Source organism: Chryseobacterium gambrini (assembly GCF_900156825.1).
Classification (GTDB): domain Bacteria; phylum Bacteroidota; class Bacteroidia; order Flavobacteriales; family Weeksellaceae; genus Chryseobacterium; species Chryseobacterium gambrini.
On sequence record NZ_FTOV01000021.1, the window covers coordinates 1 to 55,341 of the forward strand.

The following is a 55,341-nucleotide window of genomic DNA, read 5'->3' on the forward strand; positions in this document are numbered from 1 at the left end:
AATCCGCTGCAAGACTCTGGCGCGATACATTGCTCCCCATGGGTGTGAAACTCTTTGAATCAGCCCTTAATGACATTTTAAATGGCGTGATCAAACGAACTCCGCAGGACAAAAGGTTTAGTACATTCGAACCGGACACCAATGTCAAAGATATATACCGACCGGATCTATTAATGATCGGATATGAAGACAGCCACCAATAAGTGGCTGCTTTTTTATATCTTTGGGTTTATATTTTTCTCGGCAGTTTCGAAAGGGGCTTTGCGCTTTTTGGAATTGTTGATTGTACTTTTGTAATAAAATCTGCAAAAAATGTAATGAACTTAAATGCCGTGATTGTAGATTTGTCTGGAATAGACCGTCTGAAGATCCTTGGAAATATGACTAAAGATCATTTTTCGGTATTCCTCACTGCAGAAAGCAGTAGAATTGTCCAGTGAATAAATAAACGTATGTTCCACAGCATTTTTAAGTACGGCATCTCCGTTTCTGTAAATATCATCCATCTTTTTCAGACATAGAAACAGAATATTCCGGTCATTTTGCTTAATTCTGTCTTTAATATTGTCTGTAAACGTCTGAATAACGCTGTAGGAATTTTGTTTTCTGTTTTGTTTCAGCTCATTTTCAATCTCGGGAATCACTTCTTTGATTTCCTGTGCAGCTTCTAAATAGTTCATATTATTGTTGATTAAGTTCTAAAATTTTAATGAATGCTCCGAAAGTAAAAACTGCCAAAAAGGCTACAATCAGAAGATGATACGGTTTCAGCCACTTCGGGGTTTGCGGTCCTCTGCTTTTTAATCTTCTCAGCTTATCAATTCTGTTCAAAGTTTTTAAGTCCATATTCTTATGTTTTGAGGATAATGTTGCCAATGCTATACCTTTGAATTTTTATTTAAATTAAAATATTGATTATCAGAATTTTGTTGATTTATTTTAATTTTTAAAATCCTCAAAAATCCTATCAAAATGATAACGCTTTTATCATTATGGAAATCCTGTTGATTATCTGATTTAATTAATATCTTTGCAGTCCAAAAATATTCAGGAAATGTTTTCAAAAATCGTAGTACACAGAGTCGGAAATAAAATCAACGGAGAATCTTTAACGCTTTCTCAGGAAGAATTACAGTTGGAAGAAGGAATGGCGGAACTGCTGGAAAATTACTTCTTAGGTTCCTTTAAATCAGAAGAAACCTTCCATTTTTACAGCGATTCTTATCTGGTGAATAATCCGGTGTACAGTTCTGTTTCTGAGATTTTTGATGACAAGTCAAAATTCCTCTGGGAATCTGAAAACATCGCCAAACATCTTTTCGAAGCCGCTGAAAACCCAAGAGTTCAGGGCGGAGAATTGTTCATTGTATATTTCGAGGACGAAAGAGAAGGAACAGAAAGAGTAGACAAGATCGGAATTTTTAAAACCGAAAAAAGAGAATCTTTCCTTAAAATTTCTCCTAATGAAGAAACATTCGATATCGAAAAAGATCAGGGAATCGGGTTGTCTAAAATAGATAAAGCGGCTTTAATCTATAATAACGATAAAGAAACGGGATACGTACTTTCTGTTGTGGATAACAACAAAAACGGGGATATGTATTACTGGTTCGAAGATTTTTTAAAAGTAAAGCAGCGCGACGACGAATATTTTCATACACAGGAAGCTTTAATGGTATATAAAGATTATATTACCAAGCAATTGCCTCAGGAATTTGAAGTTTCCAAAGCCGATCAGGCAGATTTTTTAAACAAATCAATCAATTTTTTCAAAGAAAAGGAAGAATTTAAGCTGGATGAATTTGCTGCCGAAGTTTTGGGTGACGAGCATGTAATCGAAAGTTTCAACAATTTTAAAACCGATTACGAACAGGATATGCAGATTAATATTGCAGAAGAATTCCCGATTAGTGAAGCCGCTGTAAAGAAAACGCAGAGACATTTTAAAAGCATCATCAAATTAGACAAAAACTTCCACATCTACATCCACGGCGACAGACAGAAAATTGCACAGGGAGAAGATGAAAACGGAAAATATTATATGCTGTACTTCGATAAAGAAGTGTAAGCACAGTTGCCATTTATAGTTGGGGTAAAACAAGATTGTATTTCTTCGGTGTAGAATAGGAGAGGGATGAATTTCGTCATTTCAAACAACTGGAATTCTGAAAGTTGTATTTTTTATAAAAATGATAGCCTCTTTCTGATTTTTATCTGCAGATAAATAAAAATTATACCGTTAGAAAAAAAAATAACGGTTTATGGTTAAATTTAATTAGGCTTAGTGTAAAATATTCTGGTTTTGAATTTCCTGTATATCCTATGAATAAAGAAAAATATTCTATAAAACTCATGTTTTGCTGAAATATTATAACTTTTTGTGGTACGCGTTTATAGAGAAAAAATCCGATTAGATAAAAAAAGTCGTATATTTGATAGGTCAAAATATTATATGAATTTTGTTGAGTGTCATGAGGAGCCTATCCATATTCCGGGCTACATACAAAGTTTTGGTTATCTGATTGGCATTGATGCGAAGTCTCATTCCATAGCTTTTTTTAGTAAGAATATCGAGGATATATTTAATATCGAAAATGCAAATATGCTTTTTGATAAGAAGCTTACGGACTTTCCGGAAAGCTTTAAAAGCATTATAGATTCGGATATTTATAATTCTTTAGCCGACTTTACCAAAAGAGAAAACGAAACATATTTTGATAAAATCTTTATTGGAGGCATAGAATATCATTTTTCTGTTTTCAGAAGCAAGGATAAAATTTTTCTTGAGTTCGAAAAAGTTTTACTCAATCCCAACAAAAGAATTTCCAACAAGTACGATAATTTCTACATTATTGATGATGAACAGGAAATTTGGGATCAGCTTTTAAATACCCTTTCAAAAATTGTGAATTATGACCGAATGATGGTTTATAAATTCATGATGGACGGTTCGGGAAAAGTAATCGCGGAGAAAAGAGATGAAAATATCGAGAGCTATCTCGGTCTTCATTATCCTGAATCCGACATTCCGAAACAGGCAAGAGAACTTTATCTTAAAAAAAGAAAAAGAATTTTCAGCAACGTTCATTCGGAAACAGTTCCTATATTCAGTAAATCTGATGAAACAATAGATCTTACGTATTCGGGATCGCGCGGAATGTCGCCTATTCACGGGCAATACATCAAAAATTCCGGCGCCTCTTCCAGTTTCAGTGTATCCATTATTATAGATGATTATCTTTGGGGACTTGTTACCTGTCAGAATTCCGAACCAAAACACATTGATCTTGAAGACCGCGTTCAGGCAGGAATTTTTACGGCTTTGGCGTCCAATGCCTACTCGTCCTTCAGATCGAAAAAAGAGCTGGATTACCGTTTGTATCTTAATGAAAAATGTTCCCGGTTAAAAGAGGAATTCTTAAAATACAACAATCTTTTTGATTCTTTAATCGAAAATAAATCTGAAATTAAGGAACTTCCGGAAGCAGACGGATTAGCCATCATCGCCGACGAAAAAATCGTTACCGAAGGTGAAACTCCGGATTATAATGTAATTGAAAAGCTGGCTCAGTGGGCTCATCAGAATATAGATGAGAATATCTATCTCAGCAGAAGTTTTCTGAAAGATCATGGTAAAGAGATCGGTCTCGACGAAAAATGTGCAGGAGTGGCTTTTTATTTTATTGAAAAATCTAAAAATAATCTGCTGATCTGGTTCCGTAAAGAATTTGATGAACACATCGACTGGGCAGGAAATCCTGAAAAGAAAATAGATGTGATTGTGAAAAACGGAGAACAGACACAGGTGGTTTCTCCAAGAACGTCTTTCCAGATCTTTACCGAGGACATCAAAGGAAATTCTAAAAGATGGAATTCCAGAAACGTTGCCGCATTACAGGCAGTTCGTGATCTGATCCTTGAAACATCCCATAAAAATTACATCACCATAAAAAGGCTTAATGATGAGCTTAAAAAGGTGAATGAGGAGCTCGACAGTTTCTCTTATACGATTTCACACGATCTGGGAACTCCGCTTACAGTAATGAAACTGAACGCCCAAATGCTTCTGAAAAGTCTTACGGACGGTTCAGACAAAAGCAGAAATAAAATCAATTCCATCATCGAGGAAATCGACAATATGGCGGAAATGATGCATGATGTACTCCAGTTAAGCCGTGCAAAACACAGCGAAATAGAACTCGAAAGGTTACAGACGGAGCAAACCATAGCGAAGATCTCCGAAAATGCTAAAATAACGTTTGATACTTCAGAAAGCGAAGTGGTCATTAATGATTGTCCCGATGTTCTTGCCGATAAAACAATGCTTCATCAGGTATTTTTAAACATCATCAATAACGCCATAAAATATTCTTCCCATCAGGAAAAACCGAAAGTAATTATCGGCGGAACGGAAGAAGAAGACACGGTAGTCTACAGAATTACAGACAACGGAATCGGAATTCCAGAAGAAAATAAGCATAAAATGTTTAAAATTTTCAACAGGATGGATAATGCGAAGAAGTTTAAAGGAAACGGAGTAGGACTATCGATCGTGCACAGAATTATGCAGAGACTTGGCGGGAACGTAGACTATGAAAGCAGTAAAAACGGCACTACTTTTATCCTCACCTTTAAAAAACCTTAATTAAAAATTTACTTTAAAATTCCGGTATGGTATCTGAATATCTAAAACAAAATACGGCAGAATTTCATGATGCCGCGGAAAAACTTTTTAACTCTAAAAAAATATTCGACAGAACTTTTACGCTGGAAGATTATAAGAAGATCATTGGCAGAAATTATCTGATGCTGCTTCATTCCGAAGATCAGATTTTCGACAGTCTTTCTGAAAAATTCTCTGAAAAACTTCAGCTTGAAGAAAGAAAAAAACTTCCTTTGATTGAGCAGGATCTTAAAAGTCTGGACATGGAAAATCACAAGGTTTCAGGAGAACTCAGTTTTTCCAATGAAAATGAAGCTTTAGGAGCGATGTACGTGATCGAAGGTTCTACTCTGGGAGGAAATGTTATTGCAAAACAGCTTTCCAAAACAGAAGGATTTGATGATGTTACTTTCAATTTCTTCGGCTGTTACCGTGAAAATACAGGGTTTATGTGGAAAAATTTCAAGGAAGTTCTTGATAATGAGGTTTCTGAAAAAAATTATGATGAGGTTTTATCCGGAGCTAAAAAACTGTATGCCTTTCTTCTGAACGTCCATTAATTACGATATAAAACATAAATATCACTTTTAAAGATAATTAAATTCCTGAAAGATTGCCCAATTTTTCAGGAATTGTTAAATTTGGGAGTTTTCAATTGTAAACCAAAAGTAAACAAACAATTCAAATAAATAAATTTTAAAAGTTATATTATGAAACTGTAAAGTTCCATAATACCATTAAAAAACAATAAATTAAGTATATTATGAAAGTAACTGTAGTAGGTGCAGGCGCTGTAGGAGCAAGCTGTGCAGAATACATCGCAATGAAAAACTTCTGTTCAGAAGTAGTTTTAGTAGACATTAAAGAAGGTTTCGCAGAAGGTAAAGCAATGGATCTGATGCAGACAGCATCGCTTAACGGATTCGATACAAAAATTACCGGAACAACAGGAGATTACAGCAAAACTGCAGGTTCTCACGTAGCGGTTATTACTTCGGGGATTCCAAGAAAACCGGGAATGACGAGAGAAGAATTAATCGGAATCAACGCGGGAATCGTAAAAGAAGTTACAGAAAACTTAGTAAAACATTCTCCGGAAGTAATCATCATTGTGGTTTCTAATCCAATGGATACAATGGCTTATCTGGTACACAAAACTTCAGGTCTTCCTAAGCATAAAATCATCGGAATGGGTGGTGCATTAGACTCTGCAAGATTTAAATACAGATTGGCTGAAGCTTTAGAAGCTCCGATTTCTGACGTAGACGGAATGGTAATCGCTGCTCACAGTGATACCGGAATGCTTCCTCTATTGAGCAAAGCGACAAGAAACGGTGTTCCTGTAACTGAATTCTTAGATGCTGAACAGCAGAAATACGTTATTGAAGAAACTAAAGTAGGAGGTGCAACGCTCACCAAATTATTAGGAACTTCAGCTTGGTATGCTCCGGGTGCGGCTGTTTCTGTAATGGTTCAGGCGATTGCTTGCGATCAGAAAAAAATGATCCCTTGTTCTTTAATGCTTGAAGGAGAATACGGACAAAATGATATCTGCCTTGGTGTTCCTGCCATTATCGGAGCAAACGGTGTGGAAAAAATCGTAAACGTAACGCTTACTGCGGAAGAGCAATTGAAATTTGCTGAAGCTGCGAATGCAGTAAGAGAAGTGAATGGAGATTTGAAGTTTTAAGAAAAACTCACATTTAGATATAAAAAAGGCTGTTCTCTATTTTGAGACAGCCTTTTATTTTTGTTGATTTTAATAAAGATTTAAATTCATAATTTTCAGTTTTTTAATCTTCATTAAATTCTAAAATAACCTGATCAAAAGCACTCAAATTAAATGTAGTAGAGGTTCCTATTAAGTCGTTCCATTGTCTTGAAGCATTACCTGATGTACTGTAAATATGGCAGGATCCTTCTGTTCCTCCACTGTTATTGGGCTCTCCTGTTGCAAAGAAACTCTGAGGGGTTGAGTTTGGAGAAGTCGTCCAGTCAATCGTCCAGTCTTCACCCGTGATCCATGTAAATTCTGTGGAGTTTCCAGGATAAGCCACTTTGTTATATCCGATCCAGATATTGTTATTAAGATTGTAACCTGTTGTGTTTGCTAAAATATTGGTATTAATATATGTTCTTTCTGCATTGGAAGTAATGGTAACCACATATCCTCCTACCTGCTTCGCAAAAGTAAAAGTATCATAAAAGTTTTTGCCCCCTCCAAGCTGATAAGCACAGTAAGTATGTCCGTTGGAACCTGTTCCTGACCATTTCTTGCATCCTCTTTCTGAAACACTTACCCCTCCGAATGTTGTAGGAACAGCTCTTTGTGAAGTTTTCACAGGAACGTATCCCAAAATAGATGTACTGAATCCTGCTGAACCAGATGATGATGAGTTTCCTGAAGTAAGCAAAGAGACTACCCAGGTTGTGCCCGAAGTTGCCCCTGTATTTTTAATTACAGCATAGTAACCTGCAGGAATCGTGAAACTTGCCTGAGCTGTTGCTACATTGGAAACATCTATTTTTTCAGTACCATTAGGGGTAATTGTAACATCAAAAGCACTTCCGTTTCTTATTTCATAAACTCTGCCGCCAAATGTAGCAGGTGAGGCTACGGCTGCAGGAAGAGACCATGTTGCAGCGGCGGTTCCTCTATAATCCAGATATTCGTCAGTAGATAAAAAACTATATGAAGTGGCTGTACTCTGTTTATAAGGAGTAGCAAAAGATCCTTTAACATCTAAGGTACTTCCGGGAGTATTGGTGTTGATACCTACCTGACTATTCACTATCGAAAAAATGGACAATACAAAGCTTATAGTTATAATTTTATTTTTCATGTTTAATTTATGTTTTATTGTTTAGTCTTCATTAAATTCTAAAATAACCTGATCAAAACTCACACCTCCGCTTACCGTAAGACTTCCTGTAAGATCATTCCATTGTCTTGAACTGTTGACGGAAGTTGGGAAAATATGGCATGAGCCTTCCGTTCCCCCGCTGTTGTTGGGTTCCCCGGTTGCAAAGAAGTTTTGCGGGGTTGAATTTGGAGAGGTCGTCCAGTCGATCGTCCAGTCTTCTCCGGTGATCCATGTGAACTGATTGCTGTTACCGGGATACGCCACCTTGTTATAGCCTATCCAGATGCTGTTATTAAGCGAGTAGCCTGTTGTATTTGATAAAAGATTGTTGTAAATAAATGTTCTTTCCGCATTGGAAGTTATTGTAGAAATATATCCTCCCACTTGTTTTGCAAAAGTAAATGTGTCGTAGAAGTTTTTTGCACCTCCCAACTGATAAGCACAATATGTATGACCATTTGCTCCTGTTCCGGACCATTTTTTACATCCTCTTTCTGTAACGGAAACCCCTCCAAAGGTTGCCGGAACCGCTCTCTGAGAAGTTTTAACAGGAATGTACCCTAAAATTGATGTACTGAAACCTGTAGAATTTGCAGAACTGCTATTGCCTGTGGTAAGAAGTGTTACAACCCAGGTTGTTCCGGAGGTAAGCCCTGTATTTTTAACAGTTGCATAATATCCTGCAGGAATAGTAAAGGCTGACTGATTGACCGCTGTAGTGGATACATCTATTCTTTCAGTACCGCTCGGGTTTATCGTGATGTCAAAATTGCTTCCGTTTCTGATTTCATAAATTCTTCCTCCAAAGGTTGCCGGAGATGCTAAAGCGGCAGGAAGAGTCCATACAGCAGCAGCCGTTCCTCTGTAATCGAGATATTGATCTGAATTTAATAATGAATAGGAGGTTGCCGTTACTGCTTTGTAAGGGGTTGCAAAAGAACCTTTAATGTCGAGTGTACTTGCAGGATTGTTTGTACTGATACCAACTTGTGCATTACATGTAAATATAATACACAGACTTATCAGGGAAATAAATTTGTTTTTCATTATCATATTTTTTTATAATTGTAAATATATAAATAAAATGATAATTTATATATGGTTAATGTGTTATTTTTTCGTAAATAAATGTTTAATTCACAAAAAAGTGTGTTTTATTATGTTAAATCACTATTTTTTTGAATTTGAGGAAATGCCGAAAATGTGCGATTTTACGATTAAATTTATCAGTTGTATCATAAAAAAAATATGAATCTTTCAGATATAATTATTTATGAAATTAAATATGAAATTCATAAATTTTTATTTTAAAAACTTAAAAAATAACCTTATAATAAGTGATTAATCGAAAAAATCAGAAATGAATGATGTTATTTTTCACCTTCATTTTAAAAAATTCATGCTATTTTAAACTTTAGGTTTCGAAAATTCCCTCCCATCTCCTGAGAATCAAATCTGTATAAATTTCCTTGTCCAAACCATAAGAACCCAGTGCAAAACCATCATTCCATTCAACTAATGCAGTTTCTCCGTTGTTCAGAATTCCGAAATCTATTCCGTAAGCACTGGTTTTTTCGTCTGAATTTTCAAAATCTTTAATAGCCGTTTTTACCGTATCCATATCCAGTTTAAGATTTATGTCTCCGCTGTAATTTTTTATTCCGACAATTTCTGACTGATTGACAAAAACCCGGAATTCAGAAAGCCATTCTACAACCGATGAACAGTATAATTCTGTATCTTTTGAAAATGATTCCAGCCTGAGAAGATCGTAATTCGACTGGATAACAAAACCTGTGAAAAGCTTGGCTTTAGATTTCGGTTTTACAAAAATAGTTAAGGATTCTTCATGACTTTGCATCATGAGTTTTTTCACAGTTGTTTCCCAAATATTTCTTTTTAAATATTTTCTTAAACTTTCAGGATAAGATAAAGTTAATGAACGGATACCCATCTTTCTGAAAACGTACAACATTGTTGAATGATCTCCTACAATCAACGTTTCCTGATTGATTTGAATTTGATTTCGCTGTAATCTTTTTATGGTAAAGAATTCGCAATCAATTCCTCTGGATTCCAAAACGGTTTTTACTTCCAGAAATTCAGGTTCTGTTTTACCATTGCCGTATTCCTGAATGTAAGCTTTTGTAATCATCGTAGAAATTAATTTTAATAAAGATAAAAGAAAAACGTGCTCCAAGAACACGTTTTTTGTAGTTTATCATACTACTTGCCGGATATTTTTTTCCATTTGGAGACAGGTTTATAAAAAATGAATGATTTATATTGCTTAGCTATTCCTATGTCTTATTCCGAAACCACTACAATATTCAGAATGTCCATTGTCTGTATCATACGCTTTGCTGTTGATAAATGTTTTTACAGATTTTAATTCAATATCAGGACAAATAATTACTGATTTTGAATTAAAGTTAAAAAAAGCTGCTTAAATAAAATGCCGGAAAACTCTATGGAGTTTTATCTGTGTAGAAATCATATTAGGAATACGTTCGGCGTTCCGTAGAATGTTATCTTTAGAATATTTATTGTATTATAGATATCAATCGGTAGGATTGATTGATAGACTTATTCTTATTTTTATACTAAAAGAGGAAAGCTTATTTTAAACAACGTCAAAGAATAAAATGTGTAAATATCTGACTTGATGTATTCTTTTTCAACTTAAATAAACTTTACATACTGATTATTCTGCAATATAAAGATTCGTTTTGTCGATCTTCAGATCATTTTCATCTGCTGTATACCATTCGACAAATTTTTGATATTCTGCATTATTACTTTCCTGCCATTTTGTAAAAGCATTTTCGTCACCAATCTGAAATACATAATGATTGTAAGCGTTGAAAACCTGATGGTCTTCCATCTTTCTGAAGTAATCCAAAAGAACATTGGGGTGATCTTTTTTCAGACGTGTTGAATATTCTTTTAAAAAATTACTCCGTATTTTGGCAAAGCTTTCAAAAGTAAATTCTTTCTGTCCTAAAGTTGAAAGCATCATGCTGGCTTCAAACATAATACAGAAAGGGACTTTATTTTTATTTATTGAATTAACGTCTACAGAAATTACTTTACACAGTGATATAGTATTGGATTTTTCGTCTTTTATATCAATTGCATCTTTATAGGTTTGATAGAGCTTTTTGCTCATTTCCTGAGTTCTTTTTGTTGTTCTTTCCAGATTTACAAAAATTTCTCCGTAAATAAGACCCGGCAATTTGTTATTAGATTTTAAATACAGATTCGATACTCTATAGTAGTTTGAAGGATACGTTGGATCGACCTTGATTCCTTTCTCATAAATTTTGATGGCTTCTTCAGGTTGATCATATTCGTAAATTACTCCTTTTTCCAGATATAATCTCCCTGAATTCGGGAATTTTTTGAGACCTTCATCATAAGTTGCAATGGCTTTTTCGGGGTTATTATCATAGTCATACGAATTTCCTAAAAGCTGATAATAATCGGCTTGGATCGCGGGATAGCTTTTTATTTTTTCCAGCTGGGATATCGCGTTTTTGTAATCTTTTTTCTGAAGAAGCGCGTATGCAATTTCGTAAGGATAAGTGTACTCTGAAGGATCATTTTTTTCACATTCTTGTAAAATTGCAATTCCTTCATCAAATTTGGATTGATCGATAAGTTTTACCGCATCATATACTTTTTCACATTTAAATGTTTTTTTCTGAGCAATAAATGTTTGAAATGAAATTACTGTAAGAATTAAAAAGAGGATCCGTGTCATGGTAATTACTGTTAGTTTTATTTACCAAAGATGCATATTTTTTCACGAATGTGGAGTATTTAAAGAAAAAAGAGCGGAAAATCACTCTTAAAAGTATCAGACAAATTTTTTCAGTTCTAAACCCTTAATTTTACAACCTCCGAAGGAGGAACCCCGAATTTCTTTTTAAAAGCAAAAGAAAAGTGGGATAGATCCTCAAAACCGAGATCAATATAAATATCTGTCGGTTTTCTGTGTTCCTTGTCCAGAAGGAAATAAGCTTCATCTAAGCGTTTTTTCATCAGCCATTTTCCGGGACTTGTATTAAAAATTGCTTTAAATTCTCTTTTAAAGGTCGATAAGCTTCGTCCCGTCATAAAAGCAAAACGTTCCATACTGATATTGAATTTAAAATGCTGGTTCATAAAATATTCCAGATCAATTTTGTGCGGAACATTGAAATTAAAAAAAATATCTTTCAGCCCGGGATGGTTCTTCAGCAGGATCATCAACAGTTCTTCACGTTTAATATCTACAAAAATATCATCAAGCTGTTCCGCTCCGTTGTAGTAAGGTTCTAAAGAATGTACAAAATTATGGATCAGCTTATCTTCCTGAATAAACAAAAAAGAATCGGTATTGTCAGTAGGCTCTGCGTGATAAGGATGGCGCTCCAGAAACTTTTTCAGAAAAGCTTCATCAAACGTAATGATCACTTTTTCAAACTGTCCGTTATCTTTATGTTTTGTGTACCGTACAAGATGATTTTTTCTTGCAATGCAGTAATCACCGGGTTTCATATCATAATATCTGTAACCGTCATATGAAACCATTGATCCTTTAAACAGAAACAAAAAGAAATGCTCAGGAATAAATTGTTCCGGTGATATTTCGGGACCGAGATGACAGGATTGTAAATTATTGAATTTCAATTTTTTTTCTCTTTTTTATGATGTTCTTTTGTCTTGAAACAAAAGAACGAAAAATTCAAGACATGGAAACTTTCGCTAAAAAATATTTTTGTTCTCTAAAAATCCCTAAACTCGTGCGAATTAAATTTTGGTTCTTTGATTTAACATTTATGTCGCACTCAAACAGTGGGATTTTCTTTACGTTCACTAAATTATTTTTCTTTACGCTCAATTTTCCTATGTCGATTAAAATCAGATATAAATTTATAATCTTTTCATCAAACTATCGGCACTTGCCAGCAAAGCTTCTTCACGGCTTCTCGGATTCCAATGAAGGATTGTTTTTGCTTTTTCGTTAGACATTTCTTTGTAGAATTCTTTATCAATCGGTTCCAGATGCTGAATGTTTTCAGCGTACTGCGGTCTTTCTTTTTTGAATAATTCAGCGACATCGTAAAAGCTCATCACATCGTTTGAAGTAGCGATAAAACGTTCTCCGGCAGCTTTCGGATCAATCATCGCTTTGATATGAATATCCGCAACATCTCTCACGTCAACAACGCCCATTGTGAAAACCGGAGTTTGATTCATTGTTCCGTTCAGAATTCCTGAAACGGCAATATCCAGTGAAGCAGAAGTGATTCCGCCAATTGCAGGACCGAAAATCCCGACAGGATTGATAACTGATAATTCCAAACCGTTGCCTTCTTTTTCGATGAATTCCCATGCGGATTTCTCAGCGACGGTTTTCGATTTGATGTAAGCCGGAAGTTCTGCATTCACATCCGTCCAGTCTTCCTCCGTGAAAATATGATCTTTGATATCTTTGCTGTAACCGACTGCCGCGAAAGAAGAGGTCAAAACCACTCTTTTCACACCTGCATCACGCGACGCTTTCAAAACGCGCAAAGCTCCGTCTCTCGCCGGAATGATGAGTTCATTTTCATCTTTCGGATCTTGCGCAGGGAAAGGTGAAGCAACATGAAGAACATAATCACAATCTTTCACGGCTTCATCCCAATTGTTGTCGCTTGTAAGATCTGCCTCTACAAATGAAAGGTGCGAAAAATCTGTGATTCCTCCTTCTTCCAATGCTTTGATGATGATGTCTTTTTTCGACAATGAACGAAGTGTTGTTTTCACTTCATATCCTTGCTGTAATAATTGCAGAACAGTATGAATTCCCAAAAATCCTGTTCCTCCCGTTACCAAAACTGTTGTTTTTGTATTTTCCATTTTTATTTAAATTTTATAATACAAAGTTGAGGATAATTTGGAGTGTGGATTTTGTTGTGGGGTTCAATTTTTGTTTGTTGTGGAGGCCAGAATATTTTATTTAATTATTTTATTTAATGTTGAGTCATTTATTGTTTTGCGAATATATTTTAACATTGCTTTGTTTTTTTCTACATCTTTTGGGTCTTTTAAATCTACTTTTGATGTAATTGTATAACTAATTTTTGATCCTCCTGTCATTTGTATATTACTATTAAGGTTAAGCTTCTTTAATTGAACAGAATTGTAATCCAGTTGAGAAATTTTATTTTTTTTAAATGTTACGTAACCAATATCAATAGTATCATTTGATAAGTTTCCATTTTGTGTCAAAAATTGAGTCGTCATTTTTAATTTTAAGCTATCAAGAATTGTGAAATCTCTAAAATTATTTCCAGTAGGTTCAATTTCTAAACTTCCAAAAAGATAGTCCTGATAATTAGATGTAAGATTTATATACTTATTTTCATTCATGTTTAAAATAATGGGAAATTTACTTTTATTATTATCGCCTATTCTTCTGTAATAATTTTGATTGTCTTCGGTTTTAACTTCTAAAATAAGATTTGCATCTAAAATTAATTCTGTTTGATTCCCTGTATTTTTATAAAATACAGGGATGATTATAGTATCATTATTATTGTTGTAATCAGGAGTTAGGAAGGAATAAAAAACTTCATGCTTAGTATTAAAGAACTGAAAATAAAAAGTTATAATTGAAAGTAAAATTGCTATAAAGGATAATGAATTACTTGAAAATAATACTTTCCAATCAAAATTTCTAATTTTATTTTTAATTCTTCTAATATAAGTTCTAATTCGCATAATTAAGAATTTATACCAAATTTAATGATTTCATATAAATAAAAAATCCCCCACGAAAAACCCGCGAGAGATAAAATATATGGAATCAATTCCAATCAGGAACGATGAAATTTTTAATTATTGAAAGCTGCAAAGGCACCTTCTGTAGCGGCGAAGAAATTGTCGTATAGTAAACCTGTATTTCCGACACGAATTTCATAAATATCTTCCTGAAGAGCTTTCACCAAATCATTCGCAACATCTGAAGCCGGAATTCCGTTTTCCAAACCACCAATTTCTGCAGAGAAATCTGTGGCAACCAATGGTGGCATTAATTCAAAAACTTTTACATTAGTATCTTTTGCCAGCTCGTATCTCAACAATTTTGTGTGAGAGTGAAGGGCAGCTTTTGAATCTGAATATGTAGGAAGATTTGCCCCCGGAACAAATCCTACAATTGACGAAACATTCACGATGGCAGCTTCATTCTGTTGTTTCAATAGAGGAAGGAATTTTTCTGAAAGTCTGATCGGCGCAAAGTAATTGGTTGTGAACTCTGCTACAGCTTTACTGTAAGCATCTCCGTCATTTGCAATATTGTAAACATAAGCATTTCCTGCATTGTTGATTAAAATATTCAATCCTCCGAAACTGGTTTTTACTTCTTCATACAACCTGTTGACATCATTTTCATCTGTAATATCCGCCTGAATTGTGAAAACATTCTCCAGATCTTTCGCTGCAGCATCTAATTTTTCTTTGTTTCTTCCTACGATGATGATTCTGTTGGCCGAGCTTAATGCTTTTGCGATTTCTAAACCGATTCCTGAACCTCCGCCAGTAATTAAAATTGTGTTGTCTGTTGTGTTCATAATAATTTGTTGTTTAAATTAAAGTAAATTTGTTTATTGTACTATTTGGTACAAAATAGAATAAAATTTTTTATTGCAGTATTTTAAGATTCATTTCAATAAGGGAATGAAGAGTTTCAGGAGAATGTTCCATTCTTCTTGTTACGTGAATTCCATTCCACAGATTAATTAGATGACAAGCCAGAATTTCCGGACTTTCCTGAGTCTTCAATCTTCCTTTTTCCTGAGCTTTTTTAATTGCTTCGAAAAAGATTTTCTGTAAACCTTTAAGTAATTCTGCGGTTAATTTCTTAATGTCCTGATCTTTTTCCGACAGCTGAACCAAGGCATTCCCCAAATAACATCCCCTTTCTGCATCGCAGTCTTTCACATGCGCAAGGTTTAAGAAAAACTGTCTTATAAATTCAATCTCGTCATCAGAATTTTCAATAGCCTGAACCATTTTCAGATTAAAATTTTCAGCAAACTGTTTAATTGACCGGAGATATAATTCCTGTTTTCCACCTTTAAAAGCCAGATAAAAACTTCCTTTCCCGATTCCCATGGCATTCAGCAATTCGTCTGCGGAAGCGGTGTCGTAGCCTTTATTTCTAAAAACTTCGGTCGCTTTTTGTATCGCTTCCTGCTCGTCGAATATTTTTGGTCTTCCTGCCATTTCTTTATTTTGATGAGACAAAGGTATATAATTGTACTATTTGGTACAAAATAAATTTTCAAATATCTTTAATAGTTTATGTCGATAATGTTCTGTTTTTCTACGTCAAAACATCAAAACTCATAAACAAAGCCGTTTCAGTGGAATCATTGTAGAGTTTTGTATTAATTCCCGTAAATTGAAATCCTGCCTTCCGGAAAAATTTTATCGCAGGATAATTGGTATTGCAAATTTCCGTTTCCACAATTCTGCACTGCAGTTCTTTGGCTTCACGGTTGATATTTTTGATCAGTAACCTTCCAAGATTCTGCCTCCGGAATTTTTCATTGATCCATATATTTTCAATAAAAAGACTGTTGTTTTTCAGTCTGTAATCGCAGATGATCCAGCCCGTCAGTTCCTCTTTTACATAAACGCCGAAAGAATGACCTTGCTGAATAATGGCATTTAAACGTTCAATATCATAAAAGTCTCGCTCCCGGATCTTTTTATAATATTGATTTTTTTCTCTCAGGATAAATTCAAAAGAATTTCCGGTTTCGATGGTTGAAACCACGAAAATTTTTTCAATTTCATAACCCTTGAAATCCTGATTTAAAAAGAGATTTTCTGTAAATGGAGCTAATCTTCGGATTTCCATCAGTTAGAATTTAGAATTCTGAGCATGAAATCTGCTTTTTGTGGCGTACAACAAGATCTGGATCATCACAAGAACAGAAATCACAATAATCCTTATCATGGCATTTTCCGAAAATCTTTCGCGGATCACTTCCATGTAATTGATCTTTTCAATGGTAAATTCCTTAAGCTGATCGATATTGGTAAAAGCATTTACCTTTCCGACTTCCGAATTGATTTCGGCTTCATTCAGCGTTGCTGCAACGTTGATAAGGTTGATATTGCTCATGAAAAGCCAACCGAACAGCAGTATTGAAATAAACAAAAGAAAAGGTCTGATAATTTTCATGAATAATGAGGGTTTTTGCTGGAACATGTATACATTTTGTGTTAATACCAAATGTAAAAAAAATCAACCGGAGAATCGCATTAAATTCACAAAATGTGTATGAAAGCTTTATCATTCAATATATTTTCCAGAATCAGCCCTTCAGTTTCTTATTCGATTGTAATATTATGACAGTAATGGTATTTTTCCGCGTACTTAGACCATATTTCGGTAGAAAGCTTACCTTTTAAAGCATGGTAACATTGTATTTGACCTTAGATTTCGGAGCTTTTACATCAAAAATATTTCATTAAATTTATAACTTACTCGCAAATTCAGTCAGGATTTCTTTGTTTTTTTGATCATAATTTTCACTAAACATGTCAAGTTTTTCATTTTTTTCTGATATTTCCTTAAGATCATTTCTGCCGGATAAATCCGCTATTCTTGACATGAAAAAATTTCCCTCAAAAATAAAGTCATTATAAGATTCTTTAAAGCGGCTGATCAGAAAACTTAATAGTTCTTTGTCATTTGGCATTGCAACAAGATCCAGCAATCCTAAATCACTATACTCTAATTTTTTTTGTGAAAGAAAATAAAGTCTTAATTTTTCTTTTTGATTGTCGTTTAGTTCAAATTTTCTTACAAAAGTATCTTTATCGCGATCATAAAAAGACATAAAATCACTTTCAGGAGAAAGTTCATAAGTTCCTTCCCATTTTGTGGGTTTTTGCAATGCACATTCTACAAGCCAATCTACTGTTTTAGCATGTTTTTCTTCTTCATTTTTAATTTTCAAAATATCCTGCATCTCAAGAATTCTCTTTTTATAAACAGAATATTCTTCTTTTTCTAATATTTTTGAGCCATACGATAAAGAATGGGTAGAATATCTGTCTTCTTTTTTCTCCTTATACAAAAAGGCCAATGTTAATTTTCCCTTTTCGTAGTATGCAGGAGCAGGGCAGGATATTTCCGAACTTGTGTATACTTCGATAATTTGACCGGACTTAATATTTCCGTGTAAAACATCGTATATTTTTAAAACAACAATTTCAGATTTAAACCAGTCATGTTCTTTTACTTTTTTGTTACTTTTTATATCTAAAACTTCACCATATACAATGTTTTCAGATTCAATGATTAATTTTCTTAATGGCATTGGAGAAATCGGATAAGCGAACAGGTTACAACTTAAAACGCTTAAAATCAGAAATAAGAATAATTTGGTTTTCATAATGGTAAATTTTATTTCTGATATAACGGTAAATTCAAAAAAAAATTTTGAAAAGCTATAACCAAATTTTCACCCAAAAGTAAGACTAAGTTTATCGATTCAAAAACGGAAAGTGCTTTTATCCACTTCAATTCTTAAAAGTCAAGATCTTTAGGAACTGTACTGATAAAGCTGTAAGCGATGTATTGCTCTATTTTTTACAGCTAAAGAACTGGGATTTCCGACCTTCCCATAAAATCAATGATCTTTTCATCTGATTTACTTGTTTTTCATTTTCAAGATAAGAAGATATTTTTTTTCTTGTATTCCCTTTAAAAGTTGAGAAAAATATTTTTCATTTCCGAGCATAATAAGGATGGCGGAACAAAAAAAATCATAATGCTAAAACCATATAAAAGAAAAGTTTGATCATCATTAAAAAGGATATTAATTGAAATTTTAATGCAGATGAACTCAATAGAAATCAAATTTAAATAAAATTTCACACATCAAAACTTTCAAAACCCTTAAATTTGTTGTCAATAAAAATTTTACTGGATGCTTAGGAAAATTTCGGTTGCGGCGGCTGCTTTTTTGTCCGTCCTTACAATCAATGCACAGAAGAACAAAAATTCTCAGTTGGAGAGACCAAAACTTGTAGTAGGTTTGGTTGTGGATCAGATGAGGTGGGATTATTTATACCGTTTTTATAACAAATACGGCAACGACGGCTTCAAAAGACTTTTAAATACAGGATATTCTTTAAATAACGTTCATATTCCCTATGTTCCTACCGTTACAGCTTTAGGGCACACTTGTATCTACACAGGTTCTGTTCCGGCAATTCATGGGATCGCAGGAAACGACTGGACGGATAAGGAAACAGGGCAAAATGTCTACTGTACCACAGATGAAAGTGTAAAACCTGTAGGAACAGCCAATGCTAAAGTAGGAAGTCATTCTCCGAAAAATCTCTGGTCTACCACAGTTACGGATGAGCTGAGACTTGCCACCAACTTTCAGGGAAAAGTAATCGGCGTTTCTTTAAAAGACAGAGCTTCCATTTTACCGGCAGGACACACACCGAACGGAGCGTTCTGGTTTGATGATTCTACCGGAGACTTTATCACAAGTTCCTGGTATATGAATGATCTTCCGCAGTGGGTAAAAACCTTTAATTCTCAGGATTTACCGGATAAATTGGTTGCCAACGGCTGGAATACCTTACTTCCGATCGATCAGTACACAGAAAGTTCTCCGGATAATTCTTCATGGGAAGGATTGTTGGGAAGTGCCAAAACTCCTACGTTTCCTTACAGTAATTTAGCAGCAGATTATCAGGCTAAAAAAGACAATATCCGTTATACACCATTTGGAAATACACTGACACTGAAATTAGCTGAAGCAGCAGTGGAAGGCGAAAAATTAGGAGGAGACGACGTAGTGGATATGTTAGCCATCAATTTGGCATCGACGGATTATGCAGGGCATAAATTTGGTCCGAATTCTATCGAAGTGGAAGATGTCTATTTACGACTTGATAAAGATTTAGCCCAGTTTTTCAATTATCTGGATTCTAAAGTAGGAAAGGGACAGTACACCGTTTTTCTTTCGGCAGATCATGGCGGTGCGCATTCTGTAGGCTTTTTACAGGAACATAAGATCACCACAGGTTTCTTCGGAGACGGAATGGATAAAAACGTCAATCTTAAGTTAAAAGAAAAATTCGGGGTTGATAAACTGATCAATGCAGTGGATAATTACCAGATTTATTTCGACAGGAAATTACTCAAAGAAAATAATATTAAATTAGAAGACGTTGTAGATTTCACAGTAAAAGAAATTGAAAGTGATCCTTCAGATTTATACGCTGTTCCGGTAAATAAAGTTTCAGAATCTTCTATTCCTGAGCCGATTAAACAAAGAATCATCAACGGAATCAACAGACAGAGAAGTGGTGATATTCAGTTGATTTCACACGACTCCATGCTTCCTCCGTATTCAAAAACAGGGACAACGCACAGTGTATGGAATTCTTACGACTCGCATATTCCTTTAATATTTATGGGATGGGGAATTCAGCATGGTGAAAGCAATAAAGCGTACTTCATGACAGATATTGCACCTACCGTTTCTTCATTGCTTAAAATTCAGTTTCCAAGCGGAAATGTAGGAAATCCGATTACGGAAGTGATTGGAAAATAGTACTTTCCTGTAAAGATAAATGATAAAATCCTTAACCAAAAAGTTAAGGATTTTTTTGTTTTTAAACATAAATTTTACTGTTGTCGATCTTTACAATATTCTGCTGTTCCATTTTTTTTATAGCGCGGATTACGGTTTCTATCCGCATTCCTGTGAGCGATGCTAATTGCTGTCTTGTATAAGGAATTACAAAGGAGAATTGTTCTTCAAAACCAAAATGCGCTTTTACATGAGACATAATAAGAGTAAGCTTTGTAATCGGATCTCTGAAAGAAAAGGGTGCAGCAGTGATGTGCCTGTACCGCATACGGTCTGCGGTGTAAGAATACACAGAAAGCAGAAGTTCAGGTTTTTCTAATAAAAGTTTTAAGAATTTGCTTTTTTCAAGCCTGATGATTTCACAATCTGTAATCGCAACTCCGTTTACAGCATACTTTTTATTGTGGAAAATATACGTTTCGGCAAGACAATGACCATCGAAAGGAATCCCGTGAATGAATTCTTTGCCGTCTTCCAGAAAGCTGCTCAGCTTTACCGTTCCGGTTTTTATCTGCAGATAATATTTGGGAGTGCTTTCTTCTTTAAAAATATAATCGCCGGAATCATAGTGTTGCAGTTCAGCGCCATGAGAAAACAGGAGGTTTTCACAAATGATCATAAGTCTTAATTATTAATTTGATCTAAAATTAACAATTTGAAAGGGGGATTAAAAATTTATTAATACCACATAGATGCCTTACAGATGCCTTATTTTAAGAGATGAATCAGCAGTATTTTAAGCATTTTCATTAGATATTAAAAACTTTATAAATGAAAAACCCGCAGATTATTCCGCGGGTTGTAGATTATCGTTTATATTATTCTTCCTCTTGGTTCAGATCGTCTTCATCATCTTCATACTGTTCGAGAAAATAAGTGAACGTGAAGTCTTCCGTTTCTTCCTCAGCGTCTTCAAGCGTGAGAAGAAGATCTTCAAAAATTTCAAGCTGATCGACCGTCATATTTACAAATTCAATATGAAGAGGCATTTCCAGTTCTCCTGTAATCACATCAGAAAGCGCATCCAGATTATCTCCGAAATGTTCAGGAAGTTTGATCTTTTCTTTCAGTTGGGCATAGAAATCTTCATAATCTCCGATGTCCGTAAAATCTATATATATTGTACTCATAACTTTATTTTTAATTTTAAACCAATGACCAACAACTACTGTTTCTCAAAACTCTTATAATGGTTTTTCGTAAGATAAACATCGCCGTCTTTCGTGAAAACAATCCGGTCTGCATTTCTGTTTCCACAATGATAGTTCACATCGGCTTCAAAATACTTTTCTCCTTCAGGTAACGTTCTTTCCCTGTTGCTGAACTTATCTCCGCCAATTGCTTTTCCCGGCAAAACCTCACACAGATTTCCTTTGGCTGGATTCCAGCCCATCTTTCTCGCTTCATTTTTGGTGATGTAATACTCCGGAAGCTGATGATTTTTTTTAACGTAAGCAATAACCTTTTTTTCTTCTGTCAACTGATCAATAGATTCCTGACTCGAATATGCCGAACCCGAAATCTCAGAACTGCTGTATTCAATTCTTGGATTTTTCGAAGAATTTTCCTTTTTATCCGCAATGAAGTTATTATAAACGTACATTACAGACATCCCGAAAAGAAGCCCTAAACAAATGAAAAAGACAGATCTTATTTTACCATTCATAGTATTAAATTAAAAAATGTAACAATAAGTTTGTTTAAACTTTTATTAAACCGCAAAAGTAACAAAAGACAATCTTAAAGCGAATTTCTATAATAATCAAAGCGCTCAAAAGAATAAAAATCAAAGATTTTTAAAAACTATTGTGAACTTTTTCATTTATAATGATCAACTTTAAATAAAAGTTTAGTTCATCTTTTGTCACTTTTACGGTTAATTCTGAAATAGTTTTAACAACTTTAATGTACCAATCTAACAATGTAACAATTCATTGTTACATTGTTAGACTGATATATTGTTAAATTAATTAGCTCTCCAGTCTTCCGGAATATCGCAGATCGGGATCGGAACCATTTTATGTTTTGCCGCTTTATGCATTCTGTCGAAAATCTGGAAAACTTCTTTGTCTCTGCCTTCGTAATCTTCTGCTGTTTTTGTTCCGTATTCTTTCTGAATTTTTTCCAGTTCAGGATAGGTTGCCCCGATTTGGTCTTCGTCCGTTCTTTCTGCATCCCAAAGTCCGTCCGTAGGAATTGCATTCTGAATGCTTTCAATTAAATTTAAAGCTCTAGCTAATTCGTAAACTTCCGTTTTATAAAGATCCGCGATTGGAGAAACATCTACACCGCCGTCGCCGTATTTGGTGTAGAAACCAATTCCGAAATCTTCCACTTTATTTCCTGTTCCGCACACTAAAAGTCCGTGAAGCTGACCGAAATAATATAAATTAAGCATTCTGAAACGTGATCTTGTATTCGCAAGAGCCAGATTGTTATTGGGATTTCCTTCTGAATGTGCGCTGACAATATTTTCAAAACTTTCGAAAACAGGAGTTAAGTTAACGGTTTCTGATTTTACGTTTGGAAATTTCTTTTTCAGATCCTCAATATGATCCTTCGCTCTGTTTACCTGATCGGCTTTTTGACGGATCGGCATTTCCAGCGCAAGAACTTCAAGCCCTGTCATCGCACAAAGAGTAGAAACGACACCCGAATCCACACCTCCCGAAACTCCGATTACATATCCGTTTACTTTTGCTTTTACGGCATAATCTTTCAGCCAGTTTACAATATGATCTATAACTTTTTGTGTCTGCATTGTTTATATTTTTTGTCTGTTTTTGTGTAAAGAAATTCAAAATTAAAAATTCTGAATGTTTATTTGATGTAATTTTGATGTTGAAGCTCATACCAGAAGCAAATTCCGTCCGGTTCGGTGAATTCGCCGGTTTTTTCAAAGCCTAATTTTCTTAAAATATAATTGGAACCTTCGTTTTCAGAATGAGCGTGAGCATAAATGGTTTCAGCTTTCAGATCGTTAAATCCAAAATCAAGCGAAGCTTTTGCCGATTCCAGCGCATAGCCTTTTCCCCAGTATTCCGGGATGAAACGATATCCGAGATCATAAATATTATTGTAACCGTTTATTTCCTGAGTAATAAATTTCAATCCGCTCCAACCGATCAGCAGTCCGCTTTCTTTTTCAATTACAGCGAGTCTTCCGACACCGTTATCAAGATATTGCTGCTGAATCATTTTAATTACATTTTCAGATTCGGTGATGTCGGAAAGAGGAGGCATTCCGATGTATTTCATCACTTCAGGATCGGAGTCGAGGAGAAACAGGCGTTCTGCATCTGTTTCTTCAAATTTTCTCAGAATAAGTCTTTGTGTTTCTAAATACATAAAATTACTGTTGCTGAAATCCGAAAATCGTTACATTGGCTGCTCCTTTTTTAATGTCTGTTTCCTTGATCGGATTTTTCATCACGTTTAAGGTTTCCAGATTGATATTTGCGGAAATATCCAGTTTTTGAATCTGATTATGCTCAAGATTTAGCTTTTTAAGATATTTAAGCGAGCTTAGATCAATGGTCTTTATTTTATTTAAAGATACGGTTAATTGATCAATTCTGGGCGTTGTTTTCAGCGAAATATTTTCAATCTGATTGTTGTCGAGATACAGTGAAGCCAGAATTTTTAGATTTTCTGCCTTAAAATTTAAAATTTTACATCCTGTACACGAAAAAAGCTGCAGATGATCCAAATTTTTCAGAGAAAGATTTACAATGCTGTTGTCGTCCAGTACGATCATTTTTGCATTTTTAAAATAGGGAAGATCTTCTGCATTTGTAATGCCTTTATTCACTAAAAATAAATTTTCAATTCTGTCGGCTTCAAACTGATTCATTTTTCCGTCTTTGTTCAGATCAAAATTTTCAATCACAGCTTTTTCAAGATTTTTATCCTTAAAAATAAGACTTTGACTATAGAAACAGGATACAGAGAAAATAAGAATGAGGATCGGAATTATTTTATTTTTCATCAGTACATTATGTTTAAATCCGTATTTTTGTACACTTAAATTTCATGTAAAAGTATGAAGATTTTCAGAATTACTGCACTTTCTTTAGTATTAATTTTAGGATTGAATTCCTGCAAAAAAGAATCTCAGAATCAATGGAACGTAGAAATTACAAGTCCGGCGGAAAAAGTAGAAATTACAGATATTTCCAAAGAACTTTACGATCCGAATGTTTCGTCGGAAAGTTTTAAAGCTAAATTTCCTTGGTTTCAGGGAACGGTAAGCGATGCAGATTTTGCCAAAAGAAGAGCAGATCCTGAAGAAATTAAAATTTACAAGGAGGCTACTTCAAAAATAGATCAGAAAAAACTGCAGACCGATCTTCAGGATTTGTTTTCGCACATTAAGTTTTATTTTCCTTCCTTTAAAAGTCCGAAAGTATTTTTATTTTCATCGGCTTTGCAGATGGTTCAGGATCCTATTTTTTATGATGCGAAGGGAAATCAGCTTTTTATTGATATGACAGGCTTTATGGGAGACGGAAACCCCAATTATAAAGGGCTGGAAATGTACTTCCAGAAATCCATGAACCCGAATAATATTGTTCCGAAAGTGGCGCAGATTTTCGCGGAAGGTTTTGTGAAAGAATCTCCGGATCATCAGAAATTTATCGATATGATGATTCTCAACGGTAAAATCATGATTCTTAAAGACGCTTTTTTACCCACATATCCGGAATATCTGAAAATGAACTACACCCAGAAGCAGTATGAATGGGCAGTCTCCAACGAAGCTAACATCTGGAATTATTTCGTGGAAAATAATATCATCTTTGGGGATGATCATAGACTGGAAGACCGTTTTATCGCTCCGGGACCATTCTCTAAATTTTATACGGAAATTGATAACGAATCTTCTCCGCAGATTGCCATTTTCACAGGATGGCAGATCTGTAAAGAATATCTGAAACAGAAACCTGAAACCAAACTTCAGGATTTCCTAGGATTGGATGCAACCGTGATCTTTAATCAGTCCGGCTATAAACCGAAAGTAAAATAATACGCTGAATGTAAAATATTTGGCAAACAATATACAGTAGAATAAATAGAAAATTATGAGAAAAACTCAGATTACGATAGATGTAGAACTGGATGAAAACCACATTCCGGAAAACATCACCTGGAACGCACAGGATGGAGGAATTGAAAAAGAAGAAACAAAAGCAACCATGATCTCCGTTTGGGACGAAAAAAATATGGAAGCTTTGAGAATTGATCTCTGGACAAAAGAAATGCCGGTGGATCAGATGAAAATGTTCATTCATCAGGTGCTTGTTTCTATGGGAAATACCTACCAAAGAGCAACAGGTGAAGAAGATGTGGCACAATGGTTGGAGCAGATGGCAGAAGAGTTCGCAGTAAAATCGGCGATAAAAATGTAAAAAAGCGGGATGAGGGAAGTCTGATGTTGGAAGTATATAAAGGCATCCCGCTTCCATCATCCCGCTTCAAATCAAAAATATAAAACAATGAATTTTAATACAAAAGTAATACACGGAGGACAGCATCATGAATCTGCAACAGGTTCTGTGAATGTACCTGTATTTTTAACGTCTACCTTCGCACAAAAAAGTCCGGGAATACATTCTGGTTACGAATATTCCAGAGCGGCAAACCCTACAAGACAGGCTTTGGAAGACTCTTTGGCAAGCATTGAGAACGGAGCGAGAGGTTTGGCTTTCGGTTCCGGTTTGGCTGCAATCGACTGTGTTTTAAAATTATTAAATCCGGGAGACGAAGTGGTTGCAGTAGACGATTTGTACGGAGGAACATACAGAATGTTCACCAGACTTTTCGAAAAATATCAGTTGAAATTTACCTTCGTGAATTTTGATGATGTTTCTAAAATCAATGACGTTATTACAGATAAAACAAAATTAATCTGGGTAGAAACGCCAACCAATCCTTTAATGAAACTGGTTGACATTAAAGCAGTTGTTGAAGTGGCAAAAGGAAAAGATATTCTGGTTGCAGTGGATAACACTTTTGCAACGCCTTATCTTCAGAGACCGATTGATCTGGGAGCCGATATCGTTATGCACTCCGCAACAAAATACTTGGGAGGTCACTCCGATGTTATTGCGGGAGCCTTAGTGGCTAAAGATGCAGAACTGGGAGAAAAACTTCACTTCATTCAGTTTGCAAGCGGAGGAATTTTAGGACCTCACGATTCTTATTTGGTGTTGAGAGGAATCAAAACACTGGCTTTAAGAGTTCAGAGACATTCTGAAAACGGAATGGCTGTTGCAAAATACCTTGAATCTCATCCTGCTGTAGATCAGGTAATTTATCCGGGATTAGAATCTCATCCGCAACACGAACTGGCAAAATCTCAGATGAAAGATTTTGGAGGAATGGTTTCCTTCACTTTCAAATCAGGGAAAAAAGAAGATGCCATCAGATTTTTAGAAAGAGTAAAAGTATTCACTTTAGCCGAATCTTTGGGTGGAGTAGAATCTCTTGCCAATCATCCTGCTTTAATGACTCATGCTTCCATTCCTGCAGAAAAACGTGCAGAATTGGGAATTACAGACGATTTGGTTCGTTTAAGCGTAGGAATCGAAGATGCAGAAGATCTTATCGCAGATCTGGAAAGAGCTTTTTCTTAGTTAAAAAATAATTTATAACACTTTGCCATTCTGTGTAGAACGAATTGGAGTAAAGAATCTAAATAGAATTTATTTAAATTTTTGGAGCTATTTCCCGCTTTCCACTATATCTTTTGCTACGCTTTGCTTCACAAAAGGATGCCGTTGCAATCGTGGCTAGGATTGTAGTCAATTCTTTCAGTATTTGAAAAATACGATCAAAGTTTGTCATCATGAAAGGATCTTTAGATAGTATTAGAAAGTCGTTTGAAAAAATTAGAGCCAAGATTCCTGCGGAATGACAAACGTTGGAATAGAAATTCAAAAATTTATTAAAAAAGATTCTTCCTAACGTCAGAATGACAGAGTGTTGAACAACATTTTAAAATAAAAACATAATGAGAAAGATCCAGATTTTATTCCTGTTAATGGTAAGCCAGATTGCTTTTTCTCAGGTTAAAAATACCGACGAACTGTACAAAACGGCGAAAAAATTAGACAGTCTGATTTTCGATGTCGGATTCAATAAATGCGATCTTTCTCATTATGATTCTATCGTAAGCGAAGACTTGGAATTCTATCACGATAAAGGCGGAATTACTTCCGGAAAAGAAGCCTTCAAAGCCTCCATTAAAAACAATATTTGTGGCGGAACCAATAAAGTGAAACGCGAACTGATTCCAAATTCCATGAAAGTATATCCTTTGTACAACAATAATGCTCTGTATGCTTTCATTCAGGAAGGAGAACATGATTTTGCCGAATTTTACAACGGAAAATGGAACAAGGGAAGCCGTGCAAAATTTACCATTCTCTGGATTCTGGACGGAAAAGACTGGAAAATGAAGCGCGTTCTCAGCTACGACCATCATTTATAATCTACTTTGTTAAAGCTTTATGAAGTTTTTTTGTGCTTTGACAAAGTTTTAAACTCCCATTATGACAAGAAAAGCCCAACTTGCAGATGTACAGCAGTTATCTGAACTGTTCGATCAGTACAGGATCTTTTATCATAAAGATTCCGATATTCCTGCTGCGGAAAAATTTTTAACAGAAAGAATTGAAAATAACGATTCCGAAATTTTTGTTGCCGAAAATGAAGGGAAATTAGTCGGTTTTGTTCAGTTGTATCCGTTATTTTCCTCCACAAGAATGAAAAGATACTGGCTTTTGAATGATTTGTATGTGAATGAAAATTATCGTGGAAAAGGATTTTCAAAACAACTGATTGAAGCATCCAAAGAACTTGCAAAATCAACCGATGCCGCCGGAATTCTTCTTGAAACCGGAAAATCCAATGATATCGGAAACAAACTTTACCCAAGATGCGGATTCGAAATCTACGATGAAGTGAATTTTTACGAATGGAAGATTTTATAACGTAACAACTTACCAGTGTAACAGTTTACGAAATCTTAATTGTTACTAAAATATTACTCATTACCAATTACTTATTATTCATTATATATGACTGATTTTCAAAAATACGTTCAAAGATATTTAGACTTGATTCCCTCAGAAAACTGGCTGGAAGAACTGAAAAAATCCGGAGAAAAAACTGTAGGAATTTATTCTGAACTTTCAGAAGAACAATCTCTTTTTGCTTACGCCGAAGGAAAATGGACGCTGAAAGAACTCCTTCTGCATTTATCCGATACCGAAAGAATCTTTCAGTACAGAATATTGGCTTTTGCGAGAGGCGACCAAAATGAATTGCCGGGTTTTGATGAGGAATTATATGCGAAACAGTCTTTCGCGAATGAAAGAACACTGAGTTCACTGTTGGAAGAATATCAACTGATCAGAAAATCTTCTCAGATTCTGTTGGAAACTGCAAATTCCGAAGCCTTAAAAAATGTAGGAACTGCCAATGGAAACCAAATTTCTGCCGAAACCATAGGGAAATTGATTGTTGGTCACAATATTCATCATCTGAATATTATTGAGGAAAGATATTTGCCGAAGTTGTAAAGTTTTTTAATTTTATGTCATTGCGAGGAGCGAAGCGACGAAGCAATCTCATAATTTTAAAGATGAACACAAATGAAACCAGGCTTTGTTTATATTATGACCAATAAAAATAATACGGTTCTTTACACTGGGGTAACATCAACTTTACCAAAAAGAATTTATCAGCATAAAGAAAAGATTTTTGAACTAAGCTTTACATCTAAATATAATATTGACAAACTTGTCTATTGGGAATCATTTCAGGAAATAGGAGATGCTATTTTTAGAGAAAAACAAATTAAAGCAGGTTCGAGACAGAAAAAAATTGATTTAATAAATTCAATTAATCCGGAGTGGAGAGATTTGACAGAAGATATTAAAGATATTCTCAATCCTTTTTGAGATTGCTTCGTCGCTTCGCTCCTCGCAATGACAGAAAACAATGGAAAAAATAATAGAAATTTTAAAATCCGGCGGCACAATTCTTTACCCAACAGACACCATTTGGGGAATCGGTTGTGATGCTACCAATATAGAAGCTGTCAATAAAATTTTTGACATCAAAAAACGTGAAAAAAACAAATCCATGATCATCTTGGTGGAATCTGAAAAGAGATTACAGGATTTGGTAGATGTTCCGGAAATGGCTTGGGAAATTATTGATCTGAGCGAAAAGCCCGTAACAATTGTTTATGAAAACCCGAGAGGATTGCCAAAAGAATTGTTGGCTGAAGACGGAAGCATTGGAATCCGTCTGGTAAAAAACGACTTCTGCAAAAAACTGATTACAAAACTCAACAAACCTTTGGTTTCTACTTCCGCCAATTTCAGCGGTGAAAAAAGTCCATTAAAATTCTCGGATATTTCTCCTGAAATGATTGATCTTGTAGACTATGCAGTAGAAGAAGACCGCGAAAAAGTTTCAAAATATTCGGGCTCATCGGTAATAAAAGTCTGGAGTGACAACAGGATAAAAATTCTGAGAGAATAATCGACCTTTATCATATATTTTAAAGTCTTATTCATCCGCATCGGCAGGATTTCTTTTTTTAGTTTTATCTTTGCAGAACTTCAATTTTAAAACAATTGCGATGGATCATCAAAAGTTTGCTGAAGAATGGATTAAAGCATGGAATTCGAATGATCTGGATATTATTTTATCTCATTATTCGGATGATATAGAGATCGTGACGCCGATGATAAAATTAGCAGCAGGAGGAGAAGAAAGTTCTTTAAAAGGAAAATCTGCTGTTCGCGGATATTGGAAGACAGCATTGGAAAAATATCCTGATCTTCACTTCGAACTTATAAAATCTACGGAAGGAGTAGATTCTGTGGCTTTGTTTTACAAATCCATTATGGATAAACATGCGGTCGAAGTGATGTTTTTTAATGAAGACGGAAAAATTAATAAAATGTATGCTCATTACGATTAATGAACGGCATTAGCGTATTAGAAAATGAAAATTAACCTTACTCAAAATAAAAATTTAAAACTTTTCAAAATTATTTCGGAGGTTGCAGCCCGAAACAACCAGTCTGTGTATGTCGTCGGAGGCTACGTACGCGATCTTTTGATGAAAAGAAAAGCATCAACGGATATTGATTTTGTGACCGAACAAAGTGGTATCGAGCTTGCCCAAAACGTAGGAAAAGAAATTGATCCGAAAATGAAAGTTTCGGTTTTCAAAACCTACGGTACAGCGATGATCAAATACAAAGATCTTGAGCTTGAATTCGTAGGCGCAAGAAAAGAAAGTTATACCGAAAACAGCCGGAAACCGGAAGTGGAAGGCGGAACCATTGAAGACGACCAGAAAAGAAGGGATTTTACGGTGAATGCAATGGCAATTTCGTTAAATCAGGATAATTTTGGTGAACTAATCGATCCCTTCAATGGAGTAGATGATCTGGAAAAAGGAATTTTAAGAACGCCTCTGGAACCTGCACAAACCTATTCTGATGATCCTTTGAGGATGATGAGAGCCATCCGTTTTGCTTCTACGCTTCAGTTTCAGATCGAAGAAAATTCTTTGGAAGCCATTAAGCAGGAAGCCGAAAGAATAAAAATTGTTTCGATGGAAAGAATCATGGTGGAATTTAATAAAATCATGCTTTCCAAAAAGCCATCTATTGGTCTGAAATTAATGGAACAGACGGGTCTGATGAAATTAATTATTCCTGAACTGATTGATCTGAAAGGAGTAGAAGAAGTGGAAGGACAAACCCATAAAGACAATTTTTACCATACTTTGGAAGTGGTAGACAATATTTCTGAAAACACGGAAAATTTGTGGCTTCGTTGGTCTGCATTGCTTCACGACATCGGAAAAGCACCGACCAAAAAATTCGTTGAAGGAACAGGATGGACATTCCATGGACATGAGTTTCTAGGCTCAAAAATGGTAAAAACATTATTCCAGAGACTGAAACTGCCTTTAGGTCCGGACATGAAATATGTTCAGAAGATGGTAAAACTTTCGTCTCGACCGATTGCTCTGATTACCGATGATGCTTCGGATTCTGCGTTGCGAAGATTACTGTTTGATGCAGGAGAAAATATGGAAGATCTGTTTACCCTTTGTAAAGCCGATATTACAACCAAAAATTCTAAAAAGCAGGAGAAATTCAAGAAAAATTTTGAATATGTTGCTGTTAAGATTAAAGAAGTTGAAGAAAAAGATCAGGTAAGAAATTTCCAGCCGCCGATTTCAGGAGAAGAAATTATGGCAATGTTTAACCTGAAACCAGGTCGCGAGATCGGAATTTTAAAGGAAAAAGTAAAAGAAGCCATCCTGGAAGGAGAAATTGGAAACGACAGCGAGGAAGCGAGAACTTTTGTGATTGCGGAAGCGGAAAAACTGGGATTAACACTCGCCTAAATGTTTTTCGGGACATTTGATTATATTATTTTAGTATTAATTTTCCTTGTCAACATTGTTGTCTGAAAGTTTAAAATGATTAGAAAACGCAACTGGATTTTATATCTGGTTGCGTTTTTATTTTTTGGATTTGTTATTCCGCTTTTATCTGTTGAGTTTGAAATTGAAAAAGCGACAAAAGATCAGCCAATTGTTGATAATTTCACGCTTTTATATACCTATTTCAGATTTCCGGTTTGGTGGTTTGTGGGTATTCTTCAATTTCTTATTTTAAGAAAATTTATTAACTGAGTATTTTAAGCATAAGTTTATTTCTTTGTATCGTATAAAAGAAATGATAAACATTCAATTCTTACTATAGCAAAGACCTTAAAAGATTACGGCGGAGCTGAAAGCTCCGCCGTAATCTTTTAATATTATTTCAAAAAAAATTAATTCACATAAGCGGCATTAGATCCGATGCCTGTTACGAATTTTTTCAGAACTGTTCCTGAAGTGTTATATACTGTAACTTCTGCTGGAGCGGTAAAACCTTTTACATCAGATGCAAAGATTTTTCCGTCTTTTACAGAGAAACCATACAGCGTAAAATATTGCCCTCCGTCTACAAAATTGATAAGAGGGGCAGAAGGAGCTGTTGTTGCATTCATATCCATTGTGTAAATCTTGTTAGAAGAGGTGAAGTAATATTTTCCTCCATCAATTTCAAGATTTCTTGCATTGGCGATACCGGTTAAAGTTGTAGTTTTTGTAATCGTTCCTGCAGGAGAAATTTCGTAGATATAAGAATTAGATGTTCCCGAAGCAATTACATATACATTGTTATTATAACTGATGGTTTTTTCGATCTCACCGTTAGGAACAGCAACCGTGTTGATGATCTCGTTGGTTGAAGTATTGATTCTCGTAAGCGTACTTCCATAGCTGTAAGTAGCATTCTGCACAAATACCGTTCCTCCTGCTTCTACCACTCTTTCCGCTGTAGAAGTTGACGCGAAAGAAATTTTCTTCACAAAAGAAAGATCAGAAAGCTTGTAAACATTCACATATTTTCCTCCGTTATACTTATCGTTAGAAACATAAAGATTTCCGTTGCTGATCGTCATGTATCTCGGATTATCCAGTTGTGCTGTAATTTCTCCGGTTTTTTTGAAATTATAACGGTTAACAACCTGTACTTTATTAGAATTGTTCAGAAGCAGAAAAGCTCTGTCATCGCTGAAAGTGATGGTCTGTAAAACATCGCCCAGATTTTCGTTATTGTTTTTTTTGTAAATATTGTTTTCCAATACAGAAAGATCTTTAGAAATAAAAGAAACACTCGCTGTAGGTGTTCCGAAGTTTCCTTCATTCGCAATAAAATATCCGTTTTCATAATCACCTCGCGACGGCATTACATATTCATCATCACTACATGAAACATTAATCACGAGGATTAAAGCCAGTAAAAGCTGAAAAAGTCTGTTGAATTTCATAATATAATAATTGATTTTAAAAATTTAAGTTGATGTAAAAGCTGTAGTTTCTTTTAGGTAAAGGATAATAAGCCATCGTTTCATAGATCTCGTCGGTAATATTATTTATCCTCAATCCCAAAGTATACTTTTTGGCAACCGTTACAGACAATCCTGCATTTAGGACGAAATACGGTTTTATAAGATATTCGTTGTTCTCATCAGAAGTAGTAAAAGTCTTACCCGTAAACATTCCCTGAATATACAGATTCATGAATTTATACTGGTAATCTGCATTCCCGAAAACCTTATGAGGAGGAACATACATCAGCTGATTTTTCGTTTCAAGATCTACAGATCTCGTGTAGCTGTATCCTGTGTTTATTTTTAAAGAATGTTCTTTCGAAAACTTGTGCTGAAATCCAATTTTAGACTCAAGACCATAAGATTCAACATTTCTTACGTTTCTTGGAGACCAATATCCCATAGAAGTGGGAATCCATTGGATCATATCCTTTATTTTCATGTAATAAGGTGTGAAGCTCAACATGAATTTTCCGAACGTCAATTCGTGGTTCATTTCAGTCTGCAAAGACGTTTCTGCCTTCAGATCCAAATTTCCGCCCGGATTCCAGTAAAGATCATTAAAAGAAGGAAATCTGAAATTCTTTGAAAAACTTGTCCCTAAACTGTACCAGTCAGAAACCTTCCATTTGCCTGAAAAAGAATACAGTAAAGGCGATTCTATATTTTCGATAAAATCCTTCTTGATTCCGGCTTCCAGTCTCAGCTTCTGGGTAGGGAAATATCTCAACAATCCTGCAACAGAATAAATATTTCTCTTTACATCCTCAATTCCGGATTGATAGCCCTCTCCTCTATTGATCTGAAACTCCCCGATAATATTGACATTCAGTTTAGGCGTGATGAAATAATTGAAATCATCTTTAAAAATCAGATTTTTCCCCGTTCCACCACTGGTTTTGGGAGCATCAAAAACTCCGAAATACTGGAAATTTTCTTCCGTGTAAGCCGCTTTCAGGCTGTTTGAGATCGATTTTAAATTCACATCATGGGTAAGAAGACTGCGGAAAGTCTGCGCTGCATACTTCGTGCGGTTGCCGTTTTCCGTAAAGATTGGATAATTCTGTTCCGCGTCATACAACTGGCTTTGCCAAGAAATGTTCTGATTTCGGGCAATTTTATAGCTAAAACCTATGTTCGCTGTACCGTTAAAATATTTACCGTTTCGGTTGATATACTGCTTTTCAGGAACCTCATAATTATTTTGACTGATGAAATAATTTCCTGATGCCTTAAAACTGAAATCTGAATTACTGAAAGAAGTTTTAAAATAATTCTGGAACGTCTCATAAGAAGCCACTTCACTATGTAAAGTCGCATGAAAACCCTCATTAAATTTCAGTTCATTGTTAAGGTGAATACTTCCTCCGATTGCGCCGCTTCCGTAAACCACACTTCCGCCGCCGGCTTTCACTTCAAGCGCATCGTAGCCGAAAATCGCGATATTGTTAACATCTCCCTGTCCTAAAAAAATAGAATTGATGTTGATTCCATTCCACACAAAAGCAGTCTGCTGCGCCGTTGTTCCCCTGAAAGAAGGCGAAGAAACCGCACCGCGTCCATTTTCCTTAATATAAACAGGAGACTGAAAACGCAGCGTCTCAGAAAGATTGGCAGAATTTTTTTCAATGTCTTTGGGAGTAATTGTAGTAACCGGATGAAAAAGTTTAACCTTATTCATCTGATTGTCAAAAACATAAACGGTGTCAATAGTTTTCTCCTGCGCGTAAAGAAAACAACCGTATGATGCAAAAAGCAGTACTAAAGATCTTTTTAATGCCATTCCTATTTTACTTTTCCTCCGAAAGCAATGTTTTTAAGATTACATTTTGGCAGGTCTCCTGACTTTCGCTTTCTACACCTTCCCGTTTTCACAGTGGTTTTATCGTAGAAATCTTATATGCGATTTACAGTTGCGGGGACAGTTTGGGATTTTCGCCCAATTCCCTTTTCATTCCAAATTAATGGAAACCAAAATTTTTGCAAAGATAACTTTTTTAATTTATTGACAAAAAAAATAGCCGTTAAGTATCTTTTTAATAAAACAATGATTTGTTGCATTACATACGAAAAACAATTTCAGGAGCTTTTTCCAGCTTTCGCTACTCGCTTTTTTTGGATTCGGCGGCGGCTTTTGCCGCCGCCGAATCCAAAAAAGAGCTCAGACATGCCGCTCAATCTGGGCTAGGAAAATAAAACCGCAGAAAATAAACAGTTTTATAAAACTCAGATTCTATTGAAAAATAAATAATCATTTTCAGCCAGAATTATTTAAAATGTATTAAAATCTTACTTTAAGTTTCTTTAAACTCATTTTAAATTTAGCCGCAAGAAAGACAAAAGACTTTATTGAATTTATTTAAGTATTTCAAAAGTCTGCAAAGAGAAAAAATCTCTGATTTTTTTAACTTATGTGCTCTTTTTTTTCCATTTCAAGGATTAAACTTAAAAAACTAAAGTGTTTAAATCTTTTGCATCTTTTGTGGTAAAAAGCATAAACAAGTTTTTTAATTACTTTAAAATAAGCATCACTAAGGAAGAAAATCAAAGATTTTCAAAAACTAATGGGTTCTTCTATTTTAAATACGCATCATTCAAAATCTTATGTGATGAAAGAAAGTCCCTTTTTAAAAAACTTTCCCTTAAATAAAAATCTAATCTGAATTCTTATTTACTATTATTTAAACATTTTAACTATAAAAAAGTACCGTCAAAATAAAACGGCAGAAGATCCTTAATAGAATGTACCTTCACCACCTCATCATTCAGATTAGAAAAATAAAGTTCAATATTTTCATTCTGCTTCGTTTCATATTCTATAATGCTCTGTCTGCACGATCCGCATGGCGGAATCGGTGGATTTTTCTCAGAAAACTCCTTCGGTCCGCCTACAATAAAGATTTTCTTTATTTTTTCAGACGGAAAATTTGCCCCGATCCAGAAAAGAGCAGTCCTTTCCGCGCAAAGTCCCGAAGGATACGCCGCATTCTCCTGATTGTTTCCTGTATAGATCTCTCCGTTTTCCAGAAGCACAGAACAGCCAACCAGAAAATGAGAGTAGGGAGCATAAGCATTCTCGCGCGCTTCTTTCGCTTTTGCAAATAATTTTTTTTCTATATCGTTCAGTTCGCCTTTATTGTTAAAATATTCGTAACTGATATGAGTTTCTTTTTTCATATATTGTGGGTTTAAAAAAAGGGGGATAAATTTACTTTTTTTTCATGAGGTGGGCAACACCATCACATTCTTTAAAAATTTTAAAAATCAGATCAAAAAATGTTATACACTCCAATCAGATTCAGAAATGTTGAATTGAAAAACCGTTGGGTAATGTCTCCAATGTGTATGTATTCTTCCGAAAACGGATTAGCCAACGATTTCCATTTTGTGCATTACGGAAGCAGAGCGCAGGGCGGAACAGGATTAATCATCGTTGAAGCAACGGGAGTAGAACCCCGCGGAAGAATTACCAACCACTGTATGGGAATCTGGAACGACGAACAGGCAGAAAAACTCCAGAAAATTGTAGAATTTGTACACCGGAACTCAGAAACCAAAATAGGAATTCAGCTTGCGCATGCCGGAAGAAAAGGATCTGCATGGAATAATGTACAGATCCCGATAGAAGAAGGCTGGGAAACCATCGCACCCAGTCCGATTCCGTATCATCCGACTGAAAGAATTCCACATGTTTTAACCATTGAGGAAATCAAAGAACAGGTCGAAAACTTCAGACAGGCAGCAAGAAGATCTGTAGATGCAGGTTTCGATGTCATAGAAATTCACGCAGCACACGGTTATCTTATCCATCAGTTTTTATCACCGCTTTCCAATATCAGAACCGACGAATATGGCGGAAGTTTCGAAAACAGAATACGGTTTTTAGTTGAAATCGTAGACGCCGTGAATGAAGAATTAAATGAAAATGTAGCCTTATTTGTAAGAATTTCCGGAACCGAGTATGCAGAAAACGGCTGGGAAATAGAAGACAGTGCTGAGCTTGCTAAAATCCTTAAAAACCATTCGGTTGATCTTGTTGATGTTTCCAGCGGAGGAAATATTCACGGAGTAAAAATTCCGGTTCACGACGGTTATCAGGTTCCGCTTGCGTCACAGGTGAAAAATGAGGCAGAAACAAAAACAGGAGCAGTAGGATTAATTACGAGAGTCAATCAGGCGGAGGAAATTCTGCGAAAAGGAGAGGCAGATTTAATTTTCATCGCCAGAGAAAGCTTAAGAAATCCTTACATCGCCGTTCAGGGTTCTTTTGAAATGGATGAAGAATGCTTCTTTCCGCATCAGTATTTAAGAGCAAAAATTTCTAAATAATTTTTTTATATATTTGAGAATCATAACCCTGTATTATAATGAAAATAGAAGACTTTATGCTGCCTTGTCCCATCAAGAAATTCTTTGGAATCGATTGTTTTGGGTGCGGAACGCAGAGAGCTATCGTCATGGTTTTTGAAGGCAGATTTGGCGAAGCATTTCATATGTTTCCTGCGGTCTACACTTTATTGCTTTTTTTTGGAACGGTTTTCCTCAATTTTGTAGACAGAAAACGGAATTACAGTAATATTTTAGTTTTTCTTGCGATTATCAATGCCGTCATCATGGTTACTTCTTATTTTTATAAACATTTATACTTACCTATACATTAATCAATTAAATTATAACTATGGAACAACAAAAATTACCTAACGCAACGGCGGTACTAATCTTAGGAATTGTATCAATTATCGGGTGTTGCTGTTACGGACTTCCGGGACTTATTGCAGGGATCATTGCATTGGTTCTGGCTAAAAAAGACGGAGAACTTTACAGAAAAAATCCGACAGCTTATTCAAATTACGGGCAATTGAATGCCGGAAAAATAATGGCAATCATCGGAATTGTATTAAGTATTTTATACGTGGTTTACGTTGTTGTCATGATTTCTACTCTTGGCTGGGACGCTATGAAAGACCCGCAACTGATGCAGGAAAGAATGAGAGAACTGATGGGACAGTAATTTCTTATTAATTTAAAAATAAAAGCCTTCTTTCAATTGAGAGAAGGCTTTATTATTTCTTAAAGCTAAATTTATTTCACAATAAACTTCAATGAAGAAGCATCTAATTTTAAAATATAAATTCCCTGCTCAAGATTTTTAATTTTAATAGAATTTTTACTGTTTTTAAAGGGCTGATCGATTGTCTGCATTACTTTTCCGTGAAGATTGTAGATCTCCGCTTTCTTAATATTCTGCATTTCCCCTTTTACAAAAATTTCATTGTTGGAAACAGGATTAGGCGAAATCTGTAATGTATTCTGATCTGAAATGGTTTCAGGAGAAATACTTTGAATCTGCTTTGCCATTCCCGAATAACACGTCCAGCTCAGATCATCAATGGCAACTCTGTTGGTGGTAGAATTATTTTCTAAAGTTACCACCACATTCCCCGAAATATTAATATTGCTGATTGTAGTAGTTGCTGCACTGATGTTGTAAGGAATTGTTCCTACAGCCGTTCCGTTTACTTTAACGGTGAAAGTTCCATTAGAACCTGTAAATTTCAGTTGGGTAGTTACCGTCAATGATCCGATTCCATTCGCTGAACTGCTTGAAGTTAACGCGCCGTCTCTTATCGTGATCGCTTTGTTGGAAATCGTCTGATCCGTTCTTGCATCCGTTGCAGTCCATGTAATACCATTATTTGTCCATGTTCTTGTTAAATATCCGGTAGTACCTGCAGGAATATTTTCAAAATTTTCATAGACGCAATTCGTCGGAGGAGGAACCGCATCCGTAGTTCCCGAAACTGTAGAACTATTGGCTGAAGAATTTCCTGCAGCATCTTTAGCGATTACATTAAATGTATAGGTTGTGGAAGCATTTAATCCTGAAATGGTCGCAGAAGTTGCGCTTACCGATGTTTTTAAATTTCCGTTCATGTAGACATCATACGAAGTAACGCCAACATTATCTGCCGAAGCATTCCATGAAAGCGAAATACTGCTTGGCGAAGTTCCCGTAACCGCAAGACCGGTAACGGTAGAAGGAGCCTGTGTATCAATTGGAGCATTGGTGGTTCCTGAAACGGTAGAGCTATTCGGAGATGAATTTCCTGCTGCATCTTTCGCTACAATATAAAAAGGATAATTGGTAGAAGGACTTAATCCGGAAATGGTTGTAGAAGTGGAGTTTACTGTTGCCTGTAAATTTCCGTTCATGTAAACGTTATACGATGTAACCCCGACATTATCGGTTGAAGCATTCCATGAAAGCGAAACGCTGCTTGAAGTAGTTCCGGAAACACTAAGCCCTGTCACGGTTGTCGGAGCCTGTGTATCTGCGGGAGCCCAGATTTGGTTCACATAATTCGGATTATCGATAAAAGGATTTCTGTTTCCCTGGTAAGCGTAAGAAGCATTATTCCGGTTGATTTCCGCCTGAGAAACAGGATCCTGATTGTGCCAAGCCAGCAGAACATTCAGTTCCCAGGTCTGCAATCCCGGAAAAGTAGAGTTTCCTAAGATATCTCCGGAAGAAAATGTGGCAAGCTTACTCTGATAGCGGGTTACAAAATAAAAAATCATACGTGCGATATCGCCTTTAAATTCATTAACAGGTTCAAAAACAATTCCTGAATATCCGGGTGAAGCAGAACTTCCAAGTTTAGAACCGTTAGACGATAGGGAAGTAGCAGTTCCTACGATTCCAAAAGGATAATCTGCCCTCATGGCATTTACTTTTCCATCTGTTGCTCTGATGAAATTGATGTCGGAATACATCGGCGAAGCAGAATTAAATAAGCTCTGAGGAATAAGATGCTCCCTGTTATAGCAATTTCCTTCTTCTGTATATGTTCCGCATTGGTTGGTTACAGGAATAAAATTGTAAGGATCTGCGCCGGTAGGATTTTCAGAATAAATGTCTAAAATAGAACCGTCGTTTTCATAATTTTTGTCGATGTCGGTTATTTTAAAACCCGTCCAAAGCGCATTGTAGCCTTTGTCCTGATGACCGTTCGTAATAATTGAACTCAATGCTGTTTTCAGAGAAGCTCCGGAAAGTCCGTTGGCAGAATTATAATAACCCGCAGGAGCCTGAGCATTTGCCAAAACTGAAGCAAATCCCCACATTAATAGTTGTTTTTTCATGGTAAATTTTTAAGATCGTAATATTACCATAAAATTTATAAATATAAAATTACAGAATCGTTAATTTTTAATGAAATTCATATAAAATAAAAGCCTTCTTTCAATTGAGAGAAGGCTTTATTATTTCTTAAAGGAAAATTTATTTCACAATAAACTTCAATGAAGAAGCGTCTAATTTTAGAATATAAATTCCCTGCTCCAGATTTTTAATTTTAATAGAATTTTTACTGTTTTTAAAAGGCTGATCAATGGTCTGCATTGCTTTTCCATGAAGATTGTAGATCTCCGCTTTCTTAATATTCTGCGTTTCTCCTTTCACAAAAATTTCATTATTGGAAACAGGATTAGGCGAAATCTGTAATGTATTCTGATCTGAAATTAATTCGGAAGAAATACTTTGAACCTGTCTTGCCGTTCCGGAATAACAGGTCCAGCTCAGATTATCAATAGCAACTCTGTTGGTGGTAGAATTGTTTTCTAAAGTTATAACGACATTCCCCGAAATATTAATATTGCTTATAGTGGTTGTTGTTGCAGAGGTATTGTAAGGTACGGTTCCTACCGCTGTTCCGTTTACTTTAACGGTGAAGGTGTCATTGGAACCTGTAAATTTCAGTTGGGTAGTTACCGTTAATGAGCCAATTCCATTCGCTGAACTGCTCGATGTTAATGCGCCGTCTCTAATGGTGATTGCTTTGGTGGAGATCGTCTGATCTGTTCTGGAATCTGTTGCTGTCCATGTAATCCCATTATTTGTCCATGTTCTTGTTAAATAAGAAGCCGAACTTTCAGAAGGAATGGTCTCAAATGTTTCGTTACCGCAGCTTGACGAGCTTGGTGGAGTAGATGTACCTCCGGAACCAGAAGCGGAGCCCCAGATTTGGGTCACGTAGTTAGGATTATCGATAAAAGGATTTCTGTTTCCCTGATAAGTATAAGAAGCATTGTTTCTGTTAATTTCCGCCTGAGAAACGGGATCCTGATTATGCCAAGCCAATAAAACATTCAGTTCCCAAGTCTGCAAACCCGGAAAAGCAGAACTGCCCAACATATTTCCGGATGTAAACGTGGAGAGTTTGCTTTGGTATCTCGTAACAAAATAAAATACCATTCTTGCTACATCACCTTTAAATTCATCAATAAGCTCGAACACTGTTCCCGAGAAACCTGAAGAAACAGAATTTCCAAGCTTAGAACCGTTTTTTGAAGTAAACGTTGCAGTTCCCACCTTTCCGAAAGGATAATTAGAGCGCATTCCGTTTACTTTTCCGTCTGTAGCTCTGATAAAATGAATATCTGAAACCATAGGAGAGGCTTCGTTAAAAAAGCTCTGAGGAATAATATGTTCACGGTTATAACAATTTCCTTCCACCGAATAAGTTCCGCATTGGTTGGTAACCGGTGTAAATTTGTAAGGATCTGTACCTACAGGTTTTTCTGAGTAGATGTCCAGAATAGAACCATCATTCTCATAGTTCTTGTCGATGTCAGTTGTTTTGTACGCCGTCCAAAGTCCGTTGTAGCCTTTGTCAAGATGTCCATTCGTAATAATGGTGCTTAAAGCCGTTTTCAGGGAAGCGCCGGAAAGTCCGTTTGCCGAATTGTAATATCCCGAAGGAGCCTGAGCATTTGCTAAAACAGAAGCAAATACAACCATTAGTAAATGTTTTTTCATGTCAAGATTTTAGACTTTAAGATTACTATAAATTTATCAATAAAAAATTACGGAATTGTTAAATTTAATTATGCGTAGAATGGTATGCAAGATTAAACTTTGTTTTTTTATTGAAAATGAGATGATTTTGAATGGTTTTAAGTAATATTGAAAATAAAAATTTAGAATGTATTAAAATTACATTTGGCAGATATTTTGTCTTATTCTGGAAAATCACCATTATGAATCACAAAATAAAAATTGCACTGGCATTAATTACCGGCGGGACTTTGGTTTATCTTAGCCGAAAGATGAAAAACTCAAAGAATAAACCTGAAATTTTCACAGGAGAAGACGGCAAAGTCTATCAGAAGGATGAAACTTATTTAACCACAGATGGTAAAATGTACAAAAACGGAAAAGAAGTCCATTTCAAAACCCCTGAAATTTAGAAAAACCTGTAAACCGGAATTTTCAGAATGATAGAATTCAGAAAAATTATGAAGCTCATCCCCAAAATGTCGGCAATCATCATAAAGGAACGAGACATCATTAACTCAATAAAAAAAGTCAATGCAATTACTGCATTGACTTTCTTATATATTTGATTGATTTATATCTTATTTCATTGGAGGATAATTCTTCATGATTTCCGCCATGATCTCAGGAATTTGCTTTTGTTTCGCCTTAGGTCTGTCAACAGAAATTCCGCTTCCGATTCCCTGCCAAACCAGTTTATTAGTTTTAGCATCTACCAGATCCACAATAATTGCTCCTTCATTATAATTGCTCGTCCATGTTCTGTTCATGCCGATTCCCCACCCGAAAGGTCCGCCCCAACCCCATGCTCCGTAAGGTGAAGTCGTGGTAACGTCCGTTACTTTTTTATGGTTGGCTTTTACATTTACAATCAGATCAGGATTTTCTCCGGATTGAAGACCTTTGCTTTGAAGCTGTCTCGACAGTTCATTCAAAACTCTGTCTTTATCAATATCATTCAGTTTTAAATCATCAATTCTTAATTTATAAGTTTTGTATGAATTAAAATTTGCCGTGTCCGCATAGTCAGAACGTACGTTGAAAGGACTGCAAGACGTTAAACCCAAAGTAGCCGAAGCTAACAGTAAGAAGATATATCGCTTCATTTTATTTATTTTTTTTATCGTTTTTAATAAATGTATCGGTCTTTTTATCGTATCCGTAAGGACAATGTCTACAGCCACTTTTACAGCAATGTCCTCTCTTCAGATGAAACTTTTCCGTAAAAACCTTATACCCCTGCTCGTTGTAGTAAAAGTCTTCACCTTCTTTGATGTCAAAAAGTGCCATAGGTTAAATCTCTAAGTCAAAAAACTTTATATTTGTTAGTATGATAATTATATGCCAAAAGCCTTTAAAAAAATTAAAAATCAACGGCATCGCTCTGTTCCCTTTTATCTTCATTAGGAATCCCGAAGATAAGAAAAATAAAATATTGATTAATCATGAAAAAATACATTTAAGACAACAGTTGGAAATGCTCATCATTTTCTTCTATATTTTTTATGTAATCGAATATTACTACTGGTTTTTTAAACTGAAGAACAGTTATCAGGCTTATAAAAGAATTTCTTTTGAAAGAGAAGCTTATTCCAACGAACATAATTTAAATTATCTAAGGAAAAGAAAATTCTGGAGTTTCAGAAAATACCTTTAAAATTAGAAAATAGTTAGTCGATAATGGTTATCAGAGATTAGATTTTCAATAACATGTCACAAAATTCCCCTCCTCTGGAGGGGTGGCGAAAATTCGAAAGAATTTTTGACGGGGTGGTCAAATATGTAAAAATAAAATTAACCCATCCTTACCTTCAATGATAAACCTCACCTTTTCAAACCAAAATTAAACATCTAAAAAACACTATTTTTGTAAAAAAGATTCAGCCTAAATGGTATTAAATATTCCATCCGAAAAAATCCCGATTCAGGAAATTCCTCTTGGTAAAAAAGTGAGACTTTTCATGAAAAGGGAAGATTTAATTCATCCTCAGATTTCAGGAAATAAATACTGGAAGCTTTTTTTCAATATTAATAATTATCTCTCCGGAAATCCGGAAAAACCCTACATCATTACTTTTGGAGGTGCATTTTCAAACCATATTTCTGCCGTTTCAGCGGTTGGGAATTTAGTAGATATTCCGACTTTAGGGATTATAAGAGGAGAGGAGCTGAAAGACAAATGGCGCGACAATCCGACTTTACTTTTTGCCAGAAGAAACGGAATGAATCTGAAGTTTGTAACGAGGGAAGAATATCGTCACAAAGAAAAACTGACTGAATTTTTACAAAAAGAATTCCCGGAAGCGCTCATCGTACCGGAAGGAGGAACCAATGAAGCCGCTGTAGAAGGCGTAAAAATGATGCTGAATGACGATACAAAAGATTTTGATTATCTTTGCACCGCAGTCGGAACAGGAGGAACGGTTGCCGGAATTTTAAAATTCAGTGAAGAAAATCAGAAAGTTATAGGTTTTAAAGCGGTTGACGATGATTCACTGGAAAATAAAATCGTTGAACTAACTTCTAAGAAAAATTTTGATCTAATAGATTCAGGTTTTGGAGGTTATGGCAAAATAAAGGACGAAAATGTCCGTTTTATTAATGATTTTAAAGAGAAATACGGAATTCCGCTGGAGCCGGTCTATACAGGAAAGATGATACAGAAAATTTTCGAATTGATAGATGAAGATTATTTTCCTGAGAACAGCAAAATTTTGTGCTTCCACACCGGCGGTTTGCAGGGGATTGAAGGAGCCAATTTGCTTTTAGAAAAACAGAACAGAAATTTAATTATATAATTTAAATTGAAAAACATGAAAAGACTTTTCACCATCGTAAGCCTTTTAGTTTTATCAAAATTCTCAGCTCAGACCTGGGCAACCGAAGATCAGTACATCCAGAAATTTGCAAAATATGCAGTGGAAGAAATGGAAAAATATAAAATTCCCGCTTCTATCACGCTTGCACAGGGACTTTTGGAAACAGGAGGCGGACAAAGCCGATTGGCTCTGGAAGGGAAAAACCATTTCGGGATTAAATGTAAGGAAGACTGGACCGGAAAAACAATGAAGCATACCGATGATGCTCCGAATGAATGCTTCCGGGTTTACGACGATCCGAGACAGTCGTATGAAGATCATTCCATCTTTTTATCGACTAGGAAGTATTACGCCAATCTTTTCAATTTAGATATGAAAGATTATAAAGCGTGGGCAACAGGTCTTAAAAAAGCAGGTTATGCAACAAATCCCCGCTACGCTTCCATATTAATCGGGAAAATTGAAAGGTATAAATTGTACGAATTCGACAATACCAACTCAAAAGAGGCTTTATACGCCGTTCTGAAACTGTATCCGGATCTGAAAGACGACAGAACTTTCATGGCTCAGCTGGAACCGGAAAAATATACCAGAAAAGTAAAAGAACCTGTAACCGTTGAGGTTCCTTACAAACAGACTTCTTACGCTCAGCAACAGAAAAGAGTGGAAAGAATTAAAACAAAAGCGGAAATTCTCAATACCATTCTAATAAAAAGTCATCCGAATGACGGATTAAAATACATCATCATTCCTGAAGATACCAACGTAGAATTCATTGCCAAAAAATTCAAGATCAGTGAAAGCAAACTCATGAAATGGAATGAACTCGAAAGTGATGTTCTGAAGAAAAATGAAATTGTTTTCCTTGAATCTAAAAATTCTGACGGAGTTACTGCAACCTACAAAGCCGAAGCAGGCGAAGATATGCATGATATCGCCCAGAAATTCGGAATTAAATTAAATAAATTATACGCCAAAAACAGAATGGATGAAGGGCAGAAACCTTCTGCCGGACAAGTAATTTATTTGATTGATAAAAAACCCAGAAACTAAAATTTGTTGATGGTTGATTGTTGTTGGTTGATTGTTAAACCGACAGCTATCAACTGTCAGCCAACAACTACATATGAAATACCAAAGAAGTTCAGCTTTATTCGAAGAAGCTTACAAATACATTCCGGGAGGTGTAAATTCTCCGGTAAGAGCATTCAAATCTGTAGGAGGAGTGCCTGTTTTTATGAAATCTGCAAAAGGAGCCTATCTTACGGATGCGGATGACAACACGTACATCGATTACATCAATTCGTGGGGACCTGCCATTTTAGGACATACGCATCCCGAAGTTTTGGAAGAACTGAAAATTCAGGCTGAAAAAGGATTCTCTTTCGGAGCACCCACAGAACTGGAAACAGAAATCGCAAAATTCATTACAGAAAACGTTCCGAATGTGGATCAGATCAGAATGGTTTCTTCGGGTACGGAAGCCTGTATGAGCGCGATCAGATTGGCGAGAGGTTTTACAGGAAGAGATAAGTTTATAAAATTTGAAGGCTGCTATCACGGTCATTCAGATTCATTTCTGATAAAAGCGGGTAGTGGTGCGGCAACTTTCGGAAATCCGAATTCTCCGGGCGTAACGGCTGGAACGGCAAAAGATACTTTACTGGCAAGATACAATGATTTTGAGCAGGTTGAAGATCTTTTCAGACATAATCAAGGCGAAATTGCAGCGGTCATTATTGAGCCGGTTGCCGGAAATATGGGTTGTGTTTTGCCGGAAAATGAATTTCTTCAGAAATTAAGAGCAATCTGCGACGAAAACGGAACTTTATTAATTTTTGATGAGGTGATGACAGGTTTCAGATTAGCTTTTGGAGGAGCTCAGGAACTGTACAATGTAAAAGCAGATTTGGTAACATACGGAAAAGTGATCGGAGGCGGACTTCCGGTAGGTGCTTTTGCAGGAAGAAACGAAATTATGGATCATTTGGCTCCAAAAGGAGGTGTTTATCAGGCAGGAACATTAAGCGGAAATCCTTTAGCCATGAGAGCCGGACTGAAAACTTTACAGTTGATTAAAAATGATCCGGAATTCTTCAACAGACTGGCAAAAACAACAGAAACCTTAGATTTTGAAATCGGTAAAATTTTAAACGAAAAAGGAATTGCCCACAAAATCAACAGAAAAGGATCTATGATGTCTGTATTCTTCCATATTAACAGGGTTTCTAATTTTGATGAAGCTCAGGAAGCCAATCATGCATTGTTCAATAATTTCTTCCATCAGATGCTGCAAAACGGAGTTTACCTTCCACCGAGTGGTTATGAAACGTATTTCATCAGTGATGCGATTAAAGACAAAGAAATTGATATGACGCTGGAAGCAGTAAGAAAATTTGAATATTCTTAGTTGAAAAAATATTAAAGGATAGATGATTTTCAATCCTTTGTTGAAACAGAATCGGCTTCAGATTTATCTGAAGCCGATTGTTTATTTTATACAATTAATTTTACTGTAAAGAAGACCAACCGATTGCCCAAGCCGGATTTCCAAGCTTATTTCCTGCCCCAATTGCATCCGCTTTTTCGTTGTAGGTATTGCTTAAGAGTGTTACACTGGAACCTGAAGTTGAGGTAGCAGTTACTTTATTCGTAACATTTGTATCGAAAAAAGCATCTTTAATTTTACTTTGTCCGTTAATATAGGTCACAGTCGGATCACTTTCAATAGAAAATCCGTTGGTCCAGTTAGAAACCACTACATTTTCAAAACTAGCATATGTTCCGGAATACAATCTGATGGCTTTGGATTCTCCCGAAGTTCCGCCCAAAAGCGTTACATTTTTAACAGTAGGGCTGGAAACTGGAGTTGCAGCAGGATTCGAAGCATTGTTAAGTCCTTTTATTGCGGCATTTCCGGAACCGTTTGTTTTTCTTTTAGTGAAAATATTGGTAGCCGTTCCGATCCATCCGTCTGTCCATACAAAAGCATCATCTTCGTTTCCGATGGAGACGATGTTGGAAAGATTTACCGTTCCTCCATACATCTGGATTCCGTCTTCTGCGCTATTAATCAAAGCAATATTCTCAACTTTCGTATCACTTCCTACCCCAAAAAAAGAAAGTCCGTTGAATTTTACATTGGTTGAAAAACTCACTCCCGCGTTTTCAATTTTCACATAAGTCAGAGAACCGGAATTATCTGTTGCCGAAGTTCCTCCGTAAGCGGAATTTAAAATTTCCGAAGTGTTGGTTGTACCAGTGTTTACAGGAGCTTTTCCGCAGATAACGACACCGCCCCAACTTCCCGAAGCTTCTGTGGAAGATCTGAAGGAAACCGGCGAATTAAAGGTTCCGTTCGCGTACAACTGTCCTCCCTGTTCCACTAAAAGGTAAGAAGATGCTCCTGCTGTGGCAACAATTCTCGTTCCTGCCGGAATAACAAGTTTTCCTCCGTTTTTTACAGTAACAGCACCATTAAGTACATATACTTTTGTGGCATCCAGTGTTACAACCTGTCCACTTGTAACTTCCCCTTTGAAATTACTTGGATCTTTTGCAATTCCTACAACCGGAATAGTCGCAACGTCCTCATCTTCTTTATTACAAGAATGAACAACAAGCGATGTACTGATAATAAAAGCTGCTAAAATATGCTGAAAGCGGTTTTTCATAATGTTTTTAGATTTTACTTCTTTAAACAGATTGTTAAAGATCTGTTTATTTGAAAAGACCAAATTACCATTTTTCTTCTTATTTTCCCAATTGTATTTTAATGAATATAAAATTGTATCTATTCACGAAAACGGCATCGGAAAAATCTTTCCGATGCCGTTTTTTGAATTAAATATGAAGAAACTAATTACTAACTATTAATTCATAGCGTCTGTAGTATCAAAGCTAGAAAGCCCTGTCCATCCTTTAGCCCAGTCTGGTAATGCTGTACCGTTACCTGCGCCTACTGCAGAATTATTTTCTGTAAAGATCGAAGTGATGTCTACCGCAGTTCCCGCTGTATTTTTAGCTTTAGATTTTGTGGTAACATTTACAAATCTTAAGTTTTTGATGTAAGAACCACCCTGGAACCATGTTAAAGTTCTGTCTGTTTCAAAATCAAGACCTGTTGTAAAGTTGGCTAAAACGATGTTGTCAAACTGACCGTTAGAACCAGCTCTTACTTTCATTCCTTGCGATTCTGATCCTGCAGTGTTTCCTAAGAAAGTAGCATTGTTGATCACCGGATTAGAAGCTCCGTTTCCGAAAGTTGTATTAGGGTTTGTATCCTGAGTATCGGCTTCAATTCCTCTGTTTCCTGGCTCAGCAGCAGTCTGGTAAGCCTTCATTCTTGCAGCATACAGATAATTTACCGTTCCTCTGTATCCTTCCGTCCAGTCGAAAGAATCATCTCCAACACCAGTTACCACAACGTGATCCAGATTTACGTTTCCTCCGAAGCACTCTACACCATCATCTGCACCAGTAGTAACGTATACGTAAGAAATTGTAGTTCCGCTACCTACTCCGAAAAGAGAAAGTCCGTTGAATTCTTTTTCAGGATTGTATTTGAAACCACTGTCTTTAATTACCAGATATTTAATGATACCTGAATTATCAGCAGTATTTGTTCCACCATATGTTAAATCTCCCAATTCTGAAGTAGAAGTACCTGAAGAAGTTCTGTTGGTAGGAGCGTTACCTAAGATAACAATTCCTCCCCAGTGTCCTTGTTTGTGCGTAGTACCTTCAAAAATTACAGGATTAGAAGAAGTTCCGTTCACGAAAATTTTACCCCCTCTGTCTACGATAAGGTAATTTGCACCTTCCGCTACCGTAATTCTTGTTCCTGCAGGAATGATAAGGCTTGCGCCGCTTTCTACCATTACCTTACCGGTGATTGTATATACTTTTGACGGGTCTAATGTTATAGTGGTTCCGGCAGCAATATTTCCTTTGAAATTGCTTGGGTCGATTGTTGAGATTGTATCTGTTGTATCATCATCAGAGTTGCTGCACGAAACGGCAACGGATGAGAATGCCACAGTTAACGAGAAGAAAAGAGCAGCTTTTAAGATTGTTTTTTTCATAACTTTTTATAGATTTTTATTTTTATTAAAATTTATATGATAGATTTAATCCTAACTGACGACCTTTCGTGTAGTCTTTGTGGATAAATGTTTTAGTGGTGTTTTCCTGTTCGATTTTAAAGTGAGGATTCAGTAAGTTCTTTGCAGAAATTCCGATTCCGATTTTATTTAAGGTAAAGCTTAAGTTCATATCCAGAATTTCTCTCGGTACTTCGTAAAAGTTTCCGATGAATCCTGTTCCTACAGAATAAAGACTTTTACCGATATGAGAATAAGATACTACGAAGTCTAAGCTGTTTACATTATTCCATTTATAGTTATATCCTACGTTTACGTTGGCAATAAAATCTGCAACTCCCTGAATTTTATCTTTCGGAGTGTTGAATACGATTGTTTTACCTCCGTTATTTTTAGCAATTTCGTTTTCAGATTTAAATTCCTGCTCAGAATGCATATAAGTTGCATTCAGGAAAGTGTACACTTTAGAATTATTCCACGAATAAAGGTCTTTTCTGAATTCAGCTTCTGCTCCTACAATATATCCCCAATCTGAAATGTTGAAATACGTCATGTCACTTGGTGCAGAACTCGCATAGCTTGTTCTTGCAATCGCGTTCTGGATGTATTTTCCGAAAGCTGTTACAGAAATAAGTTCTCCCGATTTCGGAAACATTTCCCATTTAAGATCTAAATTATAATTGTCCGAAGGATTTAGGAACTGGTTTCCGTAAGTATTTGTCGTTACATCATAATAAGCAATCGGAATAATTTCTTTTGCCTGTGGTAATGTGTATGATTTTGAGAAAGCCAATCTTAAATTCTGCTTGTCATTAACGCTGTATTTAGCATTTAAAGCAGGTAAGAATTTATTGTATTGCTTATTCTTTTTACCGTCCTGTGCAATTGGATCCAACCATTTCATCTGCATATCGATATAATCGAAACGGCCTCCAACCTGGATGATGAATTTATCAGAAAGTGTGATGTCAACATTTGCTAACCCAGACTGAATATTCTGCTTTGCAGTATAATAAAAAGGATTAAACAATTTATTAATCGGCTGGAATGTAATGTAAGAGAATAAAGAATTATTTCCTGCATTAATGTATCCGTCGATATTGTTAGGATCTACAGGTACCACATTGCTGAAGTTCATACCGATGGTGGTATTTTCAAACCTTCTGTCTTTATACTGTCCGTCGTATCCTAATGTTACTTTGAATTTTTCAAAAGTTTTGGTAAGATAAGCATGACCTAAAACCGTATTATCCTTAAGTTCATCAAAATATCTGTGGTTGTTGATCGCACTTCCTGCAATTAGCTGAGAGTTTGTTGCATCAATAGTATTCTGAAGACGGTCTGGTCTTTTGCTGTTGAGCATATTGTATCCTAAAGCCCAGTCTGCAGACCATGTTTCACCCAATTTGTGAGTACCGAGTAACTGATTTACCCAGGTTGTGGTAATTTTATTATCCCCTCTGTTGATGATCACATTTCTGTCTACATCATAAGAATATCCCTGATAAATTTTTGCCGACTGATCGGAAGAATGAATGTAGTTGGATGTAAAGCTGATTCTGTGATTAGAGTTGATCTTATATCCCAGATTAACTAATGCAGTAGTATTTGTTTTATAATTAAAACGCTCTACGCTTGTATAATTTTTACTTGGCGTGTTATCGAAGAAATAATAACCTTCCTGTCCTTGGCTGTATTCATAAGAATTTTCAAATCCAGCGTAAGCAAATAATGAAAGCTTACCGAAAGTCGCCCCACCTTCAATATTCATATCTGTATTAAAAGGATTTCTGGCATTTTTAAAATTCCAGCTCGTCTGGAAAGGATATTTCTGATAAGGATTTCCTTTGGTGAACGTAGTTTCTTTGTATCCGAAGAATCCCGGTGCTCCGTCCTGTACTTTAAAGTCTTTTTTATCGAATGTCTGAAGATTAATGCTGCTTCCTAATCCTATCTTAAAATAAGGCTTTCCGGTATGCTCCTTAGAAACAATGTTTACATTCGCTCCGCCGAAATCTCCAAGCATTTTAGGATTATAGACTTTATCTAAAGAAATATATTCGATCATTGAGGTTTTGAAAATCTCAAGATTGATGTTTTTATATTCCGGATCGTCCGATGGAATCGGCAGTCCGTTTAACGTTGTGCTGTTGTATCTGTCACCAAGACCTCTTACGAAAATCTGTCCGCTTCCTTCCTGCTTTGTCGTTCCGGTAGCCTTTGTTACAGCTGTTGCAGCATCTCCTACACCTTGCTTGGCAAGCTGTACAGAACCTACGCGCTCTATAACTTCTACAGACTTTTTCTGTAAGTTGATAAGGTTTGCTTCAGTTCCTTTTTTAGTAGATCCTTTAATGACTACACCTTCGATTTTCTTTTCTTTCTTTACGGTGTCGTTTTTGGTCTCTTGAGCGTAAAGTACAGTTCCCGATGTTGTTAAAAACAAAACTGCGATACTCAGTTTTCTAAAATTCATTTCTTTTTTACTATATTCTTTCGGTGCAAAGGAATAAAGAATTAACGGGGGAAATGGTTTAGGGAAATTTAATTTTTTCTTAACTAAACATTAAGAAAAGAATATAATTGTTAACTTTATGTGAACGATACCCGTTTTGTTAAACAGTGATTAAAATATTATTAACTTTGACTCGTAAAAATTAAAAATGAACCAAAAGAAAATCCTCTTAATCGACGACGAACTGGATATTTTAGAGATTCTGTCTTACAACTTGGAAAAGGAAGGCTACGACATTTATACAGCCACTAATGGAAATGAAGGTATCGACAAAGCAAAGGAAATTGTTCCGGATCTGATTTTATTGGATGTCATGATGCCCGAAAAAGACGGTATCGAAACTTGTCAGGAACTTAGAAAAATTAAAGAACTGCAAAAAACTTTAATTGTTTTTCTTTCCGCAAGAAGTGAAGAGTTTTCACAACTGGCCGGTTTTCAGGCAGGTGCAAACGACTACATTGTTAAATTAATCAAACCGAAAATTCTGATCTCTAAAGTAAACGCTTTATTGCAGTTAACTTCTCAGGTATCTGATAATTCTAAATTAATCGAAATCGGAGATTTAATTATTGATAAAGACAACTTCAGGGTTTCTAAAAACGGACAGCAGTTTTTGCTTCCTAAAAAAGAATTCGATCTTTTGTATTTATTGGCTTCCAACACGGAAAAAGTTTTCAAAAGAGAAGAAATTCTGGAAAAAGTCTGGGGAAATGACGTAATCGTGGGAGAAAGAACCATAGACGTTCACATCAGAAGACTGAGAGAAAAACTGGGAATCAACACGATTCAGACATTAAAAGGAATTGGGTATAAACTTATTGTTTAATACTCAATTTCAATTTCTTACCTTTACATCAACCATTAAAATTTTGTAAAATTGAAATTTTACAGACTTACCCTCGTCGCCTCTTGTCTTCTGACATTGGTGATGTTTCTTTTAGTAATCATTTTCGATTCACTAAAGGATATTTATTACAGTACACCATTCTTTAAAATCGGACTGGTTATTTGCCTTGTCCTGATTTTTATCATCAATTATATCGTATTGGAACTTTTGTTCAATTATTATGGTAAAAAGCAGGTTCGTGGTCTTTCACAGCTTTTGCCGCAGGAAATTGTTCATGATGATGATGAAAATATCACCATTAAAGAACTCGGAGAAAGATTCTCAGATCTCAATCAGAGAAAAGTTACCGAACTTGATATGATGAAAGAAATGGAAAGCTACCGGAAAGAATACATCGGAAACGTTTCCCACGAGCTGAAAACACCTCTTTTTTCCATTCAGGGATATGTGGAAACTTTGCGCGACGGCGGAGTGGATAATCTTACCATCCGCGATAAATATCTGGAAAGAATTGATAAATCCGTAGAGCGTTTAATTGCCATTGTAACGGATCTTGATATGATCAACAGGCTTGAAGCAGGCGAAATTAACCTTACCGTTTCCAAATTTGATGTCAATTTATTAATTAAAGAAATTTTTGATCTTCTTGATCTCGAAGCAGAAAAACATAACGCAAGTCTGCAGATCCAGACTTTGCAGCCACAGATTTTTGTGGAGGCAGACAAGCAGAAGATTTCACAGGTCTTTATTAATTTAATTTCAAACGCGATTCATTATGCCAACAGACAGGAAGCAAAAGTAGTAGTAAAAACCAGCGTTCTTAAAAATAAAGTCTTAATTGAGGTCATAGACAACGGAATGGGCATTAAATCTGAAAGTTTACCAAGAATTTTCGAAAGATTTTACCGCGTGGAAACCAGCAGAAGCAGAAGAGAAGGTGGTTCCGGACTTGGTCTTGCCATCGTAAAACATATCCTCGAAGCGCATAATGAAAACATCACCGTGGAAAGCGTTTATCTGGAAGGAACAAAATTCAGTTTCATGCTGGAAAAAAGCAAATAATTTTTGCAAAATGTATGAAAAAAAAATATTTTAAAAAATAATGAAATATTTTTTTGTCACATCTCATTTATTTTATATTTGCAACAGAGATTTATCATAATAACAACGGCAAAAAAGTAATTTAAAAACTGATGGTTTATAAAATCCGCGTAATATTAGATGCAAAAGAAGATATTTTCCGGGATATCGAAGTAAAAGGAAAACAGACGCTTTGGAACTTACATTTAGGCATTAAGAGTGCATTCAGCTTGCAGGGAGATGAGCTTTCCACTTTTAATCTGCTTGAAGAAGACGGAACGGTAGTAAAAAGTGTTCCGCTAGAAGATATGAGTGACGATGGCGACGGAGAAATTATGTCGGATGTGTACATCGATGAGGCATTCGAGAATGCAGGAGATAAAGCTCAGTTCCAGTACGGACTTCTTGACCTTTGGGAATTTTTCTGTGAATTGGTTGAAGTTATCGACGAAACAAAAGGCGTTAATTACCCGATCACGGTTTACAGATTTGGAAACGTTCCTTTGAAAGCGCCTAGCAAAAACGGAAGTGGAGGATCCAAAAAGAAATCAGCAATGCCATTAATGGATGATGATTTCGGGTTTGATGACTTCGGAGCTACCGGAAACTTTGCAGACGAAGATGATGATGCTTTTGATGATGAGGAAGAAGAAGACTACAACGACGATGCTTTCGATGATGAAGAGGACAACGATGATGAAAGATAATCGGAAGAATTTGTAAAATATACCGCCCTGAACGTAAGTTTGGGGCTTTTTTATTCTGTACTATCAGGAGCTGTTTCGCGCTTTCGCTACTCGCTTTTTCGTTTTTTTCGGCGCGGCAGCGAAGCTGCCGCGCCGAAAAAAACGAAAAGAGCTCAAACAGACCGCTCAATGGTAAGTTTGCATTAAACAAAACAGATTGATAACTTAGTTAAAAATATTAACCAGAAGAGCAAAAGCAGCAGGATAAAGACAGACG

58 protein-coding genes and 1 riboswitch are annotated in these 55,341 nt (G+C 35.7%); of the genes, 28 read left to right on the forward strand and 30 right to left on the reverse strand.

Annotation, left to right across the window (positions count from 1 at the left end; all coding sequences use genetic code 11):
* The coding region (locus BW951_RS23105) for a formyl transferase (RefSeq protein WP_228427585.1) at positions 1 to 203 on the forward strand (203 nt) is incomplete at its 5' end.
* 120 nt (positions 204 to 323) lie between these two features.
* Here the strand turns inward: BW951_RS23105 and BW951_RS21000 are convergent.
* Both BW951_RS21000 and BW951_RS22925 read right to left on the reverse strand, forming a co-directional pair.
* Positions 324 to 680, reverse strand: coding sequence for a DUF7674 family protein (locus BW951_RS21000; protein WP_076396440.1), 357 nt, complete (start codon positions 678 to 680; stop codon positions 324 to 326).
* Between the two features lies 1 nt (position 681).
* Positions 682 to 846, reverse strand: a complete 165-nt coding sequence (locus BW951_RS22925) for a hypothetical protein (RefSeq protein ID WP_165762972.1) — start codon at positions 844 to 846, stop codon at positions 682 to 684.
* 208 nt (positions 847 to 1,054) lie between these two features.
* Here BW951_RS22925 and BW951_RS21015 point away from each other — a divergent pair, with 208 nt between their 5' ends.
* The 4 genes from BW951_RS21015 to BW951_RS21030 all read left to right on the forward strand — a co-directional run bounded on the left by BW951_RS21015 (position 1,055) and on the right by BW951_RS21030 (position 6,353).
* Positions 1,055 to 2,068: a nucleoid-associated protein gene (locus BW951_RS21015; protein WP_076396447.1), complete on the forward strand. Its 1,014-nt coding sequence runs from the start codon at positions 1,055 to 1,057 to the stop codon at positions 2,066 to 2,068.
* Between the two features lie 384 nt (positions 2,069 to 2,452).
* Complete coding sequence (locus BW951_RS21020; protein WP_076396449.1) at positions 2,453 to 4,645, forward strand: ATP-binding protein; 2,193 nt, start codon at positions 2,453 to 2,455, stop codon at positions 4,643 to 4,645.
* 26 nt (positions 4,646 to 4,671) lie between these two features.
* Complete coding sequence (locus BW951_RS21025; RefSeq protein ID WP_076396451.1) at positions 4,672 to 5,223, forward strand: biliverdin-producing heme oxygenase; 552 nt, start codon at positions 4,672 to 4,674, stop codon at positions 5,221 to 5,223.
* 203 nt (positions 5,224 to 5,426) lie between these two features.
* Complete coding sequence (locus BW951_RS21030; protein WP_029294870.1) at positions 5,427 to 6,353, forward strand: malate dehydrogenase; 927 nt, start codon at positions 5,427 to 5,429, stop codon at positions 6,351 to 6,353.
* A 103-nt stretch (positions 6,354 to 6,456) separates the two neighbouring features.
* Here BW951_RS21030 and BW951_RS21035 read toward each other — a convergent pair whose 3' ends face one another.
* The 12 genes from BW951_RS21035 to BW951_RS21090 all read right to left on the reverse strand — a co-directional run bounded on the left by BW951_RS21035 (position 6,457) and on the right by BW951_RS21090 (position 17,972).
* On the reverse strand, positions 6,457 to 7,506 hold the full coding sequence (locus BW951_RS21035) for a C-type lectin domain-containing protein (protein WP_139326231.1): 1,050 nt from the start codon (positions 7,504 to 7,506) through the stop codon (positions 6,457 to 6,459).
* A gap of 21 nt (positions 7,507 to 7,527) precedes the next feature.
* Complete coding sequence (locus tag BW951_RS21040; RefSeq protein WP_076396455.1) at positions 7,528 to 8,574, reverse strand: C-type lectin-like domain-containing protein; 1,047 nt, start codon at positions 8,572 to 8,574, stop codon at positions 7,528 to 7,530.
* Positions 8,575 to 8,941: 367 nt separating this feature from the next.
* Positions 8,942 to 9,682 carry an ATP-grasp domain-containing protein gene (locus tag BW951_RS21045; protein WP_076396457.1) on the reverse strand — a complete coding sequence of 247 codons (741 nt, stop codon included), beginning with the start codon at positions 9,680 to 9,682 and terminating at the stop codon, positions 8,942 to 8,944.
* Between the two features lie 549 nt (positions 9,683 to 10,231).
* On the reverse strand, positions 10,232 to 11,290 hold the full coding sequence (locus tag BW951_RS21050; protein ID WP_076396459.1) for a tetratricopeptide repeat protein: 1,059 nt from the start codon (positions 11,288 to 11,290) through the stop codon (positions 10,232 to 10,234).
* A 116-nt stretch (positions 11,291 to 11,406) separates the two neighbouring features.
* On the reverse strand, positions 11,407 to 12,201 hold the full coding sequence (locus tag BW951_RS21055; protein ID WP_076396461.1) for a helix-turn-helix domain-containing protein: 795 nt from the start codon (positions 12,199 to 12,201) through the stop codon (positions 11,407 to 11,409).
* A 243-nt stretch (positions 12,202 to 12,444) separates the two neighbouring features.
* The gene (locus tag BW951_RS21060) at positions 12,445 to 13,416 is read right to left on the reverse strand and encodes an SDR family oxidoreductase (protein WP_076396463.1); all 972 of its coding nucleotides are present in this window, start codon (positions 13,414 to 13,416) and stop codon (positions 12,445 to 12,447) included.
* 96 nt (positions 13,417 to 13,512) lie between these two features.
* A complete protein-coding gene (locus BW951_RS21065; protein WP_076396465.1) occupies positions 13,513 to 14,280 on the reverse strand; it encodes a hypothetical protein in 768 nt (255 codons plus the stop codon).
* Between the two features lie 113 nt (positions 14,281 to 14,393).
* On the reverse strand, positions 14,394 to 15,131 hold the full coding sequence (locus tag BW951_RS21070) for an SDR family oxidoreductase (protein WP_076396467.1): 738 nt from the start codon (positions 15,129 to 15,131) through the stop codon (positions 14,394 to 14,396).
* A gap of 70 nt (positions 15,132 to 15,201) precedes the next feature.
* Positions 15,202 to 15,786: a TetR/AcrR family transcriptional regulator gene (locus tag BW951_RS21075; protein ID WP_076396469.1), complete on the reverse strand. Its 585-nt coding sequence runs from the start codon at positions 15,784 to 15,786 to the stop codon at positions 15,202 to 15,204.
* 100 nt (positions 15,787 to 15,886) lie between these two features.
* Positions 15,887 to 16,426, reverse strand: a complete 540-nt coding sequence (locus BW951_RS21080) for a GNAT family N-acetyltransferase (protein ID WP_076396471.1) — start codon at positions 16,424 to 16,426, stop codon at positions 15,887 to 15,889.
* 3 nt (positions 16,427 to 16,429) lie between these two features.
* Entirely contained in the window at positions 16,430 to 16,753 is a 324-nt protein-coding gene (locus BW951_RS21085) for a hypothetical protein (RefSeq protein WP_139326232.1), read from the reverse strand.
* A 295-nt stretch (positions 16,754 to 17,048) separates the two neighbouring features.
* Positions 17,049 to 17,972 (reverse strand): hypothetical protein, encoded by a 924-nt coding sequence (locus BW951_RS21090; protein WP_076396475.1) that lies wholly within the window; start codon positions 17,970 to 17,972, stop codon positions 17,049 to 17,051.
* Between the two features lie 537 nt (positions 17,973 to 18,509).
* On the opposite strand from BW951_RS21090, the gene pafA reads away from it, so the two are divergent.
* Entirely contained in the window at positions 18,510 to 20,156 is a 1,647-nt protein-coding gene (pafA, locus tag BW951_RS21095) for an alkaline phosphatase PafA (protein ID WP_076396477.1), read from the forward strand.
* A gap of 61 nt (positions 20,157 to 20,217) precedes the next feature.
* Here the strand turns inward: pafA and BW951_RS21100 are convergent, their stop codons facing one another.
* The 6 genes from BW951_RS21100 to BW951_RS21125 form a co-directional block, all read right to left on the reverse strand.
* A complete protein-coding gene (locus BW951_RS21100; protein WP_084196506.1) occupies positions 20,218 to 20,814 on the reverse strand; it encodes a Crp/Fnr family transcriptional regulator in 597 nt (198 codons plus the stop codon).
* Between the two features lie 199 nt (positions 20,815 to 21,013).
* On the reverse strand, positions 21,014 to 21,325 hold the full coding sequence (locus tag BW951_RS21105) for a barstar family protein (RefSeq protein ID WP_076396479.1): 312 nt from the start codon (positions 21,323 to 21,325) through the stop codon (positions 21,014 to 21,016).
* Between the two features lie 35 nt (positions 21,326 to 21,360).
* Positions 21,361 to 21,861, reverse strand: a complete 501-nt coding sequence (locus BW951_RS21110) for a ribonuclease domain-containing protein (protein ID WP_076396481.1) — start codon at positions 21,859 to 21,861, stop codon at positions 21,361 to 21,363.
* Positions 21,862 to 22,161: 300 nt separating this feature from the next.
* Positions 22,162 to 22,956 (reverse strand): NAD(+) synthase, encoded by a 795-nt coding sequence (gene nadE, locus BW951_RS21115; RefSeq protein WP_076396483.1) that lies wholly within the window; start codon positions 22,954 to 22,956, stop codon positions 22,162 to 22,164.
* Positions 22,957 to 23,015: 59 nt separating this feature from the next.
* Entirely contained in the window at positions 23,016 to 23,543 is a 528-nt protein-coding gene (locus tag BW951_RS21120; RefSeq protein ID WP_175608856.1) for a GNAT family N-acetyltransferase, read from the reverse strand.
* A 4-nt stretch (positions 23,544 to 23,547) separates the two neighbouring features.
* Positions 23,548 to 24,183, reverse strand: coding sequence for a leucine-rich repeat domain-containing protein (locus BW951_RS21125; protein WP_228427586.1), 636 nt, complete (start codon positions 24,181 to 24,183; stop codon positions 23,548 to 23,550).
* Positions 24,184 to 24,237: 54 nt separating this feature from the next.
* Here BW951_RS21125 and gldB point away from each other — a divergent pair, with 54 nt between their 5' ends.
* The 11 genes from gldB (at position 24,238) to BW951_RS21180 (ending at position 31,932) form a co-directional block, all read left to right on the forward strand.
* On the forward strand, positions 24,238 to 25,221 hold the full coding sequence (gene gldB, locus BW951_RS21130; protein ID WP_076396487.1) for a gliding motility lipoprotein GldB: 984 nt from the start codon (positions 24,238 to 24,240) through the stop codon (positions 25,219 to 25,221).
* A gap of 55 nt (positions 25,222 to 25,276) precedes the next feature.
* Positions 25,277 to 25,603, forward strand: coding sequence for a gliding motility protein GldC (gene gldC, locus BW951_RS21135; RefSeq protein WP_076396489.1), 327 nt, complete (start codon positions 25,277 to 25,279; stop codon positions 25,601 to 25,603).
* Positions 25,604 to 25,639: 36 nt separating this feature from the next.
* Positions 25,640 to 26,830: a cystathionine gamma-synthase gene (locus tag BW951_RS21140; protein WP_228427587.1), complete on the forward strand. Its 1,191-nt coding sequence runs from the start codon at positions 25,640 to 25,642 to the stop codon at positions 26,828 to 26,830.
* A 377-nt stretch (positions 26,831 to 27,207) separates the two neighbouring features.
* Positions 27,208 to 27,687: a nuclear transport factor 2 family protein gene (locus BW951_RS21145; RefSeq protein ID WP_076396493.1), complete on the forward strand. Its 480-nt coding sequence runs from the start codon at positions 27,208 to 27,210 to the stop codon at positions 27,685 to 27,687.
* A gap of 61 nt (positions 27,688 to 27,748) precedes the next feature.
* Complete coding sequence (locus tag BW951_RS21150; protein WP_076396495.1) at positions 27,749 to 28,189, forward strand: GNAT family N-acetyltransferase; 441 nt, start codon at positions 27,749 to 27,751, stop codon at positions 28,187 to 28,189.
* Positions 28,190 to 28,276: 87 nt separating this feature from the next.
* Positions 28,277 to 28,780 carry a DinB family protein gene (locus tag BW951_RS21155; protein ID WP_076396497.1) on the forward strand — a complete coding sequence of 168 codons (504 nt, stop codon included), beginning with the start codon at positions 28,277 to 28,279 and terminating at the stop codon, positions 28,778 to 28,780.
* Positions 28,781 to 28,852: 72 nt separating this feature from the next.
* Positions 28,853 to 29,161: a GIY-YIG nuclease family protein gene (locus BW951_RS21160; protein WP_076396499.1), complete on the forward strand. Its 309-nt coding sequence runs from the start codon at positions 28,853 to 28,855 to the stop codon at positions 29,159 to 29,161.
* Between the two features lie 40 nt (positions 29,162 to 29,201).
* The gene (locus BW951_RS21165) at positions 29,202 to 29,750 is read left to right on the forward strand and encodes an L-threonylcarbamoyladenylate synthase (protein WP_076396501.1); all 549 of its coding nucleotides are present in this window, start codon (positions 29,202 to 29,204) and stop codon (positions 29,748 to 29,750) included.
* 100 nt (positions 29,751 to 29,850) lie between these two features.
* Positions 29,851 to 30,195: a nuclear transport factor 2 family protein gene (locus BW951_RS21170; protein WP_076396503.1), complete on the forward strand. Its 345-nt coding sequence runs from the start codon at positions 29,851 to 29,853 to the stop codon at positions 30,193 to 30,195.
* A gap of 24 nt (positions 30,196 to 30,219) precedes the next feature.
* The gene (locus BW951_RS21175) at positions 30,220 to 31,641 is read left to right on the forward strand and encodes a CCA tRNA nucleotidyltransferase (RefSeq protein ID WP_076396505.1); all 1,422 of its coding nucleotides are present in this window, start codon (positions 30,220 to 30,222) and stop codon (positions 31,639 to 31,641) included.
* A gap of 75 nt (positions 31,642 to 31,716) precedes the next feature.
* Positions 31,717 to 31,932 (forward strand): hypothetical protein, encoded by a 216-nt coding sequence (locus BW951_RS21180; RefSeq protein WP_076396507.1) that lies wholly within the window; start codon positions 31,717 to 31,719, stop codon positions 31,930 to 31,932.
* Positions 31,933 to 32,072: 140 nt separating this feature from the next.
* Here the strand turns inward: BW951_RS21180 and BW951_RS21185 are convergent, their stop codons facing one another.
* The 3 genes from BW951_RS21185 to cdd all read right to left on the reverse strand — a co-directional run bounded on the left by BW951_RS21185 (position 32,073) and on the right by cdd (position 36,356).
* A complete protein-coding gene (locus BW951_RS21185) occupies positions 32,073 to 33,116 on the reverse strand; it encodes a DUF5074 domain-containing protein (RefSeq protein ID WP_076396510.1) in 1,044 nt (347 codons plus the stop codon).
* A gap of 16 nt (positions 33,117 to 33,132) precedes the next feature.
* On the reverse strand, positions 33,133 to 34,962 hold the full coding sequence (locus tag BW951_RS21190; protein ID WP_076396512.1) for a TonB-dependent receptor plug domain-containing protein: 1,830 nt from the start codon (positions 34,960 to 34,962) through the stop codon (positions 33,133 to 33,135).
* 31 nt (positions 34,963 to 34,993) lie between these two features.
* Positions 34,994 to 35,170: riboswitch (cobalamin riboswitch) on the reverse strand.
* 703 nt (positions 35,171 to 35,873) lie between these two features.
* Positions 35,874 to 36,356: a cytidine deaminase gene (cdd, locus tag BW951_RS21195; protein ID WP_076396514.1), complete on the reverse strand. Its 483-nt coding sequence runs from the start codon at positions 36,354 to 36,356 to the stop codon at positions 35,874 to 35,876.
* Between the two features lie 99 nt (positions 36,357 to 36,455).
* On the opposite strand from cdd, the gene namA reads away from it, so the two are divergent.
* The 3 genes from namA to BW951_RS21210 are packed head-to-tail and all read left to right on the forward strand — an operon-like array spanning position 36,456 to position 38,190.
* Positions 36,456 to 37,508, forward strand: coding sequence for an NADPH dehydrogenase NamA (gene namA, locus BW951_RS21200; RefSeq protein ID WP_076396516.1), 1,053 nt, complete (start codon positions 36,456 to 36,458; stop codon positions 37,506 to 37,508).
* 38 nt (positions 37,509 to 37,546) lie between these two features.
* Positions 37,547 to 37,840 carry a DUF2752 domain-containing protein gene (locus BW951_RS21205; RefSeq protein ID WP_076396518.1) on the forward strand — a complete coding sequence of 98 codons (294 nt, stop codon included), beginning with the start codon at positions 37,547 to 37,549 and terminating at the stop codon, positions 37,838 to 37,840.
* A gap of 17 nt (positions 37,841 to 37,857) precedes the next feature.
* Complete coding sequence (locus tag BW951_RS21210) at positions 37,858 to 38,190, forward strand: CCC motif membrane protein (RefSeq protein ID WP_076396520.1); 333 nt, start codon at positions 37,858 to 37,860, stop codon at positions 38,188 to 38,190.
* 71 nt (positions 38,191 to 38,261) lie between these two features.
* Here BW951_RS21210 and BW951_RS21215 read toward each other — a convergent pair whose 3' ends face one another.
* A complete protein-coding gene (locus BW951_RS21215; protein ID WP_084196507.1) occupies positions 38,262 to 40,322 on the reverse strand; it encodes an endonuclease in 2,061 nt (686 codons plus the stop codon).
* A gap of 139 nt (positions 40,323 to 40,461) precedes the next feature.
* Positions 40,462 to 41,997 (reverse strand): endonuclease, encoded by a 1,536-nt coding sequence (locus BW951_RS21220; protein ID WP_076396524.1) that lies wholly within the window; start codon positions 41,995 to 41,997, stop codon positions 40,462 to 40,464.
* Between the two features lie 221 nt (positions 41,998 to 42,218).
* Here BW951_RS21220 and BW951_RS21225 point away from each other — a divergent pair, with 221 nt between their 5' ends.
* Positions 42,219 to 42,428 carry a hypothetical protein gene (locus BW951_RS21225; RefSeq protein WP_139326233.1) on the forward strand — a complete coding sequence of 70 codons (210 nt, stop codon included), beginning with the start codon at positions 42,219 to 42,221 and terminating at the stop codon, positions 42,426 to 42,428.
* A gap of 168 nt (positions 42,429 to 42,596) precedes the next feature.
* Here BW951_RS21225 and BW951_RS21230 read toward each other — a convergent pair whose 3' ends face one another.
* Together BW951_RS21230 and BW951_RS21235 are read right to left on the reverse strand one after the other, a co-directional pair.
* Entirely contained in the window at positions 42,597 to 43,121 is a 525-nt protein-coding gene (locus BW951_RS21230) for a DUF4136 domain-containing protein (RefSeq protein ID WP_076396528.1), read from the reverse strand.
* A gap of 1 nt (position 43,122) precedes the next feature.
* Positions 43,123 to 43,305 carry a C1orf53 family protein gene (locus BW951_RS21235; protein ID WP_029294953.1) on the reverse strand — a complete coding sequence of 61 codons (183 nt, stop codon included), beginning with the start codon at positions 43,303 to 43,305 and terminating at the stop codon, positions 43,123 to 43,125.
* Between the two features lie 40 nt (positions 43,306 to 43,345).
* Between BW951_RS21235 and BW951_RS21240 the strand changes: the two genes are divergently transcribed.
* The 4 genes from BW951_RS21240 (at position 43,346) to hemL (ending at position 47,244) form a co-directional block, all read left to right on the forward strand.
* Positions 43,346 to 43,672 carry a hypothetical protein gene (locus BW951_RS21240; protein ID WP_076396530.1) on the forward strand — a complete coding sequence of 109 codons (327 nt, stop codon included), beginning with the start codon at positions 43,346 to 43,348 and terminating at the stop codon, positions 43,670 to 43,672.
* Positions 43,673 to 43,904: 232 nt separating this feature from the next.
* Complete coding sequence (locus tag BW951_RS21245; protein ID WP_076396532.1) at positions 43,905 to 44,813, forward strand: 1-aminocyclopropane-1-carboxylate deaminase/D-cysteine desulfhydrase; 909 nt, start codon at positions 43,905 to 43,907, stop codon at positions 44,811 to 44,813.
* Positions 44,814 to 44,828: 15 nt separating this feature from the next.
* A complete protein-coding gene (locus BW951_RS21250) occupies positions 44,829 to 45,887 on the forward strand; it encodes a glucosaminidase domain-containing protein (RefSeq protein WP_076396534.1) in 1,059 nt (352 codons plus the stop codon).
* A gap of 73 nt (positions 45,888 to 45,960) precedes the next feature.
* The gene (gene hemL, locus BW951_RS21255; protein ID WP_076396536.1) at positions 45,961 to 47,244 is read left to right on the forward strand and encodes a glutamate-1-semialdehyde 2,1-aminomutase; all 1,284 of its coding nucleotides are present in this window, start codon (positions 45,961 to 45,963) and stop codon (positions 47,242 to 47,244) included.
* 100 nt (positions 47,245 to 47,344) lie between these two features.
* On the opposite strand, the gene BW951_RS21260 is transcribed toward hemL, so the two are convergent.
* From BW951_RS21260 to BW951_RS21275, 3 genes are all read right to left on the reverse strand, one after another.
* Entirely contained in the window at positions 47,345 to 48,508 is a 1,164-nt protein-coding gene (locus BW951_RS21260; protein ID WP_076396539.1) for a hypothetical protein, read from the reverse strand.
* Between the two features lie 198 nt (positions 48,509 to 48,706).
* Positions 48,707 to 49,918 (reverse strand): hypothetical protein, encoded by a 1,212-nt coding sequence (locus BW951_RS21270; RefSeq protein WP_076396542.1) that lies wholly within the window; start codon positions 49,916 to 49,918, stop codon positions 48,707 to 48,709.
* A 25-nt stretch (positions 49,919 to 49,943) separates the two neighbouring features.
* The gene (locus tag BW951_RS21275) at positions 49,944 to 52,412 is read right to left on the reverse strand and encodes a TonB-dependent receptor domain-containing protein (protein WP_076396544.1); all 2,469 of its coding nucleotides are present in this window, start codon (positions 52,410 to 52,412) and stop codon (positions 49,944 to 49,946) included.
* A 187-nt stretch (positions 52,413 to 52,599) separates the two neighbouring features.
* Between BW951_RS21275 and BW951_RS21280 the strand changes: the two genes are divergently transcribed.
* The 3 genes from BW951_RS21280 to BW951_RS21290 all read left to right on the forward strand — a co-directional run bounded on the left by BW951_RS21280 (position 52,600) and on the right by BW951_RS21290 (position 55,085).
* Positions 52,600 to 53,277, forward strand: coding sequence for a response regulator transcription factor (locus tag BW951_RS21280; protein ID WP_076396546.1), 678 nt, complete (start codon positions 52,600 to 52,602; stop codon positions 53,275 to 53,277).
* A 51-nt stretch (positions 53,278 to 53,328) separates the two neighbouring features.
* Positions 53,329 to 54,360 (forward strand): sensor histidine kinase, encoded by a 1,032-nt coding sequence (locus BW951_RS21285; RefSeq protein ID WP_076396548.1) that lies wholly within the window; start codon positions 53,329 to 53,331, stop codon positions 54,358 to 54,360.
* A 131-nt stretch (positions 54,361 to 54,491) separates the two neighbouring features.
* Complete coding sequence (locus BW951_RS21290; protein ID WP_076396550.1) at positions 54,492 to 55,085, forward strand: IS1096 element passenger TnpR family protein; 594 nt, start codon at positions 54,492 to 54,494, stop codon at positions 55,083 to 55,085.
* Positions 55,086 to 55,341: the final 256 nt, after the last annotated feature.

Excerpts from the sequence above, each read along its gene's own strand:
- BW951_RS21000 (WP_076396440.1), bottom strand. The coding sequence starts at position 680 with ATGAACTATTTAGAAGCTGCACAGGAAATCAAAGAAGTGATTCCCGAG.
- BW951_RS22925 (WP_165762972.1), bottom strand. The coding sequence starts at position 846 with ATGGACTTAAAAACTTTGAACAGAATTGATAAGCTGAGAAGATTAAAA.
- BW951_RS21015 (WP_076396447.1), top strand. The coding sequence starts at position 1,055 with ATGTTTTCAAAAATCGTAGTACACAGAGTCGGAAATAAAATCAACGGA.
- BW951_RS21020 (WP_076396449.1), top strand. The coding sequence starts at position 2,453 with ATGAATTTTGTTGAGTGTCATGAGGAGCCTATCCATATTCCGGGCTAC.
- BW951_RS21025 (WP_076396451.1), top strand. The coding sequence starts at position 4,672 with ATGGTATCTGAATATCTAAAACAAAATACGGCAGAATTTCATGATGCC.
- BW951_RS21030 (WP_029294870.1), top strand. The coding sequence starts at position 5,427 with ATGAAAGTAACTGTAGTAGGTGCAGGCGCTGTAGGAGCAAGCTGTGCA.
- BW951_RS21035 (WP_139326231.1), bottom strand. The coding sequence starts at position 7,506 with ATGAAAAATAAAATTATAACTATAAGCTTTGTATTGTCCATTTTTTCG.
- BW951_RS21040 (WP_076396455.1), bottom strand. The coding sequence starts at position 8,574 with ATGAAAAACAAATTTATTTCCCTGATAAGTCTGTGTATTATATTTACA.
- BW951_RS21045 (WP_076396457.1), bottom strand. The coding sequence starts at position 9,682 with ATGATTACAAAAGCTTACATTCAGGAATACGGCAATGGTAAAACAGAA.
- BW951_RS21050 (WP_076396459.1), bottom strand. The coding sequence starts at position 11,290 with ATGACACGGATCCTCTTTTTAATTCTTACAGTAATTTCATTTCAAACA.
- BW951_RS21060 (WP_076396463.1), bottom strand. The coding sequence starts at position 13,416 with ATGGAAAATACAAAAACAACAGTTTTGGTAACGGGAGGAACAGGATTT.
- BW951_RS21065 (WP_076396465.1), bottom strand. The coding sequence starts at position 14,280 with ATGCGAATTAGAACTTATATTAGAAGAATTAAAAATAAAATTAGAAAT.
- BW951_RS21070 (WP_076396467.1), bottom strand. The coding sequence starts at position 15,131 with ATGAACACAACAGACAACACAATTTTAATTACTGGCGGAGGTTCAGGA.
- BW951_RS21075 (WP_076396469.1), bottom strand. The coding sequence starts at position 15,786 with ATGGCAGGAAGACCAAAAATATTCGACGAGCAGGAAGCGATACAAAAA.
- BW951_RS21080 (WP_076396471.1), bottom strand. The coding sequence starts at position 16,426 with ATGGAAATCCGAAGATTAGCTCCATTTACAGAAAATCTCTTTTTAAAT.
- BW951_RS21085 (WP_139326232.1), bottom strand. The coding sequence starts at position 16,753 with ATGAAAATTATCAGACCTTTTCTTTTGTTTATTTCAATACTGCTGTTC.
- BW951_RS21090 (WP_076396475.1), bottom strand. The coding sequence starts at position 17,972 with ATGAAAACCAAATTATTCTTATTTCTGATTTTAAGCGTTTTAAGTTGT.
- pafA (WP_076396477.1), top strand. The coding sequence starts at position 18,510 with ATGCTTAGGAAAATTTCGGTTGCGGCGGCTGCTTTTTTGTCCGTCCTT.
- BW951_RS21100 (WP_084196506.1), bottom strand. The coding sequence starts at position 20,814 with ATGATCATTTGTGAAAACCTCCTGTTTTCTCATGGCGCTGAACTGCAA.
- BW951_RS21105 (WP_076396479.1), bottom strand. The coding sequence starts at position 21,325 with ATGAGTACAATATATATAGATTTTACGGACATCGGAGATTATGAAGAT.
- BW951_RS21110 (WP_076396481.1), bottom strand. The coding sequence starts at position 21,861 with ATGAATGGTAAAATAAGATCTGTCTTTTTCATTTGTTTAGGGCTTCTT.
- nadE (WP_076396483.1), bottom strand. The coding sequence starts at position 22,956 with ATGCAGACACAAAAAGTTATAGATCATATTGTAAACTGGCTGAAAGAT.
- BW951_RS21120 (WP_175608856.1), bottom strand. The coding sequence starts at position 23,543 with ATGTATTTAGAAACACAAAGACTTATTCTGAGAAAATTTGAAGAAACA.
- BW951_RS21125 (WP_228427586.1), bottom strand. The coding sequence starts at position 24,183 with ATGAAAAATAAAATAATTCCGATCCTCATTCTTATTTTCTCTGTATCC.
- gldB (WP_076396487.1), top strand. The coding sequence starts at position 24,238 with ATGAAGATTTTCAGAATTACTGCACTTTCTTTAGTATTAATTTTAGGA.
- gldC (WP_076396489.1), top strand. The coding sequence starts at position 25,277 with ATGAGAAAAACTCAGATTACGATAGATGTAGAACTGGATGAAAACCAC.
- BW951_RS21145 (WP_076396493.1), top strand. The coding sequence starts at position 27,208 with ATGAGAAAGATCCAGATTTTATTCCTGTTAATGGTAAGCCAGATTGCT.
- BW951_RS21150 (WP_076396495.1), top strand. The coding sequence starts at position 27,749 with ATGACAAGAAAAGCCCAACTTGCAGATGTACAGCAGTTATCTGAACTG.
- BW951_RS21155 (WP_076396497.1), top strand. The coding sequence starts at position 28,277 with ATGACTGATTTTCAAAAATACGTTCAAAGATATTTAGACTTGATTCCC.
- BW951_RS21160 (WP_076396499.1), top strand. The coding sequence starts at position 28,853 with ATGAAACCAGGCTTTGTTTATATTATGACCAATAAAAATAATACGGTT.
- BW951_RS21165 (WP_076396501.1), top strand. The coding sequence starts at position 29,202 with ATGGAAAAAATAATAGAAATTTTAAAATCCGGCGGCACAATTCTTTAC.
- BW951_RS21170 (WP_076396503.1), top strand. The coding sequence starts at position 29,851 with ATGGATCATCAAAAGTTTGCTGAAGAATGGATTAAAGCATGGAATTCG.
- BW951_RS21175 (WP_076396505.1), top strand. The coding sequence starts at position 30,220 with ATGAAAATTAACCTTACTCAAAATAAAAATTTAAAACTTTTCAAAATT.
- BW951_RS21180 (WP_076396507.1), top strand. The coding sequence starts at position 31,717 with ATGATTAGAAAACGCAACTGGATTTTATATCTGGTTGCGTTTTTATTT.
- BW951_RS21185 (WP_076396510.1), bottom strand. The coding sequence starts at position 33,116 with ATGAAATTCAACAGACTTTTTCAGCTTTTACTGGCTTTAATCCTCGTG.
- BW951_RS21190 (WP_076396512.1), bottom strand. The coding sequence starts at position 34,962 with ATGGCATTAAAAAGATCTTTAGTACTGCTTTTTGCATCATACGGTTGT.
- cdd (WP_076396514.1), bottom strand. The coding sequence starts at position 36,356 with ATGAAAAAAGAAACTCATATCAGTTACGAATATTTTAACAATAAAGGC.
- namA (WP_076396516.1), top strand. The coding sequence starts at position 36,456 with ATGTTATACACTCCAATCAGATTCAGAAATGTTGAATTGAAAAACCGT.
- BW951_RS21205 (WP_076396518.1), top strand. The coding sequence starts at position 37,547 with ATGAAAATAGAAGACTTTATGCTGCCTTGTCCCATCAAGAAATTCTTT.
- BW951_RS21210 (WP_076396520.1), top strand. The coding sequence starts at position 37,858 with ATGGAACAACAAAAATTACCTAACGCAACGGCGGTACTAATCTTAGGA.
- BW951_RS21215 (WP_084196507.1), bottom strand. The coding sequence starts at position 40,322 with ATGAAAAAACAACTATTAATGTGGGGATTTGCTTCAGTTTTGGCAAAT.
- BW951_RS21220 (WP_076396524.1), bottom strand. The coding sequence starts at position 41,997 with ATGAAAAAACATTTACTAATGGTTGTATTTGCTTCTGTTTTAGCAAAT.
- BW951_RS21225 (WP_139326233.1), top strand. The coding sequence starts at position 42,219 with ATGAATCACAAAATAAAAATTGCACTGGCATTAATTACCGGCGGGACT.
- BW951_RS21230 (WP_076396528.1), bottom strand. The coding sequence starts at position 43,121 with ATGAAGCGATATATCTTCTTACTGTTAGCTTCGGCTACTTTGGGTTTA.
- BW951_RS21235 (WP_029294953.1), bottom strand. The coding sequence starts at position 43,305 with ATGGCACTTTTTGACATCAAAGAAGGTGAAGACTTTTACTACAACGAG.
- BW951_RS21240 (WP_076396530.1), top strand. The coding sequence starts at position 43,346 with ATGATAATTATATGCCAAAAGCCTTTAAAAAAATTAAAAATCAACGGC.
- BW951_RS21245 (WP_076396532.1), top strand. The coding sequence starts at position 43,905 with ATGGTATTAAATATTCCATCCGAAAAAATCCCGATTCAGGAAATTCCT.
- BW951_RS21250 (WP_076396534.1), top strand. The coding sequence starts at position 44,829 with ATGAAAAGACTTTTCACCATCGTAAGCCTTTTAGTTTTATCAAAATTC.
- hemL (WP_076396536.1), top strand. The coding sequence starts at position 45,961 with ATGAAATACCAAAGAAGTTCAGCTTTATTCGAAGAAGCTTACAAATAC.
- BW951_RS21260 (WP_076396539.1), bottom strand. The coding sequence starts at position 48,508 with ATGAAAAACCGCTTTCAGCATATTTTAGCAGCTTTTATTATCAGTACA.
- BW951_RS21270 (WP_076396542.1), bottom strand. The coding sequence starts at position 49,918 with ATGAAAAAAACAATCTTAAAAGCTGCTCTTTTCTTCTCGTTAACTGTG.
- BW951_RS21275 (WP_076396544.1), bottom strand. The coding sequence starts at position 52,412 with ATGAATTTTAGAAAACTGAGTATCGCAGTTTTGTTTTTAACAACATCG.
- BW951_RS21280 (WP_076396546.1), top strand. The coding sequence starts at position 52,600 with ATGAACCAAAAGAAAATCCTCTTAATCGACGACGAACTGGATATTTTA.
- BW951_RS21290 (WP_076396550.1), top strand. The coding sequence starts at position 54,492 with ATGGTTTATAAAATCCGCGTAATATTAGATGCAAAAGAAGATATTTTC.